The organism is Clostridiales bacterium, assembly GCA_025757645.1.
Lineage (GTDB): Bacteria > Bacillota > Clostridia > Oscillospirales > Oscillospiraceae > CAG-103.
On record CP107216.1, the window covers coordinates 460,365 to 516,847 of the forward strand.

Here is a 56,483-nt window from a genome sequence, read left to right on the forward strand (position 1 = left end):
AGTCGCGCAGCTTGTCGGGCATGTTGAAGCCCTCGAGCCCGTTTTTGCGGCGGATGTTTTCGCGCGCGCGGCGCGCGGCTTCGCGGGCGCGCGAGGCCGTGAGCGCTTTTTCGATGATCATGCGGCCGACGGCGGGGTTCTCCTCCAGAAACTGCGACAGGCGATCGAACACAACGGAATCGACGAGCGTGCGCATCTCAGAGTTGCCGAGCTTGGCCTTCGTCTGCCCCTCGAACTGGGGGTTCGTGAGCTTGACGGAGATGACAGCCGTGAGGCCCTCGCGGCTGTCCTCGCCGGAGATGCTGTCGCCCTCCTTGAGGATGCCGGACTTTTTGCCGTAGGCATTGAGCGCGCGGGTGAGCGCAGCCTTGAAGCCGGTCTCGTGCATGCCGCCCTCCGGCGTGTGGATGTTGTTGGCGAACGACACGATGACCTCGTTATAGCCGTCGTTATACTGCAGCGCGATCTCGCACATGGAGTCGCTGCGCTCGCCGGACATATAGATGGCCTCGGGGTGCAGGGCCGTCTTGTTTTTGTTGATGAAATCCACGAACTCGCGGATGCCGCCCTCGTAGCACATCGACTCGCTCACGGGCTCTTCGCCGCGCCGGTCGGTGATGGTGATGCGCAGTCCGGCGTTCAGAAACGCCTGCTCGCGCATGCGCACGTGCAGCGTCTCATAGTCGTAGACCGTGTCCTCGAACATGATGGGATCGGGCTTGAAGCGCACGGTCGTGCCGGTGTGATCCGTCTCGCCGACAACGGTCATGGGCTGCGTGATATCGCCGCGGGAGAACTTCATCTGATAGATCTTCCCATTTTTGTGCACGTTCACTTCCAGCCACTCGGACAGTGCATTGACGACCGAGGCGCCGACGCCGTGCAGGCCGCCGGAGACCTTATAGCCCCCGCCGCCGAACTTGCCGCCCGCGTGCAGCACGGTGAACACCACTTCGAGCGCGGATTTGCCGGTCTGCGGCTGGATGTCCACGGGGATGCCGCGGCCGTTATCGCTGACGCATATGATGTCGCCGGGCTCGATGGTGAGCTCGATGTGGCTGCAGTAGCCAGCGAGGGCCTCGTCGATGGAGTTGTCGACGATCTCATACACCAGGTGGTGCAGGCCGGACGACGACGTCGAGCCGATGTACATGCCCGGGCGTTTGCGCACGGCCTCCAGACCCTCGAGGACCTGGATTTGGCTGGCGTCGTACTCCTGTGTGATCTTATCTGTAATATCTGGCATGGTTTGCTTCCTTCCGTGCAGCGCCGCGATCAGAGATTTTCCAGTCCGCTGGCCTTGCTGCGTTTATATAATGTTGCGGTGTTGAGCTGGGAGAGATAACATGTCTGGCCGCTGCCGAGCGAGCAGAGCACGAACGACTTCGGCAGCTCGGTCCCGGCGGCGTTTTCCACCTGACCGGCCTGTTCGAGTTTTTCGAGTGTCTCGCGCGTGCGGTACGACCACGTGGCGGTGTCCATGTCAAAGACGCCGATGACGCTCTTTTGCAGCGCAATGACCTGATTGCCGAGGTGCAGATACATCAGCGAATCACCCCGTTTTCGACCGTGAGCACGCGACCGCCGGTACGTTCGGCGATGCGCGCGTCCTCGCAGCAGGTGATGAGCGTCTGCCCGCCGCCGATGCGGTTGAGCACGAAGGCCTGCCGCTGCGCGTCCAGCTCCGAGAGCACGTCGTCGAGCATGAGCACGGGGTATTCGTCAAACTCGTCGTGAAAGATCTCCCGCTCGGCGAGCTTGAGCGACAGCGCCGCCGTGCGCGTCTGCCCCTGCGAAGCGAACGCGCGCGCCGACTGGCCGTTGATGCTGATGATGAGGTCATCCTTGTGCGCGCCGGTCAGGCACTGGCCGCTGTCGAGCTCTGCGCGGCGGTGCTGCTCCTGATGGTCGCACAGGGCGTAGTAAATTTCTTTTTCTGTGCCGAGCGCATCGACAACAGTGCTGACCGTGCGGTAGGCGAGGGTCAATTTGTCGCGCCCGCCGGAAAAATCGGCGTGGATGGGCGCGGCGGCGATGTTCAGCCGCGAGGCGTAAGCCGCGCGGTAGCGGATGAGCTTGGCCGAGACGCGGCACATCTGGTCGGAAAAATCGTCGAGCGTGTCGAGCAGGGACGGTTTTTCATGCCAGTCGCGCAGGATGGCGGACTTCTGGTCATATAACCGGCTGTATTCAGCGAGCAGTGCGCCGTACTTCGGCCGCAGCTGGCTGATGGCCATGTCCATCATGCGGCGGCGGGCGGCCGGCCCGTCGCGGATGATGTTCAGATCATCCGGACAAAAGAGCACGGCGGCAAACGTCCCGGCGAGCTCGGCGGCGGTTTTCTTCACGCCGTTTTGCCAGATCTGCTTGCGCTGCCCCTGCCGGAGCACGATGCGCACGGTCTGCTCCCGCCCGAAGGCGAACACATCCGCGAGCACCTCCGCGCTCGTATAGCCGAAGCCGATGAGTTCCTTATCGAACCGCGTGCGAAAGCTCTTCCCGCCCGTGAGCAGGTAGACCGCCTCGAGCAGATTCGTCTTGCCCTGGGCATTTTCGCCGGTGATGACGTTCGTTCCGGGCGAAAACTCCGCCGCGGCAAATTCGTAGTTGCGCCAGCCGTTGAGCGCAATTTTTCTTACGATCATTGCGCGCTCTGCACGTGCAGCGTGTGCCCGGCGAAGGTGACTTCATCTCCCGGGCGGATCTTCTTGCCGCGCATGGTGCACGTCTCGCCGTTGACGGCGACCATACCGTCGGCAATGACCTGCTTGGCCTCGCCGCCGGTCGCCGTGAGGGCGGCAAACTTCAGCAGCGCGTCGAGCTTGATAAATTCCGTTTCAATCGTAATGTTTTCCATTTTTCCCGTTTTTCAGACCCGGATCACTGTCCGGCGCGCAGGCGCACCGGCAGGACCATATACACAAAGTTATCACTTCCGTCAGCCGGGACGAGAATGCACGGGCTCGAACCGGTGTTCAGGCAGACGTTGATCTCTTCCGCGGGCGCGGCCTTGAGCGCGTCGGACAGGTAGTGATCGTTGAAACCGATCTCCAGATCGCCGCCGTCGCCCTCGCACGGGCAGGAGTCGGCCGCCTTGCCGAGCGGCGTCGTGCAGACGAAGTCGATCGCGTCCTTGCGGAAGGTCAGGCGCAGAGGCGCGTTATTTTTGCTGTCAATGATGAGCGACACACGCTCGACGACCTCGAGCAGATCCGTGCGCGCGGTCTTGACCGTGACGCGGAACGACTCCGGGATTGCTTTCTTATAATTGAGGAAGTCGCCTTCCAGCCGGCGGGACAAAATGACCGTATTGCCGACGGTGAAGGAAATGTGCTTGCTGCCGACGGACAGGACGACGCGCTCGTCGCTGTCGCCGCACAGGCGCTCCAGATCGCTCAGCGCCGTGCCGGGCACGATGAAGCTGCAGTCATCGCCATAGCCCTCGACCGCTTCGCGCCGCAGCGCCAACCGGTAGCCATCGACGGAGACCATGGTCAGAACGTTATTTTCGATCTCGAAGAGCGTGCCCATGTAGACCGGGCGGCTCTCGTTCGTGCTCACGGCGAAGGAGCACTCGTTGATCATCTTTTTGAGCAGGTCCTGCGGCAGCGACACGCCGTTTTCCGCCTCGACAGTCGGCAGATCCGGATAATCGTCCGCGCTCAGGCCGACGAGGTTGAACGCCGCCTTGCCGCATTTGACGGACACGGTTCCGTTTTCCGCCTCGACGGTGACGATGCCGTCCGGCATGCGGCGCAGCATCTCGCAGAACAGGCGCGCACCGATGAGCACGCTGCCGGGCTCGGGAATGTCGGCGTCGATGGTGGTATAAATGGCTTTCTTCAGGTCATAGCCGGTGATACGCACGCTCGCGCCGGCCTCAATGAGCAGGCCTTCGAGCGTGGGGATCGGGCTTTTGGCGGCTGCGGCGCGGGCTGCGGATGCGGCAGCCTGCTGCAGAACGTATTTGTCACAGGAAAATTTCATGGTCGGCCTCCTTGATCAGAATTGCTGTGTCTATCCGAAAGATAGAAAGCATAAATTTAGTAGTAGTAGTAGTAGGGGTGTTCGTTTGGTGGAAAACCCGCCGAATGCCTTGTGTCAGCGGGAAAAACCGTGTTGAAAAGATTGTGGAAAGGTTGGTAACTTAAAAACTGACGAAAATTGACATTTTCAGAATCCACCGCTTTCCACACGCTTTCCACGTTAGAATAACAGCCGAATGTGGAAATCAGTTTTTCGAGTTGATGTTGCTCGTAATGTCGCGCACGGTGGCGGCGATCTCGGGGTCGGACTTGAGCAGCTCCTCGACCTTGCGGATGGAGCTGAGCACGGTGGCGTGGTTGCGGCCGCCGAATTCCTCGCCGATCTCCTTGAGCGGGAGGTTCGTGAGGTTGCGCATGAGGTACATGGCGATCTGGCGGGCCATGGCGGTCTTTTTGCTGCGGCTCTGCCCGCGCAGGTCGGCGCCGGTGAGCTGGAACGAGCGCGCGGACTCTTCAATAATGACATCCGGCGTGGGGATATAGGTGCCGGTGCGGATGACGTCCCGGATGGCGCGCTTGACGGAATCGACCGTGATCGTATCGTCGAGAATGTCGCGGTAAGCGGTCAGGCGCTTGACGACGCCCTCGAGCTGACGGACGTTCGAGGTGATGTTTTCCGCAATGTACTGGACGACGTCCTCGGAGAGAATCATACCGAACTGCGCGGCCTTCGTGCGGATGATGGCCGTGCGCGTCTCGAGATCCGGCGGCTGAACGTCCGCGAGCAGACCGCCCTCGAGCCGGGTGCACAACCGGTCGTCGAGGCGCTTCATCTCCTTCGGCGGCCGGTCGGAGGTCACGACGATCTGCTTGCCGGCCTCATACAGACAGTTGAAGGTGTGGAAAAATTCCTCCTGCGTGCTGTCCTTGCCCGCGATGAACTGGATATCGTCCATGAGCAGCAGATCCGCGTTGCGGTATTTCTGGCGGAAGTTTTCGGCCGTGCCGGTGCCGATGGATTTGACCATCTGATTGACGAACTCCTCGCCCTTGACGTAGGCGATCTTCGCCGACGGATTGTTGTGGCGGATGGTCTGGCCGATGGCGAGCAGAAGGTGCGTCTTGCCGAGGCCGGAGTTGCCGTAGATCAGCAGGGGGTTATACGCCTTGCCGGGATTCTGCGACACGGCGATGGCCGCTGCGTGGGCAAACTTGTTGCTCGGGCCGACGATGAAGCGGTCAAACGTGTAGCCGTCCATCTCCGGCATTTCCTCGGACGACGGGCGCTTCTCGCGGTATTCGAGCAGCTCATCATCCCCGGCGAGCACGACCAGCTCGAACGGGCAGGAAAACAGATCGTACAGCACGGCGCAGATCGTCTTTTCAAAGCGCGACTGAATGATGCTGCGCTTAAAATCCGACGTGGTGTGCACGATGAGCGTATTATTATTGATCTCAATGGGGGTGCAATCGGAAAACCAGGTATTGATTGCCGTCTGGGTCAGCTCCTGCGAGAGGCTGTCCATGACGACGGACCAGATATCGGTGAGCGAATTCATGGTGGCCATAGGTTCGGCTCCTTCGATGATTTTTCCCTGCGCGGGTGCGCTGGTATCAGCCCTACCAGTATAGCAAAAATTCATGATTATTTCAATAATAATGTTCGGATTTATTATATAAATAGGTGTAGAATCTGCCGTGCAGAGGATTTGCTTTTCCTGTGCAGGTTGTGGTATGATAAAAAAACACGATTTTTTACATAAAGCAGGTGTTGTTTTGTTCCTGGTCGCGCAGGCCGAACAACTGTTCGGCGATACGGAAGCAGCCGCCCTCCCGGCCTTGTTGGAGAGCGGGCGGCTTCCTGCGCGCATTTCGGGTCTGCCGGCGAGTGCGCGCGCGCTGCTGGCGGCGTCGATGCACGCGCAGCTCGACGCGCCGGTGCTGGCCGTGTGCCCGGACGAGGCGGCGGCCGAGCTGTTTCAAAAAGATCTCTCTGCCCTGCTGGGGCAGGACGTGCCGCTGCTGACGGCGCGCGACTATACGTTTTATACGGTCGAGAGCGTCTCGCGTCAGACGGAGCAAAAGCGCCTGAGCGCGCTTTATGCGCTCGCTGCCGGGACGGCGCCGGCCGTGGTGTGCACGGTTTCGGGTCTGCTGCAGCGTGCCATGCCGAAGGAAAAACTGCTGCAGGCGGCCTTTGAGATCCGCGACGGCAGTTCCCTGCCGCCCGAGGATGCCGAGGATGCGCTGCTGCGCTGCGGCTATCTGCGTACGGCGCAGGTGGAAGGGCCGGGCCAGTTTTCGCGCCGCGGCGGCATTCTGGACTTTTTCTCCCCCGCGTATCCGCAGCCGGTGCGCGTGGAGTTCTGGGGCGACGATGTGGACTCCATGGGCTTTTTCGACCCCGAGAGTCAGCGGCGCACTCAGCCGCTGGAAAGCTGCCGCATCCTGCCGGCGGCGGAGACCCTGCCGCCGCTGTATCCGGGCGGCAGCGCCGCACTGGGCGAAAAGCTGCAGAAGCTCGCCGGACGCGCCGCCGCGAAAAAGGACAGCGACACGGCGCAGAAGCTCGCCGAGGCCCTGCGCGCCGACGGGGAAAAGCTCTGCGCCGACTGCGTGCTCCCGGCGGCCGACCGGTATATGGGCTTCGTGTACGACACGTTTGCCACGGCGCTGGACTATCTCGCGCCGGAGGCGGCCGTGCTGATCGACCAGCCGGCGCGCTGCGCCGAGCGCGCGAAGGAATACACCACGCAGCTGCGCGAGGACATCGCCCTGCTCGTGCGCAGCGGCACGATGGCCGCGCGCGCGGAAAATTTCTACGAGCCGTTTGCCGACATGATGCGCAGAGTCCAGGCCTGGCCCATCGTGCTGGCCGACGGGCTGCAGCTCGGCCGCAGCCCCATCGAGGCGCGCACGCTCGTGAGCCTGACGGCAAAGCAGCTCCCGTCCTACGGCGGCAGCAGCCAGACCGCGGCGGACGACATTGCGCACTATCGGAATCTCGGCTACCGCGTGGTCGTGCTGGCGGGCGATATGCGCCGGGCGCGCATTTTGTGCGAGTTTCTCGACGGTCACGGCATCCATGCCGCGGCGGACGAGCACCCGGATGCGCTGCCGGAACCGGGGCAGTGCCTCGTCACGCCGGGCAGTCTCTCGGCGGGCATCGAGTTTCCGTATGCAAGGCTCGCCATCCTCACGGACACGCAGATCGCGGCGTCCGGCCTGTGGCGCGCCAGACACAAAAAGCAAACGAACCGCGAGAAGATCAACTCCTACACGGACCTCTCCGTTGGCGACCTCGTCGTGCACGAATACCACGGCATCGGCCGCTTTGCGGGCATCGTGCAGATGCCGGTCGACGGTGCGGTGAAGGACTATATCAAGATCAGCTATGCCGGGGCGGACACGCTCTATGTCCCGGCGACACAGCTCGACCTCGTGAGCAAATACATCGGCGCGGGCGAGGACCGGCCCGTGAAGCTGTCCAAAATGGGCGGCACGGAGTGGGCGCGCACGAAAACGCGCGCCAAAGCGGCCGCAAAAAGCATGGCCAAGGAGCTCACCGCGCTCTACGCCGCGCGCAGCCGCACGAAGGGTCACGCCTTCGCACCCGACAGCCCGTGGCAGACGGAATTTGAGGAGCACTTCGGCTATCCGGAGACGGACGACCAGCTCCGGTGCATCGACGAGATCAAGGCCGACATGGAAAAGCCCGTGCCCATGGACCGCCTCCTGTGCGGCGACGTGGGCTACGGCAAGACCGAGGTCGCCCTGCGCGCGGTGATGAAGTGCGTGCTCGACGGGCGGCAGGCGGCCATTCTCGTGCCGACGACCGTACTCGCCCAGCAGCACTATCAGACGGCCGTGCAGCGGTTTTACGGCTTCCCGGTCGAGATCCGGATGCTCTCGCGCTTTTGCTCGCAGGGGCAGATCCGCCAGACGCTCGCGGACATGCGCAGCGGCAAGTGTGATCTCGTGATCGGCACGCATAAGCTGCTGCAGAAAAACATCGAATTCAAGAACCTCGGCCTGCTCATCGTCGACGAGGAGCAGCGCTTCGGCGTGGCGCACAAGGAGCACATCAAGGAGATGAGCCGCGCGGTCGACGTGCTCACGCTCTCGGCCACACCCATCCCGCGCACGCTGAATATGGCCCTGTCCGGCATCCGCGACATGTCCACCATCGAAGAGCCGCCGCAGGACCGCATCCCCGTGCAGACCTTCGTCATGGAGCACGACTGGAACGTGCTGTGCGACGCCATGCGCCGCGAGCTGCAGCGCGGCGGGCAGGTGTACTACCTGCACAACCGCATTGAAAACATCGAGCGCACCGCCCTGCGCATCTCGAAGATGCTCGACGGCGCGGCCGTGGACGTGGCGCACGGCCAGATGAACGAAGAGCAGCTCTCGACGGTCATGGAGCGCATGGTCACGGGCGAGACGCAGATCCTGGTTTGCACGACCATCATCGAGACCGGCATCGATATTCCGAACGTGAACACCCTCATCATCGAGGACGCCGACCGCATGGGCCTTGCCCAGCTGCACCAGCTGCGCGGGCGCGTGGGCCGCTCGAACCGGCGCGCGAGCGCGTACCTGACGTTCCGGCGCGGGCGCGAGCTGAGCGAGATCGCCGAAAAGCGCCTGAGCGCCATCCGCGAGTTTGCGGAGTTCAACTCCGGCTTCCGCATCGCCATGCGCGATCTGGAGATCCGCGGCGCGGGCAGTCTGCTCGGGGCCGAGCAGTCGGGCCATATGATCGACGTCGGTTATGATATGTACCTCAAGCTGCTCGAGGAGGCCGTGCTCGAAGAGCGCGGCGAAAAGCCCGAGCAGCGCGCCGAGTGCGCGGCCGACCTCGCCGTGTCGGCCAACATCCCGGAGAGCTATGTGCCCAGCCAGGAGCAGCGCATGGATCTCTACCGCCGCATCGCGCTCGTGCGCACGGAGGCGGAGGCCGACGACCTCATGGACGAGGTCATCGACCGCTTTGGCGACCCGCCGCCGAGCGTGTACACGCTCGTACAGGTGGCGCTGCTGCGTGCCGACGCGGGCAAGGTCGGCGTGACGGACATTTCGCAGAAAAACGGCTGTTTGAAGTTTCTGCTGGCGCAGTTCGATATGCAGAAGGTATCGGCACTGTACGCCCGGCCGGAGTTCAAGGGCCGCTTGAAGGTGGATGCGGGGGCAAAGCCGGGCGTCATTCTGCGCCTCAAGACCCGCACCCACGTCATCGAACAGGCAAGAGCGTTTGTTTCCGCATGGGCAGACGCCCAGGGAGACCGCGCATGACACCCATGTGCAACGAAACGAAAGGAAGCGTTTGCTGATGAAAACCAGAATCACCGCCCTGCTGCTGGCGCTCGTGATGGCCGTCTGCTGCCTGACCGGCTGCACCTCGACCCGCGTGCGCAGCTACTCGGAAGAGAGCAGCGATGCATCGACCGACAAGTATGCTGCCGCACTCGATGCTTACAAGAGCAACAAAAAGGTCATGACCATCAACGGCAGCCCCGTGTACTGGAACGAGTACGCCTATTTCCTGTGCGCCATCATGGCGAACATGGAGCGCTACGGCATGCAGATCACGGACTGGAGCGATGTCTACGACGAGAGCACGGGCGAGACGTACAGCGACATCATGACCAAGAGCGTCGTCAACAACATCGCCTGGAACCACCTCATCGAGGTCAAGGCGGCGGAAAACGACGTGGCGTTTGACGCGGCGGGCGAGCAGTACGTGCAGGACACGATCGACCAGACCATTCAAAACGTCGTGGGCGACGACGGCACCGAGGCCGAGCTGAACGAAAAGCTCCAGTCGTACTACATGGATCTGGATCTGTTCAAGTATTTCACCAAGACGCAGTATCTCTATAACGGCCTGGCCAGCAAGTTCTTCGGCGAGAACGGCGCGAACATCTCCAACGAGGACGTGCAGGAATACGTTGATGCCAACGACTACATGACGGCAAAGCACATCCTCTTCAAGACGACGGACGACAGCGGCACTGCCCTCTCGGACGACGAAAAGGCCGCCAAGAAGCAGCAGGCCGAGCAGGTCGCGGCGCAGGTCAAGGCTGTGACCGATCCCGAAAAGCGCGTGGAGCTGTTTGACCAGCTCATGGAGCAGTACAACGAGGACACCGGCGAGAGCAACTACCCGCACGGCTACTGCTTCACCTCCGGCACGATGGTCACGGAGTTTGAGGACGCCTGCAAGGCGCTCGATACCTACGAAGTGTCCGGCGTGGTGGAGAGCAAGCACGGCTATCACGTCATCCTGCGCATGCCGACGCAGGGTGACGACCTGGTCATGAGCAGCGACGGCAGCCAGCAGACGCTGCGGATGCTCGTGGCGCAGGAGCAGCTCGGCAGCCTGCTGACGGGCTGGGTCGACGAGGCGGACATCAGCTGGGAGCCGAAGTTCAGCAGCATCGACTATGCGGCCGTGTTCACGCCGAAGGAGAGCTTCTGGAAGCGGCTGGACGTGTTCGACTGGTTCGAGAAGTAAAAGCAGCATAAAAAGATCCCGTCATCCGACCCGGATGACGGGATCTTTCTTCTTTTCGTTCAGGCGCGCTTGATCATGCCGGCGATCTTTTTCATGAGACCGGAGCCGAGCTTTTCATCAAAGTAGTTGAGCCAGGCGCGCACGGTGTCGATCGTCTCGGGATCGCCGAGCCAGTGGCGCAGGATGATATTGCGGTCGGTGCTGCGCAGGAGCTTGGCCACCGACACGAGGATGGCGTAGGCATCGTCGATCTTGCCGAGCAGCGGGAAGGAGTCCGGCACGAGGTCCAGCGGCGAGAGGACATACAGCAGCGCGAAGCCGAGGTCGAGCTTGCGGCTCGAGGGCACGTCGGGGTCGAGCATGAGCTTGCAGATCAGGTAGGCAAAGTCCGGCAGCGTCGTGAGATAATCGGCCGCCTTGCTGCCGAGTTTTCCGGCCACAAAGCTGTTGGCCTGATAGCGGGCGCGCTTATAGAAACGGTCGAATGCGTTGTCGTCCATGTAATAGATGTTTTCTTTGGTCATGATCCTGCCTCCTGATGGGAGATGATTTCTTTCTATTATAGCGAAAAACCGGCCGGGCTTCAACCGGTTTGTGAAATTTTTCGGAATTCATTGCCAAGCGGGCCGATCCGGCGTATAATGCAGGAGCATTTCAGGAAACGGAGGCTGAGCCTATGATCCGCTTTTTCAACGGCCGCACGCTCACAATGGCGGACGGCGTGTCCGTCACGACGGACGAGGTCTGGACCGACGGGGACAAGATCGCCTACATCGGCCCCACGCCGGAGACGCTGCCCGCGTTCGAGCGGCAGATCGACCTCGGCGGCGACCTTGTCATGCCGGGCTTTAAGAACGCGCACGCGCACGCCGGCATGAGCTTTGTGCGCTCGTATGCCGACGATGTGCCGCTGCAGCCGTGGCTGTTCGAGCAGATCTTCCCGCTCGAGGCCAAGCTCACGCCTGAGGCGGTGTATGCGTTTACCAAGCTGTCCATCCTCGAGTATCTCACGAGCGGCATCACGGCCGGCTTTGACATGTACTATTTCCGCGAGGCCATCGCCCAGGCGAGCATCGACTGCGGCTTCCGCACGGTGCTGTGCGGGGGCGGCGGCAGCGCGCAGCAGCTCGAGAGCGAGTACCGCAAATTCAACGCCCTGCACCCGCTGATCTCCTATCAGCTCGGCCTGCACTCGGAGTATACCTCGAACCTCACCGAGATGACCGAGGCCGGCGAGCTGGCCCGCGCGCTGCACGCGCCGGTGTTCGCGCACAATGCCGAGACCGCGCGCGAGGTGGCCGAGTGCCGCGGCCGCTGGGGCAAGACGCCGACGGAGCTGTTTGATTCCCTCGGCCACTTTGATTACGGCGGCGGCGGCTTCCACTGCGTGCACATGACGGAGCACGATCTGGAGATCTTCCGCAATCGCGGGCTCTGGGCCGTCACGAACCCCGGCTCGAACGCCAAGCTCGCCAGCGGCATCGCCCCGCTCAAGCAGATGCGGGAGCTGGGCATCCATATGGCCATCGGCACCGACGGCCCGTCGAGCAACAACGCGCTCGATTTCTTCCGCGAGATGTATCTGGCCGCCGTGCTGCAAAAGCTGCGCTGCGGCGACGCGGCCGCCCTCCCGGCGGACGACGTGCTGTATATGGCGACGGTCGGCGGCGCGCAGGCCATGGGCCTGACCGACTGCGACGTGCTCGCCCCCGGCAAGCAGGCGGACCTGATCGTCATCGACCTGCAGCGGCCGAACATGCAGCCAGTGCACAACGCGGCGCGCAACCTCGTCTACAGCGGCTCGAAGGAGAATGTGCGCCTGACGATGGTCGCCGGGCGCGTGCTGTATGAAAACGGCGCGTTTTTCGTCGGCGAGCCGGCGCAGGACATTTACCGCGCCGTGGACGCGGCCTTTGCCGCCATGCGCGCCAGGCTCTGATCGCTTTTTCTGCGGGCTGCGGGGCGGCACACGCCGCCTGAGGTGATATGCCCGAAACGATAAAAAATTCCGGAAACATCATGTTTCCGGAATTTTTTATGCCCTGCAGGCTTTATGCTTTCGTTTCGAGCACTTTCACGCCGTGCATGATGATCTCGCCGGCAAGCACGGCCATCTCTTCGGGCGTCTGCTTCATGCCGTTGTCGATCCACGTGAGCGCGAGCGACATATTGCCCGACACGATGAACGAGCAGAAGTAGTCGAGCATCTCGGGGTCGTTCGGATAGTAATACGCGAGGAAGTCATACAGGAATTCGTCGCGCAGGATGTGGCAGATGCGGTCGGTAAAGGCAATGTCGCCGTTTTTGCCGAGCAGCACGTGACACAGATCCGAATTTTGCTGGATGAACTGGTACAGCTCCATCAGGTACGGGTAGGTCTTGCCCTCGGAGTCTTTCGCATTGTGCCGGCGGCAGACGACCGTCAGCCCGTCCGCCAGCTCGTCCTCGAGGCTGGACAGCAGGTCGTACACATCCTTATAGTGAATATAGAAGGTGCCGCGGTTGATGTCTGCAATCGCGGCCAGTTCGCGCACGGAAATGTCCTTGACGCTTTTTTCCGCCATGAGCTTCATCAGAGCAAGCCGAAGCTGCCGTTTCGTCTTTCGCACTCTGCGGTCTACAACTTTTTCTTCCATTCGCCGATTCCTCCTACCTGTTTTTTGTTATCTTGACATACATGATACCACCAAAACGAACAATAATCAACATTTCGTTGCATAAAAATTGTGATTTTTTTCGAAATTTTCGTGAAAATCTTCGGGAAAAGCAGACGGTGTGGTGCATCATCACCTTTTTGCTGCCCATCTGGTCTGCGGATCGGCGACCAGATGGGCGCCGGAAAACGCAGTGGCAAAATGGCGCGCGATATGCTATGATGGGGGCAAATCCCGAAAAGGAGTACAAGACCATGTTTGAAAACGGAACGTTCGCGGTCCTCGGCCCGGACGGAAAACAGGTGCAGTGCGACGTGCTGTTCACCTATGACTGTGAGGACAACGGCCGCTCGTACGTTGTGTTCACGACCGGCGAAGGCGCGCAGCAGCGGCTGTTCGCCAACCGTTACGACACGCGCGACGATGGCCAGCTTGCCCTGCTCGCGCTCGAAAACGAGCAGGAATACGCCATCATCAAGCACTGCTTCGAGGAGCTCAAGGCAAAGCTCGCCGAGCAGGCCGCGGAGACCGCCGCACAGGAGGGTGAACCCAAAGCATGACAGATCCCTTTCATCCGCTGAGCGTGCGGGACATCCCGCTGCTCACACGTTATTTTGCCCAACAGGATACGCGCCTGTGCAATGCCTCGGCCGGCGCGGCCGTGCTCTGGCAGCCGTACTTTCAGGACGCAGCGCTCGAGGTGGACGGCACGCTGCTGCTGCGCGAGCAGTTTCCCGGCCTCGGCACGGTGTTTTCCACACCGATCGGCGAGAATGTGGGAAACGCTTACGATTTTCTCGTGAAATATTGCCGCGCGGTGGGGCAGCCGGTGCAGTTTTTCCCCGCCACGGCGGCCGATGTGGAAAATCTGCGTGCGCGCTTCGGCGACGTGGAGGTCACGCCGGTGCGCGACTGGTTCGACTATCTCTACGACGCGCAGGACATGGTGACGTTCCGCGGCCGGCGCTTCAACGGCCAGCGCAACCACATCCACCACTTTCAGCGCCTGTACCCGGACTGGGCGTTCGAGCGCGTCACGGAGGAGAACCTGCCGGAGGTGTGCGCGTTTTTTGACGACTTCACCCGCCGCTACCATAAGGACAGCGACAGTGCGCAGGCGGAAGAGGGCTGCGTGCGGGAGTTCCTGCGCGATTTTGCCGCCTACGCCCCGCTCGCGGGACTGCTGCGCGTGAATGGGCGCGTGGCCGGTTTTTCCGCCGGGGAGATCGTGGGCGACACGCTCATCATCCACATTGAAAAGGCGGACATTGCCTACGAGGGCATCTATCAGGTGCTGGTCAACGAATATGCCAAGTGCTTCGTCACGCCCGACGTGCGCTACATCAACCGCGAGGAAGACGTGGGCGACGAGGGGATACGGCGCTCGAAGGAATCGTATCACCCCGTGCGCCTGCTCGAAAAATATCTGGTACGCATTCCGGCACAGCCGGAGAAAGGAGAAACGATCATGCAGGAAGTCTATGAATTTCTGAAAAAGTGCGGCACGTATTATCTCGCCACCGTCGATGGCGACCAGCCGCGCGTGCGCCCGTTCGGCACGGTGAATCTGTTCGAGGGCAAGCTCTATATCCAGACCGGTAAGGTCAAGGCCGTCTCGAAGGAGATGGCGGCCAATCCCAAGGTGGAGCTGTGCGCGTTTGACGGCGAGACCTGGCTGCGCGTGAGCGCGACGGCCGTGGAGGACGACCGCGTGGCGGCGCGGCAGAATATGCTCGACCATTATCCCGAGCTGCAGAGCATGTACGCCGCCGACGACGGCAACACGCAGGTGCTCGCGCTGACGGACGCGACCGCGACGTTCAGCTCCTTCGCCGCCGCACCGCGCACGGTGCGCTGGTAAGCGCCGAAAAGAGCAAAAAACGGCCCGCCGGCCCCGGCACGGTGGCGGTGTTCTTCTTCGGCGACGAGCGCGCGCCGGAGTGAGCGCGGCAGAAAACAGAAAACAGGAGACCGCCAACGATCCGAAACGGATCGGGGCGGTCTCCTGTTTGCATGCAAAGCAGAAAGGCTGATATTAGCCGATCAGGCCCTGAATGTAGTTCACCGGCCACTGGCAGAAGTCCTTGACCAGGTCAAGCTTATCGCGGATGGCGAAAGCGGTGTTCTCGTCACAGAGCGACTCGAGCTTTTTCTTGATGGCCTTGGTGTTCACCTCAAGCAGCCCGCTGACGCTCGACAGGATCTTGCCACCGTCGATCTCCTTGATCGAGGTCCAGAGCTCGGAAGCGTACTCCTTGACGCCAACGCTCTTAATTGCCTGAATGCACATACCTATTCCTCCCTTAAAATACTGGTGCTCCCGGCCGCTCGACTGCGGCCGGAAAACAAGATTGCTCTTATCAACAGTGCTCTCATTCTAGCACAAAGCCGTGGGATTGTCAAAGAGGAATACAGAGAAATGTGTAATTTCCCACATTTTGTGGTCAATGTGCACAAACCGGACAACAGGTAGCGGAAAATCTACCCAGAACCGGTGAATGGACTATGCGGGCGCTTACGCCTCGGCGATGACCTCGCACTCGACGAGCACGTCCTTGGGCAGGCGCGCGACCTCAACGCAGCTTCTGGCCGGGAACGGCTCGGAGAAATACTCGGCATAAATGGCGTTGACGGTGGCGAAATCGTCCATGTTCTTGATGAACACCGTCGTCTTGACGGCCTTGGACATGTCGCTGCCAGCCGCCTGCAGCACGGCGGTCAGGTTGCGAAAGACCTGATGGGCCTGCGCTTCGATGCCGTCGGCGATGACGCCGGTAGCGGGGTCGATGCCGATCTGGCCGGACGTGAACACAAAGCCGCCGGAGATCTGCGCCTGAGCGTAGGGGCCGAGCGCGGCGGGGGCGTGATTGGTAGCAACTGTTTTCATGATGATGACCTCCTGTTAGTCGATTTTTACGTGATAACCGTTTTGAATGAGCTGGTCGAGCACGCGGTCGCCGTGCTCTTTGCCGCCGACTTCGCACGAGACGTGCACGTCGATCTCGTTGGGGTTGAGCCCGGCGGTGAGCCGGTCATGCTCCACGGAGAGGATGTTCGCGCCGAGCGCGGCAATGTCGTTGAGCAGCTTGCCGAGACTGCCCGGCCGGTCGAGCAGCGTGACCGTGAAGCGCAGCCGGCGGTGGCGGGACACGAGGCCCTGCTCGATGATGCACTGGATGAAGCTCACGTCGATGTTGCCGCCGGAGAGCAGGCACACGACGTTTTTGCCCTTCACATCGACCTTGCCCTTGAGCACGGCGGCCACGGGCGCGGCGCCGGAGGGCTCGACGATCTGCTTGCAGCGCTCCATGAGCAGGAGCACCGCCTCGGAGATCTCGAGATCGTTGACGGTGACGACGTCGTCGGCGTATTTCTGGATGAGCGGGACGGTGATGTCGCCCGGCGCCTTGACGGCGATGCCGTCGGCGATGGTGGCCACGGAGTCGGTCTGGACATAGCTGTGCGAATGGAACGACTGCGCGATCGCGTTCGCGCCCTCGGCCTGCACGCCGATGACCTGCACGCGGGGGTTGATCTGCTTGATGCACGCGGCCACGCCGGCAAGCAGGCCGCCGCCGCCGGCCGGCACGATGATGATGTCCGCCGTGGGCAGATCGCCGAGGATCTCGAGGCCGAGCGTGCCCTGACCGGCAATGACCTCGGGGTCATTGTAGGGGTGCAGGAACGTGGCGTGCTCCTGCTCGCAGATCTCGCAGGCTTTGGCATAGGCGTCGTCATAGCAGTCGCCCGCGAGCACAACGGTGGCACCGTAGCCCTCCGTGGCCTTCGCCTTGGCGATGGGCGCGGTCTTGGGCATGACAATCGTGGCCGGGATGCCGAAGCGGTGCGCGGCGTAGGCCACGCCCTGCGCATGGTTGCCGGCCGATGAGGCCACGACGGCACCGGTCTCGCCGCGCTCGACGAGCGCCGCGATCTTGTTGCTCGCGCCGCGGATCTTGAACGAGCCGGTCTTCTGGCTGTTTTCGTACTTAAGATAAATGTTGCCGCCCGTCATGGCTGAGAACGTGGCCGACAGGTCCAGCTCCGTGTGGTGCAGCACGCCCTTGAGCCGCTGTGCCGCGCGTTCAAATTCCTGCAGTGGGATCTCCACAGCAAACACCCCCGTAAAAATATCTGTTTGGGTCTTTCTGTCCCTACTATACCGCGGGAAGGCCGGAAATACAAGCGCCGCAATGCAAAATGTCCGCGCCAAAAAAACTTTTTTGAGAGATCGTCCGCGGGGTAAAAACATTCGCGCGCGGGCAGCGCACGGGGCGCAAAGCAAATCTTACACGTTTCTTAAAAAGTGAGAAATCGGTTGCCGCCGCACGCCGCCGGGGGGTATAATGCACCCAAAAATGGGAAAGCAGCTCCGGTGCGCACCGGCGCGATCATCAGGAGGAGACATCATGCTCAACATTCAGCATTTTACCAAGACCTACGGCGAGAAAAGGGCCGTCGACGACTTGAGCCTGCACATCGCGCCGGGCGAGATCTACGGCTTCATCGGCCACAACGGCGCCGGCAAGACGACGACACTCAAGGCGGCCGTCGGCATCCTGCAGTTTGACGCGGGCGAGATCACGATCGGCGGGCACTCCATCCAAACCGAGCCGCTGGCCTGCAAGCGGCTGCTCGCCTACATCCCGGACAATCCGGATCTGTACGATTTCATGAGCGGCATCCAGTACCTGAACTTTATTGCCGACGTTTTCGGCATCCCGGCCGCGGAGCGCTGGGCGCGCATCGAGCCGTATGCCGACGCATTCGAGCTCACGGGTGATCTAGCGCAGCCGATCAGCGCGTACTCGCACGGCATGAAGCAGAAACTCGCCATCATCGCGGCGTGGATCCACGACCCGAAGCTCATCATCATGGACGAACCGTTCGTCGGCCTCGACCCGAAGGCGGCGCACCTGCTCAAGGGCATGATGCGCGAGCTGTGCGACGTCGGCGGCGCGATCTTCTTCTCGACGCACGTGCTCGAGGTCGCCGAAAAGCTCTGCGACAAGGTGGCCATCATCAAGGGCGGGCGGCTCATCCGCTCCGGCACGATGGAGGAGGTCAAGGGCGACGACAGTCTCGAGGACGTGTTCCTGGAGCTGGAGGATGCATCATGCTGAAGACGCTTCTGAAAAAACAGATGGCGGAGATCTTCCGCAACTATTTCTACGACCCGAAAAAGAACAAAATGCGCTCCAGGGGCGCGACGATCGCCTACATCGCGCTCTACGCGCTGCTGATGGTGGGCCTCCTCGGCGGGATGTTTGCGCTGATGGCCGTGGGCCTGTGCGGCCCCCTGGTCGAGGGCGGCATGGGCTGGCTGTATTACCTGCTCATGGGGCTGATCGCGGTGTTTCTCGGCACGTTCGGCAGCGTGTTCAGCACGTATTCGAGTCTGTACCTGTCCAAGGACAACGACCTGCTGCTGTCGCTGCCGATCCCGGTGCGCTGCGTGATGGCCTCGCGCCTGCTGGGCGTGTACCTGCTGGGGCTGATGTACGCCGCGGTCGTCATCGTGCCGGGCGTGATCGTGTACTGGCTCACGGCGCCGGTCACGGCGGGGACGATCGTCGGCGGTGTGCTGATGGTGCTGATCGTGTCCGTGATCGTGATGGTGCTCTCGTGCCTGCTCGGCTGGGTGGTCGCGCGCATCAGCCTGAAGCTGAAAAACAAGAGCTTCATCACCGTCCTTTTGTCGCTGCTGTTTCTGGCGGCGTATTACTTCGTGTACTACAAGGCGCAGGCGCTCATCACGCTGCTGGTGGAAAACGCCGCCGTGTACGGCATGAAAATCCGGGGCTCGGCGTATCTGCTGTACCTGTTCGGCAGCGTCGGCGCGGGCGACTGGCTGGCGATGGGGATCGTGACGGTCACGCAGGCGGCGCTCCTCGCGCTGACGCTGTGGGGCATCGCGCGCAGCTTCCTGAAGATCGCCACGGCGACCGGCAGCGTGAAGAAGGTGCGCTTCGAGCACAGGGCCGTGCGCGCGCAGAGCGTGCAGCGGGCGCTGTTCGGCAAGGAGCTGCGCCGCTTCACCGCCAGCCCGAACTATATGCTCAACTGCGGGCTCGGCATTCTGATGCTGCCGGTGGCGGGCATCGTGCTGCTCATCAAGGGCGGCGCGCTCGGCCGGATGCTGGCCGACGTGTTCAGCGGCAATGTGGGCGTTGTGCCGGTGCTGATGTGCGCGGCGGTGTGCCTGCTCGCGTCGATGAATGACATGGCCGCGCCCGCCGTGTCGCTCGAGGGCAGGAATCTGTGGCTCGTGCAGTCGCTGCCGGTCGTACCGTGGCAGGCGCTGCGCGCGAAGCTGGACGTGCAGCTCGTGCTGACCGGCGTGCCGGTGCTGTTTTGCGCCCTGTGCATGGTCATTGCGCTGCCGGGCAGCGCGCTGGAGAAGGCGCTGCTGGTGATCGTGACGCTGCTGTATACCCTGCTGAGCGCGCTGGCCGCGCTCGCGCTCGGGCTCAAGATGCCGAACCTGACGTGGACCAACGAGACCACGCCCATCAAGCAGAGCGGCTGCGTGATGCTCTCGCTCTTTGCCAACTGGTTTTATGCCCTCGCGCTTGGCGGGCTGTACTTCCTGTGCGGCAATGCGCTGAGTGCAGCGGTGTATCTGGCCATCTTCGCCGTCGTGACGGCGGCGGGCAGCGCACTGCTGCTCCGCTGGGTGAAAAAGCAGGGCGCGCGCATCTTTGCCGCGCTCTGAAAGAGAAACGAAAGCCGCCTCGGTCCAATTTGGACCGAGGCGGCTTTTTGCTGCGCAATGCGCTTACAGCACGAGCGACGGGGCCGCGTAGACGCGAGCCTTGAGCTCGCTGTTGAGCATGTACAGGCCCTTGGCGTCCGTGCCGAAAAGCTCCATTTTCGTGATGAGATCGGCGGCGTTCTTCTCCTCCTCGCCCTGCTCTTTGACAAACCAGTCGAGCAGCTGCATGGTGCGGAAGTCGCGGTCGTCATACGCGGCGGCGTAGATGCCGTTGATGAGCGAGGTGACGTACTGCTCGTGCTCGAGCGCTTTTTTCAGCGGGGTCATGTGGTCGCCGCGCGTCCAGTCCGGCGCGTCGACGGCACCGAAGCTGACGGCAACGCCGTTGTTGAGCAGGTACTGGAAAAACAGCAGCGCGTGGTCGCGCTCCTCCTGCGCCTGCACGCGGTACCAGTTTTCAAAGCCGTCGAGACCGGCGGCCGCATAGTAGTTGGCAAAGTCCAGATAGAGATAGGCCGAGTAAAACTCCTTATTGATCTGCTCGTTGATGAGCTGGGCAACCGTTGCGTTCATGGGATGACCTCCTGATAGAAAATAAGAATGATTCTTGATTTCTATCATACAGGATTTTTCCGCCTTGTCAAGCCCCGAGGGAAACTTTTTCTGGCGCGCAGGCGCGTTTCCTGTTAAGATGGGCGGGAGAGAAGCAAAAACGGGAACGGAGGAACCCACATGGACTACAACGAAGTTTTACAGCGGGCGCGGGCGCGCATGGCCCCGCGCTGCAAGGTCTGCCCGGAGTGCAACGGCCTCGGCTGCGGCAACACGATGCCCGGCCCCGGCTCAAAAGCGCCCGGCAACGGCGCGAACGACAACTGGCACGCGTGGCGGCGCTGGTGCCTGAACATGGACACCATCGCTCCGAACACGCCGGTGGACACGTCGCTGGAGCTGCTCGGCCGGACATTTTCCCTGCCCGTGATCGCGGCGCCCATCGGCTCGCTGCGCGCGCAGTTCAATCCTGAGGACGACATCCGCGACTACAACGCCTGCTGCATCGCTGCGGCGGCGCAGACCGGCATCGCCGCGAGCTTTGGCGACGGGCTGGACGCGCGCGTGTTCCCGCACGGGTGCACGCTCTCGCAGCAGTACGGCGGCATCGGCCTGCCGGTCATCAATCCGCTGTCGATGGACACCATCCGGGCAAACCTCGACCTTGCCAACGCGGCGCGGCCCTTTGCCGTGAGCGTGGTCATCGACTCGGCCGGTCTGCCGCACCTGAAGGCGGCCAGCCCCGACGCCGGCAGCAAGACGGTCGCGGAGCTGCGCGAACTGTGCGGCTATGCGCAGATGCCCATGATCCTCAAGGGTATCATGACGGTGCGCGGCGCGGAGAAGGCTGTGGAGGCCGGCGCGGCGGCCATCGTCGTCTCGAACCACGGTGGGCGCGTGCTGCCCGGCAGTGCCGCGACGGCGGACGTCCTGCCCGAGATCGCGGACGCGGTGGGGGATCGCGTGAAGATCCTCGTCGACGGCGGCATCCGCTCGGGCACGGACATTTTCCGCGCGCTCGCGCTCGGCGCGGACGCGGTGATGATCTGCCGGCCGTTTCTCATCAGCTACTACGGCGGCGGCATGGAGGGCATCGTCACCTACGTGGAGAAGCTGCGCGCAGAGCTGACGGACGCGATGTATATGTGCGGCGCGCGCAGTCTCGGCGACATCACGCGCGACATGGTGCGCGAGGTGCGGTAACGAACACGGCAAAAAGCAAACAGCTGCGAAGCCTTGGCTTCGCAGCTGTTTTTGCGCTCACAGGTGCTGGTTGCGCGGGATGCGGTCATAGTGCCGCAGCAAAATCGGCTCGAAGGCCGACAGCAGCTTCATGTCGAGATTGAAAAAGTAGATCGTGAACGTCACGGCGAATGCACCCGCGCTCACGCCGAGCAGCCGCCACGCGAATTTCGGTATTTGCATCGTTCCCCTTCCTTTCTCACCATGCATTTTCGTCCGGCAGAACCTCGATCGACGGGTCGAGCGGCTCTTCACGCATGACGGTGCGCATATAGGCGTTGAGCTGGTCGCGGATGGCCTGGCGCGTGTAGACGCGCGGGTCGCACAGGTCGTGGCAGACCCAGACGAGGTGGATGCCGCGCGCGCGGGCCTGCTCCTCGAACTGGCCGTGCATGCCGGTGAGTGCCTTGCAGGACATATGTTCCCACATGATGACCATGTCGGCGTGCATCGTCTCGCAAAATTCCCACAGCTCGTCGACGAGCACCCTGTAGCCGCCGTGCGTGCGGTTGCGCATGATCATGTTTTCATTCAGCCACGCCATGTCGTAGAACGCCTGCTCGCGGTTTTCGGGCGTGTCGGTGTCGGCGATCATGCGCGTGTTGACCAGCGAGAGCATATCCGTCAGCGGCACGATGCCCCAGCAGTGCACCATCCAGTTGAGCATGTCGATGCAGTACTGCGGCTGCACACCCCAGACGATGGCGCGGTGGCGGTATTCCGGCGCCATCATGCGGTGCGCCTTGTTGCCGCGCTCGGCGTAGCGCATGATCTTGCGGTCGATGGGCGGGAACTTGGCCGAGCGGCCGCAGTTGCCCATGTAGTTCGTGTCGTTATACAGCGAGAACGGCGCGCCGACAAACTGCGGGTAGGGCGTGCTGTTCATCTCGAGCCACGCCAGACGGTTGCGCGTGGCATCGTTGACGCGCTTGGCGCACTCGAAGTAGTGCGACCAGTCCCAGTGCTGGCCCGTGTGCTCCTCGACGAAGGCGATGACGTTGCGGATATCCTGCGCGGCGTAATCCTGCACATCGTCCTCCTGATGGCGCATGGGCGCGACAAGCTGGAACGTCGGGATGCCGTATTCGCGCTCGAGGCGCTTGGCGATGATGCCGTTGCCCATGAGCGAGCCGTCGCAGGTGGTGTTGCACTGCACGGCGCAGACGCCGAGCACGGCGAAGTCATCGTCGATGGAGCAGCCGGCCTCGGCCTCCGGCATGGGGCAGACGTCGCCTGCGATGCCGAACTGCTGCGCCACGTCGAGGTAGTGCGTGGAGGAGTTTTGCGTCAGGAGGTTTGCCACGAACATCGTCGGCACTTCGCGCAGGATGGCCTTCACGTTCGGGAAGCCCATCATGAACGCGGTCATCTCGTTTTCGTCCGTGAGCACGCATTTTTTGGAAAATTCCACGTCGTTGCCGGTGCGGCGGTCGCCGCGGAAGATGTCGTCCATGGTGCTGGCCACGTCGTAGACCACGAAGTCCATGGACGTATGGACGATGCGCAGCGCCTCGTCGCGCAGGCCCATCGTGAACTTGTCGACCATGTGCGGCACGGCGAGGTAGTTGGCCATCCAGCGGTAGCGGAACATGGCCTTGATGTTGCGCGGCTTGACGATGAACTTTGCGAGGAGGGACAGAATGTACAGCCAGCGGCCGTAGTCATAGAGGGTATCCTTGACGCCGCGCCACTCGCGCCGGCAGCGGACCTTTCCGCCGTCGAAGAGTACGCCGAGCTGCTGGTCGCCGATGCGCCGCTTGCCTTCATTGGTCACCATCATCGGACACCTCCCTGTATTTTCTTGATCTCTATGCTCTCGACGAATGCCTGGACGCGCGTGCGCATCTGGCCGATCGAGGAGCGGATGTTGTACGGCCGGTCAACGGACAGCACAGGGAAACCGAAGTCTTCGCGCAGCATCACCGAACCGAGCGTACGCTCATATGCCCACGGGTCGCAGAACTTGATCTGCTGATAGAGGATGCCGTCGGCGTTGTACGCTCTGGCGATGTCGGCCACGTACTGCTTGCGGCCGTAGACCTTTTCCATGTTCATCGTGCGCGGGCACTGGCCGCGGTAAACATACTGGCGGCAGATCTGCGTGAGCGCGTCCTCCTCGTCCGTGAGCACGATCGGGTCGCGTCCCGGAAGCGAGCCGAAGCAGAACCGGTCGGCGCAGACATAGGCGCCGGTGTCCTCGATGAGCCGGATGAATTCGCTGTCGTCCACTTCGGAGCCGACGAGCGCGATGCGCGCGCGGTATGCCCGCTCCTCCGGCTCGCGGCTGCGTACTTCCTCGAGCGTCTCTTCCAGTTTGTCGATCAGCAGGTACTTCGGCGCGACATAGGTCGCGAGCGTCAGCACGTGGAATTCGTAACCCGTGATGCGCGGCCGGACCTCCTTGCGGAAGTCGCCGAGCGCGCGGATGAGCGCGCACACGCGGTTGTGCTCGGCCACCGCCCTGCGGATGGCGGCGTCGGACACGTCCGTGCCGAAGGCGTCGTGCATGGGCTTGAGGATGTGGTTTTTGCACTGGAGCACGAGCAGGTCCACGCCGTTGTCGTCGGCCTTGAGCGGGATCTCCATGTACTCGTAGAAGAAATGGTCCTTGCCGGCGCCCATGGTCTTGAGCAGCTCCATGTTTTCCACGCAGCGGTTGATCATCGTACAGCCGTCGGGCGCGATGACGCAGTCGGCAAAGTTGAAGCCGCCCTCGACCGCGCGCTCGAGCAGGGAGCGGCTGGTCTCGCACAGGAGGCTCGTCATGTAATAGGTCGCAATGTCCATCGACCCGGTGTTCGGGGCGTGCAGGCGCACGCCGAAGGTGTTGTCCAGATTCATCAAGGGCTCGGGTGTGTTCTCGCAGACAAAGGCGACGCATTTTTTGCCTTCCGCCTGGGCTTGGACAACAAGTGCGTTGTTGGCCTCCTGCAGGAGGTCCTCGAAGTAGGTCAGGTGCTTCAGGTCTCTCATTGCTGCATTCCCCCATTCTGGTTACACGTTATTCTGTTTTCGTCCGTTCCATGCCGATTGCTATGTTATAATTTTAACCCCAATATGTGCCATACGTCAATCCGGTGATGATTTTTCATCACTTTGCTGTGGAAATGTCAAGGATCGTTGTGCAGAATATACAATATTTTGGAGTGGCTTCCAATATACGTGTTGAGAATTTGCCCTCCGGTCCGGCTGGCGGCCGGGAGCATATGCGGCTTCCGGGCAGCAAAAAGCCCCGGGAGGGAACGCATCGCGTTCCCTTCCCGGGGGCTTTGATCGAAATGGTATGCTCAGAACGTCACGTTCATGAACAGCGCCACGCAGCACAGGATCACGGCCAGCGGCACGTAGACATAGCGGCCGACGCCGTACCAGAACGCGCCGTGGTGGCGGCGGCTGCCGGTGTTGACGGCGGCGAGCAGGTCGTCCTTCTTCATGATGTAGAACCACGACACGGCGCCGAGCGTCGCGCCGATGGGGATGATGTAGATCGACACGAGGTCCATCCACGGGCCCCATTTGGAGATGGGCTCCATGAGCAGGCCGAATCCGAGGCACAGCACGCACAGGATGCCGAGCACGGCCGCGCGGCTGAGCTTCGGGAACTTGTGCAGGAGCGATTCGGCGACGGCCTCGAACATGTTCTGCAGCGAGCTGACGCCGGCAAAGATCATGGCGACGTACAAAATGACGGCGAAGAGCCGGCCGAGCGGGATGTCCTGCAGGATGGTCGGCAGCGTCACGAACAGCAGGCTCGGGCCCGCGCCGACGTCCAGCCCGTAGGAAAAGCAGGCGGGGATGATGACGAGCGCGGCGACGACGGCGGCGATGGTGTCAAAAATGGCCGTGTGCTGCGCCACGCCCACGACGTCCTCGTCCTTGGACAGATACGCGCCGTAGACGATCATGCCGCTGCCGGTGACGGACAGGGAGAAAAACGCCTGCCCCATGGCCCAGATCCAGATCATCGGGTCTTTGAGGGCCTCCCAGCGCGGGGTGAACATGAACTTGTAGCCCTCGGCCGAGCCGGGCAGCAGCGCCACGCGCACGGCCAGCACCAGAAAGATGAGGAAAAACAGCGGCATCATGACCTTGTTGGTCTTTTCGATGCTGTGTGCGCCGAGAAAGAGCGTCAGCAGTGTGCCGGCCACGACGATGACGTGGTAGGGGATGACGGAGTACGGCTGCGTGGAAAACGACGCGAACCACACGGCGGCGTCGCCCGTCATGAGCGTGCCGAGCAGGGAGTCGACCAGCGCCTTGAGAATGTACGTCACGATGACGGCGTAGCCGATGGCGATGCACAGCGACCCGGCCAGCGGCAGCCAGCCGAGCAGGCCGCCGACCTTTCCGGCGGTCTTGCCGCGCGTGGCCCATGCGTTTTCATAGGCGCCGAGCGTGCCGGTGCCGGCGCGGCGGCCCATGGCGAACTCTGTCGGCAGGCCGACGGTGCTGAAGATGACCACAAACAGCAGGTAGATCAGCAGGAAGGCCCCGCCGCCGTTGCTGCCCATCTTGTTCGGAAAGCCCCAGACGTTGGCCATGCCGACGGCCGAGCCGACGGACGCGAGGATAAAGCCCCAGCGGCTGGCAAAGCTTTTCGTGTTTTTCGTTTTCATACGCGCTCCCATCCAGACGTGAAAAACATCTGTGCGGCGCGCGCCGCGCAGATGTCGGGTCTGATTCTCGTTTTCGCTGCGCTTTGCCCGTGCACAGCGGCTTCATTTTAAAGTATTGCAGCGGGGAAGTCAAGAAAAATGCCGGATTCCTTCAAAAATCCGGCAGGGTTTCTTGTGGATTTGACGAAGGGCGACAGGAAAAGCAGAGCCTCGCGGGTTTTGCCCGTGAGGCTCTGCAGTGATTTTAGCGATCTGCTTTAGAACTTGATCTCCTTGCCGGCCTTGCGCCACTGCTTGAACTCCGCGACGGCGGTGAACAGCGCATCGGACGAGGAGTTGATGGCGGTCTCGACGGAGTCCTGAATGACACCGATGATGAAGCCGACGCCGACGACCTGCATGGCGATGTCATTGGAGATGCCGAACAGGGAGCAGGCCATGGGGATGAGCAGCAGCGAGCCGCCCGCAACGCCGGACGCGCCGCACGCGCCGAGCGCTGCCATGACGGACAGGATGATCGCAACGGGGAGCTGGACGGTGATGCCGAGCGTGTGCACCGCGGCGAGCGTCATGACGGTGATGGTGACGGCCGCGCCCGCCATGTTGATGGTCGCGCCGAGGGGGATGGACACGGAGTAGAACTCCTTGTCCAGGCCGAGGCTCTCGCACAGGGACATATTCACGGGGATGTTCGCGGCGGACGAGCGGGTGAAGAACGCGGTCACGCCGCTTTCCTTCAGGCACTTGAACACCAGCGGATAGGGGTTCTTGCGGATGACGATGAACGTCATGATGGGGTTGACGACGAGGGCGGCAAAGAGCATGCAGCCGACGAGGATGAGCAGGAGCTTGCCGTACTCGGTAAAGATGGCAAGGCCGCTGGTGGAAACGGCGGAGAACACGAGACCCAGAATGCCGAACGGGGCGAGATTGATGACGAAGCGCACCGCCTTGGTGACGGCCTCGGAGGCGTCGGCGAGGAACTTCTTGGTCGTGTCGGACGCGCCCTTGAACGCGAAGCCGAGCACGATAGCCCAGAACAGAACGCCGAGATAGTTGGCCGAGACGATCGAGCCGATGGGGTTGGAGACAATGTTGTTGAGCAGGCCGGTGAAGATGGCGGCGAAGCTCTCGGGCGCGCTGTCGGAGACGGCCTCAGTCAGCGTGATGGTCACGGGGAACAGGTAGCTTGCGATCACGGCGATGACAGCCGCCAGGAACGTGGAGACAAGGTAGAGCACGATGACGGTGCCGAACTGCTTGCCCAGCTTCTCCTTGGACTGGGCAAGGGCGCTGATGATGAGGACAAAGACCAGCAGCGGGGCGATGGCCTTCAGGGCACCGACAAACAGGGTGCCAAGGATGCCGATGCCGGGCGCGGTCACGGCGGCGTTGGGGATCAGCAGGGCGAGCGCCGCGCCGATGACCATGCCGATCACGATGCGCAGCACAAGGCTGACGCTGTTGTACGCTTTGACAAGTTTCATTCTTTTTTCTTCCTTTTTTCTGTTTGTTTTGCGTGAAGAGGCGCAAGAGACAGTGTAACAAGATGTGAACACAATGTCAACAGGGAAGCCGACCGGAATGCTGCTCTGTATCCGGATTTTGCGGGAGAATGCGCAGACGCAAAAGTCGGGGCGGTCATTGACCGCCCCCGACTTGTTGTCGCTTCGGGGGTGTCCCCCGATGCGCGCGTCAGATCTGCTCCTCGACGTCCTTGTCGTCGTGGTATGCGATGAGCGCGTTGTAGATCTTTTCGATGAGCTTCATGTCCGCGTTGGTCATGTATGCCAGAAACAGCAGACCAAAGAGTGCGGCGAGCACGATGAGCACGATCCAATACCAGGCCATATTCGTTCCTCCTTACCAGCTGAGTGTGTCTTCGTAATCCAACAGAGTGGGGTCAAGCGGCTTCTCGTTGAGCACCGTGACCATATACTGGCTGAATGCCTCGCGCATCTCGCGGCGCGAGACCGTGCGCGGATCCATGACGTCGTGCGGGATCCAGATGAGGTGGATGCCGCGCTCGCGCGCCTGATCCTCAAACAGGCCGTGCAGACCGCCGACGTTCTTGCACGATACGTGGTCGTACATGATGACGATGTTCGTGTGGAACTTCTCGCACATCTTCCAGCACTCGTCGAGCAGGTTGACATAGCCGCCGTTGGTGTGCGAGCGCATCATCATCTTCTCATAGCAGCGCACGAGATCGGCCAGCGCCTGCTCCTTGTCGCCGATGGTGATGGGCTGGTAGCTGAGCATGGCCTCCATGTCGTTGACGCAGGTGACACCCCAGCAGTGCTGCGTCCAGTAGGTAAAGTTGGTGTAATAGTGCGCGGGGCATGCCCAGACGAGGCAGCGGTATTTCGGCTGGGGCGCGTTGGCCGCCTTGTCCTGCTCGTAGCCCTTGAGCATCATCTTCGTGACGCGGCGGTCCGTCTTGAGCATGAACTTGTCCATGCAGGCTGCCGCCATGAACTCATATTCGCGCTGCAGTGCCAGCGCCGCACCGCAGACCTGTGGGTGCTCGGTGCAGTTGACGTCCCACTTCTCGATCATACAGCGCGAGCTCTCGTTGTACATTTCGGCGTTTTTCCAGAAGGCGTCCCAGTCCCATTTGACGCCGAACTGCTGCTCGAGAAATTCGATGCCCTTTTTCAGGTTCTTGACCGCATAGGTCTGTACTTCCGGTTCGTTGACACGCTGCGGCGGCGTGATCTGGAACGAGGGAAGCTCCTTGAAGTGCCGCGTGAGGATGTTTGTCTGCGAGATCGCGCCGTCGCACGGCATCGTGCCGGTGAAGTAGCACTTGCCGACGCGCGGATAGTCGTCCACCACGGCGCAGCCGCTCTCGGCGGCGGGTTCGGGGCAAACGTCCGCCGGCAGACCGAGGTGCTCCATGGCGTCAATGTAGAACATGCTGGCGTTCTGGTCGACCTCCGACGGCAGACCGATGGCGAACATGGCGATGTCGATCCACTTCACGGTGGGGAACCCCATCATGATCAGGTGCGGGGTCATCTCATCGAACATGACGGTGTTCTCGCGCAGCTTCGCCGCGTGCTTGCTGTTGGGGCGCAGGTTCTTGTCGCGTAGGATGATGTCACGCACGCCGAGGACGGAGTTATGCAGCACGGAGAAAAACTGGTTGTGTGCATAGCGCAGCTCCTTGCCGCGCAGCCCCATGGTGTGGCGGTCGACCATGTGCGCTGCGGTGAGATAGGACACCATCCAGCGGTAGCGCAGCATGGCCTTGACCATCAGGATCGGGTGGCAGCCAAGCTTTGCGGCCATGAAGCCGTAGAGATACAGCCAGCGGAAGAAATCATAAAAGGTGTCTCGGAAGCCGCGCCATTCGCGGGCGCGGAAGGCGCGGTGCTCGGCGGAATAGAAGCGGCCGAGGCCCTTGCCGGTTTTGGGGTTGTAGGCCATGTCAGTTGTCCTCCTTTTGCGCTGAGCGAAGCTGCTTCATTTCCAGACTCTCCACAAAGGCCTGCACGCGCGTGCGCAGCTGGCCGCTCTGCCCTGCGATGTAGGGGCGGTCGATGGAGAGGATGTGGATGCCGTAATCACGCGGCATGACCTGGTTTGCGATCACGCGCTCATACGACCAGTAGGTGCAGAACTTCATCTGCTCGTAGATCGCGCCGTCGGCCTTGAAGTCGTGCACGAGCTGGGCAACGTGGTCGTTGCGGTACTGGACGCGGTGCAGCGCGCTCTGGCGCGGGCACTCGGTGTGCTGCAGATACCAGCGGCACACCTGCGTGAGCGCATCCTCGCCGTCGGTGAGCACGATCTCCTGACGGCCGGGGAAGCTGCCGTAGCAGTAGCGGTCGGCGACCACCAGCGCGCCGCAGCTCTCGATGAGCCGGATCAGGTCCGGGTCGTCGATCTCGGAGCCGACGACGGCGACGCGCACACGGTAGTTTTTCTGCGCATCAACCTCGCGCGTCTTTACCTCGGCGAGCGTCTCGCGCAACAGCGGCAGGATCAGCCGCTTCGGGCAGACGTAGCTCACGAGCACCAGCACGGCGTATTCATAGCCCGTGATGGGCGGGTTGTCCAGCTTGCGCGTCTCGCCGATCTCGGTGAGGATGCGGCAGACCTCGTTGTGCTCGCTGACCGCGGCGCGGATGGCGGCGTCCGAGGTGTCGACGCCGTAGTTTTCGCGCATGGGCTTGAGGATCTTGCGCGAGACCTGCTCGCAGATGTGCTCGACGCAGTCCTCATCGTCGGAATACGGGATGTCGAGGTTGCAGTAGAAGAATTTGTCCTTGTCCGCACCCTGCGCGTGCATGATCTCCATGTTCTCGATGGCGCGGTTGTTGGCCTCGCACACGTCGACGCCCGCCATGGCGTGCAGGAAGCCGTAGTTGCCCTCAAGCGCGCGCTCGAGGATCGCGCGGGAAAACTCGCAGCTGTTGTTGGCCATGTAGTAGGTGGCTAGCTCCATGGACGTGGTGTGCGGCGCGCGCAGACGCACCGAGAAGCAGCTGCCCAGATTCAGCAGCACCTCCGGCGCGTGAAAGCAGGTATAGCCGATCGCCAGATCTCCTTCTGCCTCGGCCTGGCGGACAAGTTCGTTGTGCGCGTCGTCCAGCAGGCGCTCAAAGTACATCAAATGCTTCAGTTCCTTCATTGCGGCCCTTCTTTCTTTGGATTTCTATCTTCCTTCTCCGCTTATGTCAGCATCGCTGACATAAGCGGGTATACACAAATCCCGATCGCTCGGGATCTGCTGTGTATGTGGTTATTTGCCGCTGAGTGCGCGCACGAACATCTGGCTCAGGTGGCGCATCCGGCTGTCGTAATCAAGCGCGCTCGCGCTCGGCGAGCCGCCGATAGACAGGCGCTGCATGATGCCGAGGATCGCATCGTAGGAGTTGTAGTAGATCTCCCGCACGTCGACCTCCGGGCTGATCGAGCCGTCGGCAAGTCCCTTGCGGATCGCCTTGGCCATCGGGCCGCTGGAGGTCTCAAACGGCTCGGGCGGCTGGTTTTTGATCTCGTGGAGTCTGCCCGCGGCATGCAGCGTCAACTCCGCGTCGAGCGTGAAGCGCATGCCGTTCGGGTCGAGGCGGTAGAGCTGGGAATAGCAGACGAGGACGTTTTCCGCGTCCTGCAGGCCGGTCGTGCTGCCGTCGGATGCCGTGTGGGACATCCGGTCGATGCGCTCGAGGATGCGCTTCCAGTAGAGCAGGGACGCGGCCAGGACCAGATCGGCCTTGGTCTCAAAGTAGCGAAAGGCCGACCGCTCGGTGAGCCCGGAGCGCAGCGCGATATCTGCGACCTTGGTCTTTTCGATCCCGTTGGCCAGAAAACAGTCCAGCGCGACCTCCGTGACCAGCCGGATATTCTTTTCTCTCTGCTCCTCGTGCGGCAAGTGCGTTCGCCTCCTCTGCTCCTGTCAGTTACACTGACAGGAGCAGTGTACCGCGAAAAGCGGGGAATGTCAAGCCCTTAACAGAACGCACAGAAAATAAAAAATTACCGTTGTTGATATGGTATCAACAACGGTAATGAATTTGGTGCGAGTGCTGATAACGGATTTCACAAAACAATGAATTAACCGGCAGAAACACACATATTTCATCTCGCACACGAATAGCTTCTTTAGAATTTTATTCGCACATTCGATTTTTACTAGCCTATCCGATACAATGATAACACAAGGAGGGCAGAATATGAAACAAAAATATCATCTTGCAATGGATGATGCAGAGCGGCGGCTTCTCATTGGAAGTCTGAATGATCTGCGCAGCAGGCTCATCGCAGAGGGCAGATATGCCGACGCTATTGACGAAGTGCTGCTGAAAATCATCTGTGCAAAGCACAAGAAGTTCAAGGTCGTATACACGGGATGAATGGAGGGAAGCACAATGACGGAGTTTGAAAAGTTGGGCGGCACATACCGACAGGTGGGTGATTATTTTCTGCCGAATCTCGAAATTGATAATCAAGTCGACGTGCAAATCGGCGTTTGGGGACAGCGACATCGGCAGTATGTGAAGGAGCACCATCGGGTGAGATACTACAATCTGTTGACCACCGGGATGCTGAACGATTATCTTGCCGAGATAGAGTCTCGGGCACAGGCGATGTTTGATATGCTTGTGAGGGAACTATCCGAAAAAGAAAACTTGACCGAAAAGCTCAAAGCAAGTGACCCGATGGAATGGGTCAGGCGGAGCAATAACCTCCGCAATCGAGCTACAGAAATCGTAAATGCAGAGGTCATTTTCGTGTGAGCAGCAACAAAATTTGATGAAAATCGGAGGCGCAGTCGGGTGCAAGTAAGCACCGACTGCGCCCCTTTTTCGTTGCTCTGAAATAGGTCTGCATTATCTTAACGAGCAGACTGTTTGTACTCCTCCGGAGCTAAACAGTGCGTCGCCCGATGTCTGCGCCATCTGAGCGAGCAGTGCCTTTTTACTCCGTTCTGCCGAACTGCGCAAAAGGCCTCGTTAGGGACACCCTAAGACCCATTTATCCGATGCCGAAGAATCGATCGAAGAAACCCTTCAGTTTATCAATGATGGTCTGCTTCTTTGCTGCACGGTTTCCACCGCCGAAGCGGGAGATTGGCGGCATCAGCCGGTCAATATCCGTGCCTGTCGTTTTGACAGAGCCGTCACGGAAGGCGCTCTCCATAAAGCGGCGAGTCTCGTCGTCTTTCAGGTTTTCCTCCTGAATGATTGCGACAAGCTGCCGTTCTTTTTCTTCGGCGACAAAGGTACGCCATTCCAGCATCACATCTGATACATCGTTGATTCCAGCAATGAAGGTTTCGATCAACGCCTTCTTACTGCGCAGTTCAGGACTGGCGTCCACTGCTTTGCGGATCGTGATAAGCACTTCCTTGTCATCGCAGTGTGAATCGTGGTATTTCTGTACCAGAAGCAGGATGTAGTCAATATTGATCTCGATCTGCTTGATTAGCTCGATTTCAAAAACGATGTCATCGGTGATGTCCTCTTTTTCGCCGCCGGGCTTGCGGTTTTTCCATTCGTCCCGCAGATCCTGATAGCGTCCAAGATAATCCTGAAAATCCCGCTCGCTCAAAATTTCGCTTCCGGCAAACTCGTCGAACGAAGTCAGCAGGTTGCGCATACGCAAAATCGCACCGAACAAAACGATAAACTCCTTCTGCCGCTGTTCGCCGGTAATGCGTTCCTCTGTCAGCGGGAATTTCGTTGTCAATTCCTCAATCATATCTTGGTAGCCTGGGTGATATTTTCCGTCGGCATCCTCGTAGCCAAAGTAGTAATCCTTATAGCCACGCATCAGGACGATACCGCCCGCTTCCTTATCGCCAAACAGAGAAATTGCATCGTCGGTACGCTTTTGCAGATTGCGGAAGCAAACGATGTTGCCGAACACCTTGATGGAATTGAGAATCCGGTTGGTGCGGGAATATGCTTGAATCAGCCCGTGCATTTTCAGGTTTTTATCCACCCACAGCGTATTCAGCGTCGTGGCGTCGAAGCCGGTCAGGAACATATTGACCACGATCAGCAGGTCAAGTTCCTTGTTCTTCATCCGCAGGGAAACATCCTTATAGTAATTCTGGAATTTGTCCCCGTCTGTGGAATAGTTGGTGTGGAACATCCCGTTATAGTCACGGATGGCCGCATCCAGAAAATCACGGGAACTTTGGTCAAGTGCGGAGGTATCCTCCGGATTCTCCTCGTCAAGAATACCATCTGTTTCTTCCTCATTCGCTCCATAGCTGTAAATGACGGCAACCTTCAGCCGCTTCTGCGGATTTTCCGCCATTTGCCTCTGAAACTCGGCGTAGTAGAGCTTTGCAGCATCCACGCTGGACACGGCAAAGATGGAGTTGAACCCGCTGACCCGCTGCTTCTGCTTGATTTCCTCGATCTGCTGCTTGCTGCCGGCAGAGGCAACCTCGGCGATATTCTGCAATACGCTGTATGTATAGGTTTTATCACCCCGGTAGGTCTTCTGGTCAAAATGCGTCAGAATGTAATCTGTGACCAGTCGGATGCGTTCCGGGGCAAGAAACGCCTTTTCCCGGTTGATGTCCCAAACTTCCTTGTCGTCAATATCCGGCTCGGCGTCCATTGTCTTGATGTAGTCCACCCGGAAGGGCAGCACGTTTTTGTCGTTAATGGCGTCCACAATGGTATAGGCGTGAAGCTGGTCGCCGAACGCTTGCGCTGTTGTGCGAAGCGTAGGGTTCTTGCTTACGCCTGCATTGACTGCAAAGATGGGCGTTCCGGTAAAGCCAAAGAGGTTGTACTTCTTGAAATACTTCGTAATGGCTTGATGCATATCCCCGAACTGACTCCGGTGGCACTCATCAAAAATGATAACAACTCGCTTATCAAAAACGCTGTGTCCGGCGTTCTTTTTGATGAAAGTTGCCAGCTTCTGGATGGTGGTAATGATGATCTTGGCGTTGTCATCTTCCAACTGACGCTTCAGCACCGCTGTAGAGGTGTTGCTGTTGGCAGCGCCCTTTTCAAAGCGGTCATATTCCTTCATCGTTTGATAGTCCAGATCCTTGCGGTCCACGACAAAAAGCACCTTGTCGATGTAATCCAGTTTCGTGGCAAGCTGCGCCGTCTTGAAAGAGGTCAGTGTTTTGCCGCTACCGGTGGTGTGCCAGATGTACCCGCCGCCTGCTACGGTGCCGTATTTTTTATAATTGTTGGCGATCTCAATGCGGTTCAAAATGCGCTCGGTGGCGACGATTTGATATGGCCGCATCACCAGCAGCATATTTTCCGCCGTGAACACGCAGTAGCGGGTAAGGATATTCAGAATGGTGTGCTTGCAGAAAAAGGTCTTGGTAAAGTCCACGAGATCGGGGATAATGCGGTTGTTCGCATCCGCCCAGAACGAAGTGAACTCAAAGCTATTGCTGGTTTTGGACTTCTTGGCTTTCTGCGCTTTGGTATCCTTGATATGGTTGAAACGGGTGGTATTGGAATAATACTTCGTATTTGTGCCGTTGGAGATCACGAAAATCTGCACAAACTCGTAAAGCCCGCTGGATGCCCAGAAGCTATCCCGCTGATAGCGGTCGATCTGATTGAAGGCTTCCCGAATGGGAACGCCCCGGCGCTTCAGCTCGATATGGATCAGCGGCAGACCGTTGACCAGCACTGTCACATCATAGCGGTTATTGTGGGCAGCGCCTTCCTCGGCAGAGATGGCATACTGATTGATGACCTGCAGGCTGTTGTTGTGTATGCACTTCTTGTCAATGAGCTGGATATTTTTGCTTTCCCCGTTATCCCGGCGGAGCACCTGCACATAGTCCTCCTGAATCAGCCGGGTCTTTTCGAGAATGCCGGAGTTTGTGTTTGCCAGCACCTCGTCCCAGAAACGCTTCCATTCGCCGTCCGTAAAGCGATAGTTATTCAGCTTTTCCAGCTGCGTCCGCAGATTGGCAATCAGGTCAGCCTCTTTATGGATGGTCAGGCGCTCATAGCCCAGCTCGCAAAGCAGACGGATAAACTCCTTTTCCAAGTCTGCTTCGCTCTGATAAGCCTCCGAGCGCTTCGACTGCGGCTTGTATTCGGTGACAACAGTGCTTTCGCTGCTTTGAGCAACTATATTGAAATAGCTCACTTATCGTCACCTCCGCTTGTAATGTTGATTATACTATCCAAGAATACCAATTGATCAATCCAAAGCAATATTTTCAAAAAATCATATCGACTATATGTTTTATGTGTTCTTCCATGGAGAAGCCAATGCCTGTTCAGTTCGTTGGGTTCGTCCCTGGTAAAATCAGAAAAGCCGAATACAGAATTCGAGAGGTTGTCACCCAAAGAGTCAAACTGCAAGTGTATGAAAAATGTCCGACGATCGATGGTGTCCAGTTCAATTTTATCCGCCATTTTTTGTTCAATGGATTTTATCCGTTTCTCAAAACTGGTGGTCTTCTTCATAGTCGAAATATCTGCCATTAGTCCGTCTGCAATCGCAAACAGTCCGATACAAGCAAGATGATACTGTTGCCGGCTGTATGTATCGGTGATTTGTAAAAACAAATTCTGATAATCTCGTAAACATTCAGCCTTGTCGCACCGATTCATCACAATATCAATATGATGAGTATCTGTGCCAAAGTAATAATCCTCTACCAGCGTATCAATATTATCAGAATTGCAAATTGCTTCTGCAAAATCGATGGAAATATCATCAGAAAACATAATTTGGCGCTGAGCCATCTTTTCTATTGCAGAACAACAAGTGCTAAAATTCGAAAAACTGATTATAAAGTTTCTGATGGTTTCTTCGTTGTCACGATACCATTCACCAGCTTTTTTGAAAACAGCTACTGCGCCTTGCATGAAGGTGGCAATGCCATTCAATATGGGAAGAACATATCCATTATTCTCTTCGCTTGGCATCAATAGCGCTCCCTTCCTAATTGAATCTCTCTCCAAATGTCAACAGCTTGTCCCTGTAATATTCATATTGCTTTTGACGGGCTTCGATTTCGGCGGGAAGGCCGGAGGAAAGGTCGGTGCAGAGGGTGTCGAAGCGGTCGAGAATGGTAACAATTTCTTTCTGCTTTTGATACGACGGTAATGGAATAGGGATCTTGTAAAGGTTTTGCTGATTTAACTTTGGTTGTGCGCCACCTGAAATATACGGCGATAGATCAATAGAGTTCAAATAAATTTCTACATATCTCTGTGTTATGCGATTGTTGAATCGGAGAATATGAGCGTGGTTATTAACCCAGTTCTTCCCGCTGATAGAAAATGCAATCGGTGTGTTCCGTGCCAATAGATTTGCACCATCCTCGGAAATCAGCAGATAATCACCATCAAAAATATAGTCCTTTACATAGTCAACAATGCCAGATGCACCATAGTACGGAATATTACCAGCTTCACGATTTCCGCTGGTAACGGGTTTCCTCAGGCTATCGCAGTTCACGGAAATATCGCTTAATTTAACGAAAATAAATTCAGAAACATATTGACACAGACGATTTAGGGCGTTAGGCTTGTCTGTCTGTCTGTCTGTCTGTCTGTCTGTCTGTCTGTCTGTCTGTCTGTCTGTCTGTCTGTCTGTCAAAATCGTCGCACCCTGTGCATCAAAAGTCAAGAGCTGATTTCGATAGAATTCATATTGCTTTTTTCGGGCGGTAAGTTCTAAGTTAAGTTGTTCAGTAAGTTCAGTAATATGCTCTGTGAAATTGTCCAGTATGCGGACAATTTCACGCTGCACCGGCAGGGGCGGGACGGGAAGAATCACATCAGCCAACTTCACTGGTGCAACCTCGATTACTTTTGTGCCATGAGCGATTTTTGCCTTTTGCTGGTAAAACGCAGAGGAATGAAGCCAATAGACAAGGTATTTCGGATTGATTGAATGACGGATAATAGCGGTATGCCCGCTTACTGCAACCTTTTCGTTTCCAAGCCACGCCATGCATTTACAAACATCATCTATATTTTCGCTGGTGACTGCCATAATAATATCGCCGGGTTCAGCAAATTTCTGCTTTTGAGCAACTTCATCGCTAATATAGGACAGCGTTTTCTCGGCGAAAAGTCCATAATGCATATAGATCTGCCCATAATGAATACAAGGAACTCCATTTTCTGTATAGTCTTTCTTTTGAAAACTTCCACCTCTGGATATAGTGGCAATATCGCCAAGAGGTTTATATTCAACCCCATTGGGGCAGAGTTCCTGAATCAGTTTTTCGAGTTTTGTCATTGTATGCCCACCTTCTTTTTCGTCAGATTTTTCAACCTTGAATCAAGCGCATACAACCGTTTAATTTGCGACTCTGCTACATAATATAAATCCGAAAAATTTGCTCTTATGTACTTGAAGTATCTCATCTTATCCAGCCTTTGAGAATAAACATACAGAATAAAATCTGACTGAATGCCTTGAGCATTTTCTTTCAACCCGTCAAGATTTAATAAAAGCCAGTCATTTAAATTCGAGCAGGTTTCTGTAAGCTTTGATGTGCGGTTTCTAACATCGACACAAATTAAATCGCCGTCCATGCCATACGCCTTATGATGAGTGGTGTTCAATGGATGTGCAACGACAAATGAGCGGATAGCCTTAAAATACTTTTTTGCTTGTTTGCAATCCGCATCGACTTCCAGATTAAGATAATCTATAACTTCCTTCTTCAAGATTGTATGGATTGAATCGACAGCTTCGCAAACCCAATCAACCAAAGCGATAATATATACAACCTCTTTCATTGATGGAGTTTGTAGATTGTAAATTTCTGCATTCAAATCCTGAATACAAAAATTCACCTTTTGGAGATAATCACAGCTCAGATAGAAATTATCTTTGTCACCCCAAATCCAATGCTTGTGTATGCCGTGATTCAACCCATTGAGGCTCCTTAATTCTGCTATATTGCTCATCCCTCAATCTCCCCAATAATTCGATCAATTTCCTCTCTCAATTTCTGTTCTCGTGCGACAATTTCAGCGATCTCGGCGTTCAGCTTCACGATGTCGATCTTCTCACGGGTATCCTCCTGCTCCACATAGGTAGAAACAGAGAGATTATAATTGTTCTGTTTGCTGCCGACCTCGTCGTTCGGCACAAGGCGGGCAAAATGCTGTTCGTCCTTACGCTCTGCCACGGTGGATACGATGCGCCGGATATTGTCCTCGGAGAGCCGGTTGTTCTTCGTAACCTTCACAAACTCCTTGGAGGCATCCACAAACAGAACGGCGTTGTCCGTCTTGTTCTTTTTCAGCAGCATAATATCCACGGAGATCGTGACATTTAAGAACAGGTTGGAGGGCAGCTGAATGATAGCGTCCACAAAGTTGTTATCCACCAGATACTTGCGGATCTTCTGTTCGGCCCCGCCACGGTACATAATGCCGGGGAAGCAAACGATGGCCGCTGCACCGTTGGAAGCCAGCCACGAAAGGCTGTGCATAATAAACGCCATATCGCCCTTGGAAGCGGGAGCCAGCACTCCGGCAGGCGAAAAGCGCGGGTCATTGATAAGCAGCGGGTTCTTATCGCCCTCCCACGGCACGGAAAACGGCGGATTGGATACGATCAGCTCAAAGGGCTGGTCGTCCCAATGCTGCGGGCTAAGCAAAGTGTCCTCCCTGACAATGCTGAACTTATCGAACTCGATGTTATGCAGGAACATATTGATGCGGCAGAGGTTGTAAGTGGTCAGGTCGATCTCCTGACCGTAGAAGCCTCGCTCGATATTATCCTTGCCCAGCACTTTTTCCACCTTCAGCAGCAGAGAACCGGAGCCGCAGGCTGGATCATAGACCTTGTTGATTTTCGTTTTGCCAATGGTGCCGAGGCGGGCCAGCAGCTCCGAAACATCGGCGGGAGTGAAATACTGACCGCCCTTTTTACCGGCATTGGCGGCGTACATTCCCATCAGATATTCGTAGGCATCACCAAACAGGTCTGGATTGATGCCATCGGTGGAGAACAGCGGCATCTGCGCCACACCGTTCAGCAGCTCCACCAGCACTTTGTTGCGCTTGGCGACGGTCTCACCGATGGCCTTGCTGTTCACATCGAAATCGTCAAACAGACCTGCAAAATCATTCTCAGCGTCTCCGCTGGCGGCACTGCTCTCAATGTGGTTGAATACACGCTCCAGCGTCTCGTTCAGGTTGTCGTCCTTGTCCGCCCGGGCGAGGACATTGCAGAACAATTCGGAGGGCAGAATGAAGAAGCCCTTTTCCTGCACCAGTCCCTCACGGGCAGTCTCCGCCTCGGCGTCCGGCATTTTGGCGTAGTCAAAGTCCTTGTTCCCGGCGGCGTACTCGCCCTCGTTGATATAGGCGGTGAAGTTCTCCGAAATATAGCGGTAAAACATCGTGCCCAGCACATAAGATTTGAAGTCCCACTCCGCCACATGACCTGCGTGAACAAGGTCGGTGGCGATTTTATAGATGCGGCGGAACAGCTCGTCCCGCTCTTGATCTTTCTTTACATCAGCCATTGTAATTACTCCTTTTGGGCGATCCACGCCGCTTCGATCTCATCAAAGGGGATGTTGTTTTCTTCACAAAATGCCTTGATTTTTTTCATTGCTGTGATATTCGGCTTGGTTTTGGCGTTTTCCCAACGGTTTATCGTTCCAACGGATACATTCAGCGTTTTTGCGAAATCCTCCTGTGACATCAAGGCTTTCTTGCGCACGACCCGTATTAACTCACTTAAAGGCGTCATCAAACAGTTCTCCTTCCAGAAGATTAACAGCATTATACCATAAACCTATCATTTTCTCAACACCATTTGGAGAAAAGAGAATACCAAAATACAGAGGCGCAGCCTTCGGAGAAATCCGTTGGCTGCGCCTCTGTTTGCGTTTCGGAAGAAAATTTTCAAGAACACCCTCAAAATCTGCGGCTCAATTCAAAGTAAGTAGAGAGAAAAATTTTGAGAACCGTCCAAAAACACCCCCACAAAAGGACACCCAAATTCAAAGTAAGTGAGGAGGTCTTTGCAGAACTCACAGCCATTGAGTTGTTCATAAAAAGTTTACAAAATTTTCTTCGTTTTTTCTGCGAAAAAGTTCCCAGTTGATTAGTGAGGGGATCTATAAATTAACCTTCTCGCTGGCTACCTAATAGGGAGAATTTTTTCACAGGGGGTTAATAAACGACCCTTCTCGCTGCCTACCTATTGAGGGGTTCTCCCCGTGTGCCTTGAAAGAGGTGAATTTTTGAAAAAGTGCGGGAATTTTGCAGGAAAATTCGGCAAAGGAAAAGTGAGAGGCGATAGAGGAGCCCGGCGTAGTCCGCCGCTCTGAGGTCTTCCGTGTGCACCTTGAAAATTAAATAGCAGAAATTTTGGAGAAGAGGGTCACCAAACACCTACCCATTTTAGTAACAAGTGAGAGGAGGTTTTTCCAATGGTCATCAAAATCACACCGCAGCAGGCGAAAAGAGTCAACGCCCTGCTGCGGAAGCTGTGCGCCAACTACGACGGCGGCAACTGCCTGCTGCTGGACGACGGCGAGCCCTGTGTCTGCGTCCAGAGCATCAGCAAGTACGGCATCTACTGCAACTACTTCAAGAGTGCCGTGCTCCCAGTGGACGAAGGGCTGCACGCCGAGATAATGAAGCCGACCGGCGGCAAGCGCTGTGTGCTGTGCCGTCAGGCGTTTGCGTCGAGGGCGAAGAATCAGCGTTATTGTCCGGCCTGCGCCGCCAAGCAGAAACGGCTGAAGGCAGCCGAACGGCAGCGCCGAAAGCGGGCATCGGCGCTACGCTTTTAAGGTGCGGACAGCCCTGAAATACAAGGCTTTTTTGAACCCAAATCAACCCAAGCAATACAGCAACACCTTAACCTCAAAAATCCGCTTTGAAAAGCGTGACAAATTCAAGCGAGAGGAGGAATTCAATGAACCCATATTTTACAGTCAACGACTCCGAACATTTCACCTTTTACCGTATCCCAAAGCTGCTGTTCACAGATGAGATTTACCAAACTGTTTCCACCGATGCCAAGATGCTCTACGGTCTGCTGCTGGATCGGCTGTCCCTATCCGAGAAAAACGACTGGAAAGACGAGCACGGTCGGGTCTACCAATATTTCACCATCCATCAGGCGCAGGAGCTGCTGCATTTCGGACACGAAAAGGTCTGCCGCCTGTTTGCAGAGCTGGATGCAGCCGACCTTATCGAGCGCCGCCGTCAGGGGCAGGGCAAGGCCAACCGCATCTACTTAAAGGAGTTTACCCAAAAGTCCGATTATCGGAATTCCAGAAGTCCGGGAATCGGAAGGAAATAAGACTTAGAGAGTGATATTTACTACCCGAAAAAGAGAAAGAAGGTCAACAATGAATAACAAAAACACAGTGCCAATGAAACCGGCGCTCTTAAGAATTGAACAGCTGCGCCCGTTTGAAGGCCATCCCTACAAGGTACAGGACAACGAGGAGATGGCTGCTCTTTCGGAAAGTATCCGGGAGAATGGTGTTCTTTCCCCGTTGATCGTCCGTTCCGTTGAAAACAGCGATGAATATGAAGTCATCAGCGGCCACCGCCGCCTGTATGCTGCCCGGAAGGCAGGTCTGACAGAAGTTCCCGTGCTGATTTGCACTCTTGACCGGGATGCCGCCGCCATTGCCTTGGTGGACAGCAATCTGCACCGGGAGCATATCCTGCCCAGTGAAAAGGCGTATGCTTACAAGTTGAAAATGGAAGCACTGTCCCATCAGGGAATCGCTTGTGGACAAGTTGGCCACAAGTCCCGGGATGATATTTCCGATACAGACAGCGGCAGGCAGGTTCAGCGCTATATTCGCTTGACCTACCTCATCCCGGAATTGCTGGAAAAGATGGACAAGGAGGAAATTGCGTTCTCTGTCGGCGTGGAGTTGTCCTATCTCGATGAATACAGCCAGCGGGATGTGCTGGAGCAATGTGAGATCAACGACTGCACGCCATCTTATTCGCAGGCATGGCGAATGCACAAGGCCGACCGTGAAGGGCTGCTGACGAAGGATGTGATCCAGTTCCTTATGAGCGAAGAAAAAGCAAATCAGCGGGAGACGGTGAAGGTCCCCGCATCCCGCCTGCGGGAGGTTCTTCCCAAAGGTTTGGATGCCGGAAAGACGGAGGATTTTATCATCAAGGCTTGCGAATATTATCGCAAATACCTCATCCGCCAGCGTGGGCGGAAGGAACGATAAGGAGTGATAGAAAATGAAGCGGCAAACGAATTGGATCGTCGGCGTATCCGACGGAAAAGTCCACGAATACAAAATTGGGGATGTGATCTATTTTGTTTCTGCAGAATTTGAGCGCAGCTCTCAAACTAATCTGCGTGACCGTGTACAAAGAACAGTGGTCAGCAATCTCATACCTTTGACGCCCGGTCAAGCATCCGATACAATAGCAGCGGAATATGTGTGTTCGGCTGCCGGGAAGGAGGACTTATGCAGTCGAAAAAGAAAAAAGAACAATCGGGATTGACAGCGCTGTACTGCCGCCTGTCCCGTGATGATGGAGCGGAAGGCGACAGTAACTCCGTAGCCAATCAAAAGCGTTTATTGCAGAAATACGCCAAAGAAAATAGCCTCGGGAATACCCGTTTCTATGTGGACGACGGTTATACCGGCACGAATTTCAACCGTCCGTCTTTTCAGAAAATGATTGAGGATGTCGAAATGGGCTATGTGACAGCGGTCATCGTCAAGGATATGTCCCGGCTTGGCAGAGATTATCTCGGTGTTGGGTACTACACAGACACCTTCTTCCCGGAACACAATATCCGTTTCATTGCGGTGAATGACTGCGTAGACAGCGATGACGGCGAAAATGAGCTTGCCCCATTTCGAAATGTGATGAACGAGATGTACGCCCGGGACATCAGCCGCAAGGTGCGGTCTGCCCATCGTATCCGGGGAAATTCCGGCGAACCGCTGGGCCAGCCGCCCTACGGCTACAGGAAAGACCCGCTGAACAAAAAGCACTGGATCATTGACCCGGAGGCCGCTCAGGTGGTGCGGGACATTTTCCGTATGTGTCTGGAGGGTAAGGGCAACGACACCATTGCCCGCATTTTACAGGAAAATGGGATTCTCAACTGCACGGCGTACTGGCACGAAAAAGGCATCGGCAGGGGCGGCAAAAAGACGCAGCCAAACCCTTACCGATGGAAAAACAGCACCATTCGTAAAATCCTGACCCAGCAGGAATACTGCGGCGATGTGATCAATTTCAAGACCTACTCTAAATCCTTCAAGGATAAGACCCGCATCGATAACCCGGAAGAAAACTGGGTCATCTTCAAGGATGTTCACGAGCCGATTGTCGACCGGGACACCTTTGAGCAGGTACAAAAGAAGATCATCAAACGGACAAAGCGCCGTGCGCCGAAATCGGAGAATGGCGAAAAGAGCATCTTTTCTGATCTGCTGTACTGCGCCGACTGCGGTCACAAGCTGTGGTATCACGTCAACACCATCAATAAGAATATATGCTTTTTCTCCTGTTCCAACTATGTAAAAGACTACCGTGGCAGTTGCCCGACCCGGCACTATGTGCGGGCGGACGCTATCGAGCAGGTGGTAAAACTGGAGCTACAACGAATGGCGCAATTTCTGCGGGACGACGAGCCAATGTTCGCCGACCTTCTGGAACGCAAGTCCAACCGGGAAATCGCAGAGGAAAAGAAGCGCCTTGAGGGAGAGCTGCAAAAGGCACGGATGCGAACAGAAGCCGTGTCCCGACTCTACAAAAAGGCCTTTGAAAAGAATGCGGAAGGGCTTCTTTCCGACGAGGGCTTCCTGCAAATTACCCACGAATACGATGTAGAGCAGCTTGCCTTGAAAGTGAAGATTCCACAGCTCCGGGAGCAAATTGCGGAGGCGGAGCGGCAAGCGGCCAATAAGGACAAGTTTATCGCTGCCATCCGAAAGTTTATGCAGATGGACGAGCTGACCGCACCGCTGCTGCGGGAGCTTATTGACCATATCGAGGTGTACGAAACGCAGGGCGTCGGAAAAAGTAGAACACAGCGAATCGCAATTCACTACCGCTTTGTGGGGTACATCGACATCCCGGCAGCGCCTCTGACAAGCCATTATATCTCCGAAACAAGGCAGGGCGTGGCCGTGGAATATATTCCCGCATAACGAAGGAGAGCAGGCGAAATGCCTGCTCTCCAAAAGAAGCATAAAAAATCGAGTGTTCATAACATCAAATCCGTTATGAACACTCGATATGGTTGCGGAGACAGGATTTGAACCTGCGACCTCCGGGTTATGAGCCCGACGAGCTACCGAACTGCTCCACTCCGCGATATGAACTTGACCCTCAAGGCTCATATACTATAACATATGAGCCTTGGGTTGTCAAGTGTTATTTTTATCGCTCCGAAGCGGAAGATTCTTCCTCTTCTGCGGCGTCCAGTGTCTTGGCGGCCTCGGCGCGGCCATTTTGCAGCTTGAGCTCGGCGAGAATGTCCGCCAGCAGCTCGTCCGTGGTCGGCTTGGCCGGGGCTTCCGGTTCGGGCTCCTTTTCTTTCTTGCGGTTGAAGCGGTTGATGATCTTCACCATCCAGAACACGACGAGCGAAATACACAGGAAGTTGATGATAGACATGATCAGGTCGCCGATCGGGAACACGCCGATGTTCAGGCCGGAGAAGTCCAGCCCGCCGATGATGAGCGAGATGAGCGGATTGATGATATCGTTGACGAGCGCGGTGACGATGGCCGTGAACGCGCCGCCGACCACAACGCCGACGGCCAGGTCAATGACGTTGCCGCGTGAGATGAATACCTTGAATTCATCGAGCCAACCGGGCTTTTTCATGATGCTGCCTCCCCTGTTTTCTTTGTCGTTTCAGTGCTTGGGTACGAGGACTTCCGTGCCGCCCATGTACGAGCGCAGCACCTCGGGAATGACGACGCTGCCGTCGGGCTGCAGGTTGTTCTCGAGGAACGCGATGAGCATACGCGGCGGGGCGACGCAGGTGTTGTTGAGCGTGTGGGCGAGATAATTCTTGCCGTCCTTGCCCTTGATGCGGATGTGCAGGCGGCGGGCCTGCGCATCGCCGAGGTTCGAGCAGGAGCAGACCTCAAAGTACTTCTGCTGGCGCGGGCTCCAGGCCTCGATGTCACAGGACTTGACCTTCAGGTCGGCAAGGTCGCCGGAGCAGCACTCGAGCTGGCGCACCGGGATATCCAGGCTGCGGAAGAGCTCGACGGAGTAGCGCCAGAGCTTCTCGTACCAGTCCATGCTCTCCTCCGGGCGGCAGACGACGATCATCTCCTGCTTTTCAAACTGGTGGATGCGGTACACGCCGCGCTCCTCGATGCCGTGCGCGCCCTTTTCCTTGCGGAAGCAGGGCGAATAGGACGTCATCGTCTGCGGCAGCTGATCCTCGGTGAGGATCTGATCGATGTAGCGGCCGATCATGGAGTGCTCGCTCGTGCCGATCAGATAGAGGTCCTCGCCCTCGATCTTGTACATCATGGCGTCCATGTCCGTCTGGCTCATGACGCCCTCGACCACGTTGCCGTGGATCATGAACGGCGGGATGCAGTAGGTAAAGCCCTTGCCGATCATGAAATCGCGCGCGTAGGCCAGCACGGCCTCGTGCAGACGGGCGATGTCGCCCATGAGATAGTAAAATCCGTTGCCGGAGACGCGGCGTGCGGCGTCGAGATCAATGCCGTCGAAGCGCTCCATGATCTCCGTGTGGTACGGGATCGGGAAATCTGGCACGACGGCCTCGCCGAAGCGCTGCACCTCCACGTTGCAGCTGTCGTCCGGGCCGAGCGGCACGCTGGGGTCGATGATCTGCGGGATGGTGAGCATGATCTTGTGGATCTTGGCCTCGAGTTCCTCCTCCTGCTTTTCAAGCTCGGCCAGACGCGCCGCCTGCGCGGTGACCTGCGCCTTGACGGCCTCGGCCTCTTCAAGCTTGGAGGGATCTTTTTTCGCCTGCCCCATGAGCATGCCGATTTTTTTCGACAGGGCGTTGCGCTCAGCGCGCAGATTCGACGCCTCGTTGATGGCGGCGCGGTTGGCCTTGTCGAGCTCAATCACTTCGTCGACGAGCGGGAGCTTGGCGTCCTGAAATTTTTTGCGGATGTTTTCCCGAACGAGATCGGGGTTTTCGCGGATCAGTCGAATGTCAATCATGGTGTCTCTGTCTCCTCATTCTATGTGTATCAGTTTCTGCGGCCGATGGCCTCGAGCGCCTGCAGCAGCGCCTCGCGGTCGTCCGCGTCGTAGTATTCCAGTTCGATGCGCCCGGTCTTTCGGCCCTGCGTCATGCGCACCTTGCGGCCGAGCACCTGCTCGAGATGCCGCGCGCATTCGCCGAGATAATCCACACCGGCGGCCTTTTTTGCCGGTTTTTCCAGCGTATCCTTCAGTAATTGCGCGGCCAGCGCTTCCGCCCGGCGCACGGACAGGCCCTTTTCAATGACGGTTTTCGCCGCGGCAAGCTGCATTTCCTGGTCGCTGAGCGGCAGGAGCGCGCGCGCGTGCCCGGCGGAGAGCGTGCCGTCCTCGACGAGCTTCAGCACCGGCTCGGACAGCGCCAGCAGCCGCGTCGCGTTTGCGACGGCGGGGCGCGATTTGCCCACGCTCTGCGCCACATCGTCCTGCGTCATGCCGTAGACATCCTGCAGGGCGCGGTAGCCCTTCGCCTCTTCAATGGGATTCAGATCCTCACGCTGGAGGTTTTCGACCAGCGCCATCTCCATGGCGCGCTGCTCGTCCGCTGTCAGGATGCGCACCGGCACTTCCTTGAGCCCGGCCATGCGGCTGGCGCGCCAGCGGCGCTCGCCCGCGATGATCTGATAAAATCCGCCATCGAGCGGCCGGACCGTGATCGGCTGGATGAGCCCATACGTCCGGATGGATTCTGCGAGCATTTCCAGCGCCTCCGGGTCAAAGTGCTTGCGCGGCTGGTCGGCGCGCGGCTCGATCTTCTCGATCGGCAGCAGGTCGGGCGCTGTCTCCTCGCGTTCCGGCTGCGGGGCCGGATATTCCTCCCCGAAGAGCGCGCCGAGGCCCATGCCGAGACCCTTCTTTCCGTCTTTACCCATGTTCCACCTCCGCTGCGGCCGCCGCGGCCGCGGCCTCCGCCGCTTTTGCCGCCTTTTCCTCGCGCTTGATGAGCTCACCCGCCAGATGCAGGTACGCCCGCGCGCCCTTCGACTCTTTGTCGTAGGCGATGGCGGGTTTGCGGTGGCTCGGCGCCTCGGACAGGCGCACGTTGCGCGGGATCATGGTCTTGTAGACCTTTTTGCCGAAGAATTTGCGCACCTCGTTCACGACCTGATCGGACAGCTTCGTGCGGCCGTCGTACATGGTCATGACGATGCCCTGCACCGTCAGTTCCGGATTCAGGCGCTTGTTGCACATTTTGATGCTGCGCATGAGGTCGGCAATGCCCTCGAGCGCGTAATATTCGCACTGCACCGGGATAAGTACGCTGTCGGCCGCGACGAGCGCGTTGATCGTCAGCAGCTCGAGCGACGGCGGACAGTCGATGAGGATGAAGTCGTAATCGTCCTGCACCGCGGCGAGCGCAGTTTTCATGATGTATTCCCGCTGCTCGGAGCTCACGAGCTCCACAGAGCAGCCGGAGAGATTCATATTTGCTGGCAGCACGTCGCCGTATTTCGTGCTGCGGATGCAGTCGGCTGCGGCTGCGCCGTTCATCAGCATGTCGTAGCAGTTGGGCGTCGCGGTTTTGTCCACGCCCATGCCGGAGGTGCTGTTGCCCTGTGGGTCGCAGTCGACGAGGAGCACGCGCCGCCCGCGCTTTTTGAGCGCGCAGGTCAGATTCACGCACGTGGTCGTCTTGCCGACTCCGCCTTTCTGGTTGGCGACGGCAATGATTTTGCCCATGGTTTGCCTCCTGAATCGTGTTTGCAGCTATTATAACAGCGTGCGGCCGCGTTTTCAACCGCTTGGAGGCGCTGCGGCAAATTTTTGTGATGTTTCACGTGAAACAATGCGAAATCCGGCGGGCGTGTTTCACGTGAAACATTGCCTCAGGACAGGAACATATCCACGTCGCCGATGGTCAGCCCGTCGTGCAGCGCGAGATTGATGCCGTAGCCGATGAGTTTGGCCGCATCACGCACTACGGTGTCGATATCGCGCGGTGTGACGAACATCTGCTCTGCGCGGGGGTCGTCCGAAAAGCCGCCGGCGTCAATGACGGTCGGCAGGCCGATGGCCGCGACCGGAATGCCGAGCGTGTCGCGGCTGAGACCGGCGCGGTCATTGCCGACGCCGCTGCCGGGCGTGATGCCGGTGTCCGTGAGCTGGACGGTGCGGCCGAGGCGGTCGAGCTCCGCGCAGGCGAGTGCGTCTACGGCGATGATGGCGTCCGGGCGTAGGTGGGCCGCGAGCGCGCGGATCATATCGGCGGATTCCACGCCCGTCGTGCCGAGCACGCCGGCCGCGAGCGCGGCCACGGGGCGGAACTGTCCGAAATGCTCCGGCAGCTGCTCGCGCAGGTGGCGCGTGACCATGACGCTGTCGATCGCGTCCGGGCCGACGGCGTCGGGCGTGATCGCCCGGTTGCCGAGACCGACAACGAGCACGGAGGCGTCCGGCATCAGCGGCAGCACGCCGCGCAGCAGCTCAGCGAGCGTCTGCGCCGCGTTTTCAAACGCATCGTCCTCGCGCCGCAGCAGCGGGTCGAGCGCGAGGGTGTAGTAGTCGCCAATCGGTTTACATAATGCATTTTCGCCGGCGGCGTCGAGCACGTGCACCTCGGTCACGGAAAAGCCGCGGCGGTTCGTCTCCTCGGCGCGCACGCCGGGCAGTTCCGTGACGGCGGCTGCGCTGCGGTGGATGGCTTCGGCCTCGACGGCGAGGTCGGTGCGGGGAAAATTCGGCATAACAGACTCCTTTCTGACGCCACATCTTGTGGCTCACTGGAAGCGTTGCCACAAATGGATACATTTATAATGAAAATCGAAAAAAGTGCTTGCAATTTGAAGGGTTTGATGATATCATCAACACTTGCAGAACATTGCACGGTCATACCCATGACTGAATTTTATAGGAGGAGGTGGCGATTGAGAAATGCCGAACATCAAGTCCGCAATGAAGAGAGACGAAAAGTCCAAGCTGCAGAATCTGAAAAACAAGGCTGAGAAATCCGCCCTGAAGACCAACCTGAAGAAGTTTGATGCGGCTGTTGCCGAAGGCAACCGTGACGCAGCCGTCAGTACCTATAAAGTTGCTGTCCAGGCTGTTGACCGCGCGGCCGGCAAGGGTCTGATTCACAAGAACAACGCAGCGCACAAGAAGTCTGCGATGGCTCAGAAAATGAACGAGCTTGGCTGATCCACAGAATCTCGGGGGCATGGCAGTTTGCCATGCCCTTTTTGCTACCCCGACAGGAGGCTGATTATGAAAAAACGTATGATGCTGATCATCAACCCCATGGCCGGACGCAGCGGCTACAAGACCGGCTTCGGCGAGGTGATGAACATTCTCGACAGCGGCGGATACCTGACGACGGTGTACTTCACGCAGGGCCGCGGCGACGCGACCGTGTTTGCCGCGCAGCACGCGGCGGAGTATGACACCGTGGCCTGCATCGGCGGCGACGGCACGCTCAGCGAGGTCGTCTCGGGCCTGATGCAGGTGCCGAACCCGCCCCCGCTGGGCTATATCCCGATGGGCACGACGAACGATGTGGCCTCGACGCTTGGCCTGCCGAAAAACGCGACGGACGCGGCCCTGCGCATCGTGACCGGCACGCCGACGGCGTTTGATGTCGGCAGCTTCGGCGAGCAGAGCTTTTTCACCTACGTCGCGGCGTTCGGCGCGTTCACGGCCGTGAGTTATGAGACGCCGCAGAACGAAAAGCAGGCGCTCGGCCACCTGGCCTACGTGCTCGAGGCGATGGGCCGGCTCAACGCCATCGACCATTACTGCGCGCACGTGGAGTACGACGGCGGCACGGTCGACGGCGACTTCATCTTCGGCGGCGTGTCGAACTCGACCTCCGTGGCCGGCATGGTGCGCCTGCGCAAGGACCTCGTGAGCCTGGGCGACGGCCTGTTCGAGACGCTGCTCATCCGCCGTCCGAAGCAGTTCGGCGACCTGAGCCGCATCATCACGGGCGTGCTCAACCAGTATTACGACAACGAGAACGTCATCCTCGTGCAGTCGAAGAATTTGCGCTTCACATTTGAAGAGCCCGTGGCCTGGACGCGCGACGGCGAGGCCGGCGGCGTGACGACGGACGTGACGCTGCGCAACAACCACGCTGCGATCCACATCATCGCATAACAGCGAATCTCTGAGCAAAACCGGCGGGAAATCCGCCGGTTTTGTGTTTGTGCGCGCAAGAAGCGGTTGAAAAACACGCGCATTGTGCGTATAATAAGGAAGTTATCTCTCAAAATCCATCGGAAACGAGGCTGATGATATGAAAAGACAGCACATCGCCGGCATCTATGCATCCCCGGAGACCTTCGGCGGCCAGACCATGACCGTCTGCGGCTGGGCGCGCACGATCCGCGACATGAAGAATTTCGGCTTTATCGAGCTCAACGACGGCAGCTGCTTCAAGAGCCTGCAGGTCGTGCTCGAGCGCGGCAAGCTCGAAAATTACGACGAGATCGCCCGCCAGAACGTCGGCGCGGCGTTCATCGTGCACGGCGAGCTCGTGCTCACGCCGGACGCCAAGCAGCCGTTTGAACTCAAGGCCGACAGCGTCACGGTCGAGGGCGTGTCCGCGCCGGACTATCCGCTGCAGAAAAAGCGCCACAGCGTGGAGTTCCTGCGCACGATCCAGCATCTGCGTCCGCGCACGAACCTCTTCAGCGCGACGTTCCGCGTCCGCAGCGTGGCCGCGCAGGCGGTGCACACGTTCTTCCAGGACCGCGGCTTCGTCTACGTCCAGACCCCGATCATCACGGGCTCTGACTGTGAGGGCGCGGGCGAGATGTTCCGCGTCACGACGCTCGACCTCGACAATCTTCCGCGCACGGCGGACGGTAAGGTCGATTTCTCCAAGGATTTCTTCGGCAAGAGCACGAACCTGACCGTGTCCGGCCAGCTCAACGCCGAGAACTTCGCGCTCGCCTTTGGCGACGTGTACACCTTCGGCCCGACGTTCCGCGCCGAGAACTCCAACACCCAGCGCCACGCCGCCGAGTTCTGGATGATCGAGCCGGAGATGGCGTTTGCCGACCTCGACGACGATCTCGAGTGCATGGAGGCGATGGTGAAGTTCATCATCAACACCGTGCTCGAAAAGTGCCCGCAGGAGATGGAATTTTTCAATTCCTTCGTGGACAAGGGCCTGCTCGAGCGCTTGCGCAACGTGGTGGACAACGATTTCGGCCGCATCACGTATACCGACGCTGTGAAGCTGCTCAAAGACTCCGGCCACAAGTTCGACTACCCCGTTGAGTGGGGCATCGACCTGCAGACGGAGCACGAGCGCTACCTGACCGAGCAGGTGTTCAACAAGCCCGTGTTCGTCACGGATTATCCGAAGGAGATCAAGGCGTTTTACATGCGCATGAACGACGACGGCAAGACTGTCGCCGCGGCGGACTGCCTTGTGCCGGGCATCGGCGAGATCATCGGCGGCAGCCAACGCGAGGAGCGGCTCGACCTGCTCACCAAGCGCATGCAGGAGCTTGGCCTGCGCGAGGAAGACTACTGGTGGTATCTTGATCTGCGCCGCTACGGCAGCTGCCGCCACGCCGGCTTCGGTCTCGGCTTTGAGCGCATGGTCATGTACCTGACCGGCGTGAGCAACATCCGCGATGTGGAGCTGCACCCGCGCACGGTCGGCAACGCGGACTTCTGATTTCGATTTGTGCATGAAGGATGCCCCCGGAAGCGATCTGCTTCCGGGGGCATTTTGCGGCCCAAACAGGCCCCCGCGGGTGCGGGGGCCTGCTTGCATATGGGGTCAGTACGCCTCGATCTCCTGAATGGTCATGTCGCGGCCGGAGAGGGGCATGAGCTTTTTTCCGCCGCAGTCCGGGCAGGAGAGGTCCTCAACGTCGGCGACGAACTCCGCCCCGCAGTCGAGACAGCGGGCGCGGCCAGCCTCCGTCTCGACGCGCAGGGGCACGCCGTCATACTCCGTGCCGTCGGTCACGGCGACCCAGCAGTCGGTGAGAAAGCGCGGGACAACGCCCGAGAGCGTCCCGACGCGGACCGTGATGCTGCGCACGCCCTCGAGCGCCTGCTCGCGGGAGATATCGCGCACCATTTTGAGCATCGCGTCGCACAGTGCCAGCTCGTGCATTACTTGCTGACCGCCTTTTTCACGATGCTGCCCGCGCGCTTGACGACGCCCTCGGCGACCTTGATCGGCATGGTCTCATACGAGCCCGCGTGCCAGTCGCGCACCTTCTTGAGGTGGATGGCATCGAACTTGCACTTCGTGGTGCACAGGCCGCAGCCGATGCACAGGTAGCTGTCCACCTTCGTTGCGCCGCAGCCGAGGCAGCGGGCGCACTCCCTGCGCACCTGCTCTTCCGTGAACGTGACGCGCGCGTCGGAGAAGGTCTTGGCCTTGGCGGCGTTGTAGCCCGGCATCTGGCGGTGATCTTTATCGAAATCGGCCGTCTCGATGAGCACGTGCTCCTTGTCGAGCGCCTTGTAGACTCTGCGGTCGCGGCCGGCGGTGAGCGTCTGGCCGGGGTGCACATAGCGGTGCAGGCTGATGGCGGCCTCCTTGCCGGCGGCAATGGCGTCGATGGCAAACTTCGGGCCGGTGTAGCAGTCGCCGCCGACGAAAATGTCCGGCTGCGCGGTCTGATAGGTCAGCGCGTCGGCCTCGGCCGTGCCCTTCTTCGTCGTCGTGAGCGCGCCGGTATCGAGCGTGCCCCAGTCGACCGTCTGGCCGATGGCGCCGATGACGGAATCGACCGCGAGCGTCTCGAATTCGCCCGTGCCGACGGGCTTGCGGCGGCCCTTCTCGTCCGGCTCGCCGAGCACCATGCGCTCCACACGGATGCCCGTGACCTTGCCGTCCGTGCCGAGGATCTCGACCGGGGCGGTCAGGAAGCGGAACTGCACGCCCTCTTCCATCGCCTCTTTGACCTCCTCGGGGTCGGCGGGCAGCTCGGCTTCGCTGCGGCGGTAGAGCACGTACGTCTCGTCTGCGCCGAGGCGCACCGCGCTGCGGCAGACGTCCATGGCCACGTTGCCGCCGCCGATGACGGCACAGCGCTTGCCGATATGCGTCTCGTGGCCGAGGTTCACGGCGCGCAGGAAGTCCACGCCGCCGTAGACGCCATCAAGCTCCTCGCCCGGGATGCGGAGCTTGGCCGACTTCTGCGCGCCGATGGCAACGTAGAAGCCCTTGTAGCCCTGCGCGCGCAGCTGCTCGATGGTGATGTCCCTGCCGACCTCAACGCCGCATTGGAACTCGACGCCCATCTCGCGCAGGATGTCGATCTCGGCGTTGAGCACGTCTTTTTCCAGCCGGAAGCTCGGGATGCCGAGCGTGAGCATACCGCCGGGCACCGGGTTGCGGTCGAACACGGTCACGGGGTAGCCCTTGTTGGCGAGGTAGTAGGCACAGCTCATGCCGGCAGGGCCGGCGCCGATGACGGCGATCTTCTCCGTGTACGGGCGGCCGATCTGGTTGAGCAGCTTCGGCACGTAGCGCGTGGCCTCGTGCAGGTCGTGGTCGGCGATGAAGCGCTTGACCTCGTCGATGGCGACGGCCTCGTCCACGTCGCCGCGGGTGCACTCGGCCTCGCAGCGCTTGTTGCAGATGCGGCCGCAGACGGCCGGGAACGGGTTTTCTTTCTTGATGAGTTCGAGCGCGTCCGTGTAGCGGCCCTGCGCGGCGAGCTTCAGGTAGCCCTGCACGGGGATGTGCGCCGGGCAGGCGGTCTTGCACGGGGCGGTGCCGGTGGGCACGACGTCCTCGTGGTCCTCGCGGTAGTTCGGGTCCCACGTGCGCTTCGGATGCAGGGTCTCGGAGAGCTTGACGTAGTCCGGCTTCTGTGTCAGGTCCTCGGTCGAGCAGAGCTTCTGGCCGAGCTTGAGCGCGTTGCCGGGGCAGGTCTCCACGCACTGGCCGCAGGCGACGCACTTGGCCTCGTCCACCTCGGCAACGTAGTTGGAGCGGATCGCGTCGCGCGCGCCGTACATCAGGCCCACGCGCAGGCCGAAGCAGGCGCAGGCGCAGCAGTTGCAGATGGCCGCGCTCTCGCCCGGCTCTTCGATGTTGACCATGTCGTGCATGAGGCCGTTTTCCTCGGCGCGCTTGATAATTTCGAGCGCCTGCTCGCGTGTGATCTCCTTGGCGCGGCCGGAGCGGATGTAGTGCTCGGCGCCCTTGCCCATTTGGATGCACATGTCCTCATCGAGGTGGCCGCAGCCGTCGCCGATGCTCGTGCGCGATGCGCGGCAGGAGCACGGGGACACGGAGAAGCGGTCGTACTTGTCCAGATAGTGCGAGATGCGCTCAAATTCGTTCACGCCGGGAATGCCCTCGAGCGCGCTCTCGACCGGGATGACGCGCATGAGGCCGTAGCCGTCGGGGATCATGGCGCCCATGTTCGCCGCGAGGTTGCGGGTGTATTCCTCGAACGCGCGGCCGACCTCCGGATGCGTGTCGAGCAGCTCCTTCTGGTTGACCATCATCTCGAGGATGCCGGGCGCGAAGATCTGCATGTAATACGTGTCCTCGCCGAGCGTCTCGTTGTGCGAGCGGCGGAAGATGCCGTAGTACACGAGGTTGTCGAGCAGAGGCTGCACCTCCTGCACGGTCTTGCCGACCTTCCTGGCCAGGTAGGCCGCGGTGCGCTCCTTGCGCAGGCCAGCCGCGATGGCGACATCCGCTTCCTCGTCGGTCAGGATGCCTGCCATGCAGTAGTATTCGGGCGCGTTTTCGTCGATCCTGGTCGTGATGCCGGTGACGCCCCCAATGATCTTCGCCAGCTTCACGATCTTCGGTCTGAGTTGTGCCATGGTCTCTCCTCCTTCATGTTGTTGCGCTGAGATTGTCACTACTATAACATATGCATGCGCGCAGGGAAACGAAATTTCCCATTTTCGGCGATATGCAACAAGCGTCGCGCAAATGTGCCGAAATCTGCGCAAAAAAGCAGGCCCTCGCGGGTGCGGGGGCCTGCTGCGGTGCGCGTGTCAGAACTTGACGAAGCCGGTGGTCGTGCCCATCGGGTAGCCGAGCGTCCACTCCTGCCTGCCGCACTGGGGGCAGACCTCGCCGCGGGCTTTGAGCTCGTCGATAAAAGCCTCGGCGCGCATGATGTACATATTCGTCTTGCGCACGTAGCGGCAGTGCCCGCAGAAGACCACATAGGTCGCAAAGCTGTCATACACGCCGCGGGCGCGGTTTTCCTTTTCCTCGGCGGTCAGCGGCCGGGGGTTGACATTATGATTGACTGCCATGGTTTGCTCCTCCCCTGTCAGATCTGGTGCTCGCGCTTGACGCTGTCATAGTGTTTGTTCAAAAACGGCACGACGACGGAGCGCATGAGCTTCATGTCGAGGTTATAGTAATAGATCACGAACAGCACGGCCAGCGCGCCGCCGGTGATGCCAAAAGCTCGGAACAGGAACTGCGCAAATTTGCATTTCATATCGGTGGACCTCCTTTACCAGCCCATGCTGTCGTCAAAGTCGAGCAGCGACGGATCGACCGGCTCCTCGTGCATGACGTTGATCATGTATTCGTTGACGGTGCGGCGCGCCTCGGCCGGAGAGACGATGCGGTGATCCATCAGCG

55 protein-coding genes, 1 tRNA gene and 1 pseudogene (2 of these 57 cut by a window edge) are annotated in these 56,483 nt (G+C 58.9%); 19 read left to right on the plus strand and 38 right to left on the minus strand.

From position 1 onward, the window contains the following. The 6 genes from gyrB to dnaA all read right to left on the minus strand — a co-directional run. Positions 1-1,246: the 5' portion of a DNA topoisomerase (ATP-hydrolyzing) subunit B gene (gene gyrB / locus OGM61_02200; protein UYI84901.1), read on the minus strand. The gene continues 686 nt to the left of window position 1, outside the view; the window shows 1,246 of its 1,932 coding nt (coding positions 1-1,246); it begins with the start codon at positions 1,244-1,246; its stop codon lies beyond the left edge, outside the window. A gap of 29 nt (positions 1,247-1,275) precedes the next feature. Next, the gene (locus OGM61_02205; GenBank protein UYI84902.1) at positions 1,276-1,545 is read right to left on the minus strand and encodes a DUF370 domain-containing protein; all 270 of its coding nucleotides are present in this window, start codon (positions 1,543-1,545) and stop codon (positions 1,276-1,278) included. Beyond that, positions 1,545-2,645, minus strand: coding sequence for a DNA replication/repair protein RecF (gene recF, locus OGM61_02210; GenBank protein UYI84903.1), 1,101 nt, complete (start codon positions 2,643-2,645; stop codon positions 1,545-1,547). Before recF ends, OGM61_02205 begins: the two co-directional genes overlap by 1 nt. Continuing rightward, complete coding sequence (locus tag OGM61_02215; protein ID UYI84904.1) at positions 2,642-2,857, minus strand: RNA-binding S4 domain-containing protein; 216 nt, start codon at positions 2,855-2,857, stop codon at positions 2,642-2,644. Before OGM61_02215 ends, recF begins: the two co-directional genes overlap by 4 nt. A 23-nt stretch (positions 2,858-2,880) precedes the next feature. Beyond that, entirely contained in the window at positions 2,881-3,987 is a 1,107-nt protein-coding gene (gene dnaN / locus OGM61_02220) for a DNA polymerase III subunit beta (GenBank protein ID UYI84905.1), read from the minus strand. A 244-nt stretch (positions 3,988-4,231) separates the two neighbouring features. After that, complete coding sequence (gene dnaA / locus OGM61_02225; GenBank protein UYI84906.1) at positions 4,232-5,554, minus strand: chromosomal replication initiator protein DnaA; 1,323 nt, start codon at positions 5,552-5,554, stop codon at positions 4,232-4,234. A 208-nt stretch (positions 5,555-5,762) separates the two neighbouring features. Between dnaA and mfd the strand changes: the two genes are divergently transcribed. Both mfd and OGM61_02235 read left to right on the plus strand, forming a co-directional pair. Beyond that, positions 5,763-9,281 carry a transcription-repair coupling factor gene (mfd, locus tag OGM61_02230; protein ID UYI84907.1) on the plus strand — a complete coding sequence of 1,173 codons (3,519 nt, stop codon included), beginning with the start codon at positions 5,763-5,765 and terminating at the stop codon, positions 9,279-9,281. Positions 9,282-9,318: 37 nt separating this feature from the next. Continuing rightward, positions 9,319-10,503: a peptidylprolyl isomerase gene (locus OGM61_02235; protein UYI84908.1), complete on the plus strand. Its 1,185-nt coding sequence runs from the start codon at positions 9,319-9,321 to the stop codon at positions 10,501-10,503. A 59-nt stretch (positions 10,504-10,562) separates the two neighbouring features. On the opposite strand, the gene OGM61_02240 is transcribed toward OGM61_02235, so the two are convergent. Continuing rightward, on the minus strand, positions 10,563-11,027 hold the full coding sequence (locus OGM61_02240) for a DUF1232 domain-containing protein (protein ID UYI84909.1): 465 nt from the start codon (positions 11,025-11,027) through the stop codon (positions 10,563-10,565). 152 nt (positions 11,028-11,179) lie between these two features. Here OGM61_02240 and OGM61_02245 point away from each other — a divergent pair, with 152 nt between their 5' ends. Then, entirely contained in the window at positions 11,180-12,442 is a 1,263-nt protein-coding gene (locus tag OGM61_02245) for an amidohydrolase (GenBank protein UYI84910.1), read from the plus strand. A 112-nt stretch (positions 12,443-12,554) separates the two neighbouring features. Here the strand turns inward: OGM61_02245 and OGM61_02250 are convergent, their stop codons facing one another. Next, a complete protein-coding gene (locus OGM61_02250) occupies positions 12,555-13,139 on the minus strand; it encodes a TetR/AcrR family transcriptional regulator (GenBank protein UYI84911.1) in 585 nt (194 codons plus the stop codon). 272 nt (positions 13,140-13,411) lie between these two features. On the opposite strand from OGM61_02250, the gene OGM61_02255 reads away from it, so the two are divergent. From OGM61_02255 to OGM61_02265, 3 genes and pseudogenes are all read left to right on the plus strand, one after another. Further along, complete coding sequence (locus OGM61_02255) at positions 13,412-13,717, plus strand: DUF1292 domain-containing protein (GenBank protein UYI84912.1); 306 nt, start codon at positions 13,412-13,414, stop codon at positions 13,715-13,717. Beyond that, a pseudogene (locus tag OGM61_02260) lies at positions 13,714-14,529 on the plus strand (phosphatidylglycerol lysyltransferase domain-containing protein). Before OGM61_02255 ends, OGM61_02260 begins: the two are co-directional and overlap by 4 nt. Before the next feature lie 96 nt (positions 14,530-14,625). Next, positions 14,626-15,018, plus strand: coding sequence for a pyridoxamine 5'-phosphate oxidase family protein (locus tag OGM61_02265; GenBank protein UYI85557.1), 393 nt, complete (start codon positions 14,626-14,628; stop codon positions 15,016-15,018). Positions 15,019-15,192: 174 nt separating this feature from the next. Here the strand turns inward: OGM61_02265 and OGM61_02270 are convergent, their stop codons facing one another. From OGM61_02270 to ilvA, 3 genes are all read right to left on the minus strand, one after another. Next, positions 15,193-15,447, minus strand: a complete 255-nt coding sequence (locus OGM61_02270) for a hypothetical protein (GenBank protein UYI84913.1) — start codon at positions 15,445-15,447, stop codon at positions 15,193-15,195. Between the two features lie 225 nt (positions 15,448-15,672). Then, on the minus strand, positions 15,673-16,047 hold the full coding sequence (locus OGM61_02275; GenBank protein ID UYI85558.1) for a RidA family protein: 375 nt from the start codon (positions 16,045-16,047) through the stop codon (positions 15,673-15,675). Between the two features lie 12 nt (positions 16,048-16,059). Continuing rightward, positions 16,060-17,268 (minus strand): threonine ammonia-lyase, encoded by a 1,209-nt coding sequence (gene ilvA, locus OGM61_02280; protein ID UYI84914.1) that lies wholly within the window; start codon positions 17,266-17,268, stop codon positions 16,060-16,062. A 298-nt stretch (positions 17,269-17,566) separates the two neighbouring features. Here ilvA and OGM61_02285 point away from each other — a divergent pair, with 298 nt between their 5' ends. Further along, entirely contained in the window at positions 17,567-18,280 is a 714-nt protein-coding gene (locus tag OGM61_02285) for an ABC transporter ATP-binding protein (GenBank protein ID UYI84915.1), read from the plus strand. Further along, positions 18,274-19,872 carry a hypothetical protein gene (locus tag OGM61_02290; protein ID UYI84916.1) on the plus strand — a complete coding sequence of 533 codons (1,599 nt, stop codon included), beginning with the start codon at positions 18,274-18,276 and terminating at the stop codon, positions 19,870-19,872. Before OGM61_02285 ends, OGM61_02290 begins: the two co-directional genes overlap by 7 nt. A 63-nt stretch (positions 19,873-19,935) precedes the next feature. On the opposite strand, the gene OGM61_02295 is transcribed toward OGM61_02290, so the two are convergent. Further along, positions 19,936-20,445 carry a ferritin gene (locus OGM61_02295; protein ID UYI84917.1) on the minus strand — a complete coding sequence of 170 codons (510 nt, stop codon included), beginning with the start codon at positions 20,443-20,445 and terminating at the stop codon, positions 19,936-19,938. A 159-nt stretch (positions 20,446-20,604) separates the two neighbouring features. Between OGM61_02295 and OGM61_02300 the strand changes: the two genes are divergently transcribed. Continuing rightward, positions 20,605-21,627 (plus strand): alpha-hydroxy-acid oxidizing protein, encoded by a 1,023-nt coding sequence (locus OGM61_02300; GenBank protein ID UYI84918.1) that lies wholly within the window; start codon positions 20,605-20,607, stop codon positions 21,625-21,627. A gap of 57 nt (positions 21,628-21,684) precedes the next feature. Here OGM61_02300 and OGM61_02305 read toward each other — a convergent pair whose 3' ends face one another. From OGM61_02305 to OGM61_02345, 9 genes are all read right to left on the minus strand, one after another. Continuing rightward, positions 21,685-21,849 (minus strand): hypothetical protein, encoded by a 165-nt coding sequence (locus OGM61_02305; protein UYI84919.1) that lies wholly within the window; start codon positions 21,847-21,849, stop codon positions 21,685-21,687. A gap of 16 nt (positions 21,850-21,865) precedes the next feature. Then, complete coding sequence (locus tag OGM61_02310; protein UYI84920.1) at positions 21,866-23,443, minus strand: 2-hydroxyacyl-CoA dehydratase family protein; 1,578 nt, start codon at positions 23,441-23,443, stop codon at positions 21,866-21,868. Beyond that, a complete protein-coding gene (locus OGM61_02315; protein UYI84921.1) occupies positions 23,443-24,639 on the minus strand; it encodes a 2-hydroxyacyl-CoA dehydratase family protein in 1,197 nt (398 codons plus the stop codon). Before OGM61_02315 ends, OGM61_02310 begins: the two co-directional genes overlap by 1 nt. Positions 24,640-24,953: 314 nt before the next feature. Continuing rightward, on the minus strand, positions 24,954-26,282 hold the full coding sequence (locus tag OGM61_02320; protein ID UYI84922.1) for a sodium-dependent transporter: 1,329 nt from the start codon (positions 26,280-26,282) through the stop codon (positions 24,954-24,956). A 257-nt stretch (positions 26,283-26,539) separates the two neighbouring features. Then, a complete protein-coding gene (gene sstT / locus OGM61_02325; GenBank protein ID UYI84923.1) occupies positions 26,540-27,769 on the minus strand; it encodes a serine/threonine transporter SstT in 1,230 nt (409 codons plus the stop codon). Positions 27,770-27,977: 208 nt separating this feature from the next. After that, the gene (locus OGM61_02330) at positions 27,978-28,133 is read right to left on the minus strand and encodes a hypothetical protein (GenBank protein ID UYI84924.1); all 156 of its coding nucleotides are present in this window, start codon (positions 28,131-28,133) and stop codon (positions 27,978-27,980) included. Positions 28,134-28,145: 12 nt separating this feature from the next. After that, positions 28,146-29,714, minus strand: a complete 1,569-nt coding sequence (locus OGM61_02335; GenBank protein ID UYI84925.1) for a 2-hydroxyacyl-CoA dehydratase family protein — start codon at positions 29,712-29,714, stop codon at positions 28,146-28,148. Position 29,715: 1 nt separating this feature from the next. Beyond that, a complete protein-coding gene (locus OGM61_02340) occupies positions 29,716-30,921 on the minus strand; it encodes a 2-hydroxyacyl-CoA dehydratase family protein (GenBank protein ID UYI84926.1) in 1,206 nt (401 codons plus the stop codon). A gap of 111 nt (positions 30,922-31,032) precedes the next feature. Beyond that, complete coding sequence (locus OGM61_02345; protein ID UYI84927.1) at positions 31,033-31,665, minus strand: TetR/AcrR family transcriptional regulator; 633 nt, start codon at positions 31,663-31,665, stop codon at positions 31,033-31,035. A 301-nt stretch (positions 31,666-31,966) separates the two neighbouring features. Between OGM61_02345 and OGM61_02350 the strand changes: the two genes are divergently transcribed. Both OGM61_02350 and OGM61_02355 read left to right on the plus strand, forming a co-directional pair. Next, positions 31,967-32,146 (plus strand): hypothetical protein, encoded by a 180-nt coding sequence (locus OGM61_02350; GenBank protein ID UYI84928.1) that lies wholly within the window; start codon positions 31,967-31,969, stop codon positions 32,144-32,146. Between the two features lie 15 nt (positions 32,147-32,161). Further along, entirely contained in the window at positions 32,162-32,530 is a 369-nt protein-coding gene (locus OGM61_02355; protein ID UYI84929.1) for a TnpV protein, read from the plus strand. 238 nt (positions 32,531-32,768) lie between these two features. Here the strand turns inward: OGM61_02355 and OGM61_02360 are convergent, their stop codons facing one another. Genes OGM61_02360 through OGM61_02385 form a run of 6 tightly spaced genes read right to left on the minus strand, consistent with a single transcriptional unit; the run spans position 32,769 to position 40,472 of the window. Then, positions 32,769-35,882: a type I restriction endonuclease subunit R gene (locus OGM61_02360; GenBank protein UYI84930.1), complete on the minus strand. Its 3,114-nt coding sequence runs from the start codon at positions 35,880-35,882 to the stop codon at positions 32,769-32,771. Next, positions 35,879-36,670 carry a hypothetical protein gene (locus OGM61_02365; GenBank protein ID UYI84931.1) on the minus strand — a complete coding sequence of 264 codons (792 nt, stop codon included), beginning with the start codon at positions 36,668-36,670 and terminating at the stop codon, positions 35,879-35,881. The genes OGM61_02360 and OGM61_02365 overlap by 4 nt, the downstream gene beginning before the upstream one ends. 16 nt (positions 36,671-36,686) lie before the next feature. Beyond that, positions 36,687-37,994 carry a restriction endonuclease subunit S gene (locus tag OGM61_02370; protein ID UYI84932.1) on the minus strand — a complete coding sequence of 436 codons (1,308 nt, stop codon included), beginning with the start codon at positions 37,992-37,994 and terminating at the stop codon, positions 36,687-36,689. Next, positions 37,991-38,671, minus strand: a complete 681-nt coding sequence (locus tag OGM61_02375) for a hypothetical protein (protein UYI84933.1) — start codon at positions 38,669-38,671, stop codon at positions 37,991-37,993. Before OGM61_02375 ends, OGM61_02370 begins: the two co-directional genes overlap by 4 nt. Beyond that, the gene (locus OGM61_02380) at positions 38,668-40,242 is read right to left on the minus strand and encodes a type I restriction-modification system subunit M (protein ID UYI84934.1); all 1,575 of its coding nucleotides are present in this window, start codon (positions 40,240-40,242) and stop codon (positions 38,668-38,670) included. Before OGM61_02380 ends, OGM61_02375 begins: the two co-directional genes overlap by 4 nt. Before the next feature lie 5 nt (positions 40,243-40,247). Next, positions 40,248-40,472: a helix-turn-helix domain-containing protein gene (locus OGM61_02385; protein UYI84935.1), complete on the minus strand. Its 225-nt coding sequence runs from the start codon at positions 40,470-40,472 to the stop codon at positions 40,248-40,250. Between the two features lie 685 nt (positions 40,473-41,157). On the opposite strand from OGM61_02385, the gene OGM61_02390 reads away from it, so the two are divergent. The 5 genes from OGM61_02390 to OGM61_02410 all read left to right on the plus strand — a co-directional run bounded on the left by OGM61_02390 (position 41,158) and on the right by OGM61_02410 (position 44,889). Beyond that, the gene (locus OGM61_02390) at positions 41,158-41,523 is read left to right on the plus strand and encodes a cysteine-rich VLP domain-containing protein (protein ID UYI84936.1); all 366 of its coding nucleotides are present in this window, start codon (positions 41,158-41,160) and stop codon (positions 41,521-41,523) included. Positions 41,524-41,648: 125 nt separating this feature from the next. Then, entirely contained in the window at positions 41,649-42,038 is a 390-nt protein-coding gene (locus OGM61_02395) for a replication initiator protein A (protein ID UYI84937.1), read from the plus strand. A 49-nt stretch (positions 42,039-42,087) separates the two neighbouring features. Then, on the plus strand, positions 42,088-42,942 hold the full coding sequence (locus tag OGM61_02400) for a ParB/RepB/Spo0J family partition protein (GenBank protein ID UYI84938.1): 855 nt from the start codon (positions 42,088-42,090) through the stop codon (positions 42,940-42,942). 13 nt (positions 42,943-42,955) lie between these two features. Further along, complete coding sequence (locus tag OGM61_02405; GenBank protein ID UYI84939.1) at positions 42,956-43,225, plus strand: hypothetical protein; 270 nt, start codon at positions 42,956-42,958, stop codon at positions 43,223-43,225. Beyond that, positions 43,189-44,889 carry a recombinase family protein gene (locus OGM61_02410; GenBank protein UYI84940.1) on the plus strand — a complete coding sequence of 567 codons (1,701 nt, stop codon included), beginning with the start codon at positions 43,189-43,191 and terminating at the stop codon, positions 44,887-44,889. The genes OGM61_02405 and OGM61_02410 overlap by 37 nt, the downstream gene beginning before the upstream one ends. An 89-nt stretch (positions 44,890-44,978) precedes the next feature. Here the strand turns inward: OGM61_02410 and OGM61_02415 are convergent. The 6 genes from OGM61_02415 to gpr form a co-directional block, all read right to left on the minus strand. Continuing rightward, positions 44,979-45,055 (minus strand) — tRNA-Met (locus tag OGM61_02415). A gap of 66 nt (positions 45,056-45,121) precedes the next feature. Beyond that, the gene (gene mscL, locus OGM61_02420; protein UYI84941.1) at positions 45,122-45,571 is read right to left on the minus strand and encodes a large conductance mechanosensitive channel protein MscL; all 450 of its coding nucleotides are present in this window, start codon (positions 45,569-45,571) and stop codon (positions 45,122-45,124) included. A gap of 30 nt (positions 45,572-45,601) precedes the next feature. Then, positions 45,602-46,906, minus strand: coding sequence for a serine--tRNA ligase (gene serS, locus OGM61_02425; protein UYI84942.1), 1,305 nt, complete (start codon positions 46,904-46,906; stop codon positions 45,602-45,604). Between the two features lie 29 nt (positions 46,907-46,935). Further along, a complete protein-coding gene (locus tag OGM61_02430) occupies positions 46,936-47,820 on the minus strand; it encodes a ParB/RepB/Spo0J family partition protein (protein ID UYI84943.1) in 885 nt (294 codons plus the stop codon). Next, on the minus strand, positions 47,813-48,628 hold the full coding sequence (locus tag OGM61_02435; GenBank protein ID UYI84944.1) for a ParA family protein: 816 nt from the start codon (positions 48,626-48,628) through the stop codon (positions 47,813-47,815). The genes OGM61_02430 and OGM61_02435 overlap by 8 nt, the downstream gene beginning before the upstream one ends. A gap of 146 nt (positions 48,629-48,774) precedes the next feature. After that, the gene (gene gpr / locus OGM61_02440; protein UYI84945.1) at positions 48,775-49,632 is read right to left on the minus strand and encodes a GPR endopeptidase; all 858 of its coding nucleotides are present in this window, start codon (positions 49,630-49,632) and stop codon (positions 48,775-48,777) included. Between the two features lie 187 nt (positions 49,633-49,819). On the opposite strand from gpr, the gene rpsT reads away from it, so the two are divergent. The 3 genes from rpsT (at position 49,820) to asnS (ending at position 52,571) form a co-directional block, all read left to right on the plus strand. Continuing rightward, positions 49,820-50,083 (plus strand): 30S ribosomal protein S20, encoded by a 264-nt coding sequence (gene rpsT / locus OGM61_02445; GenBank protein ID UYI84946.1) that lies wholly within the window; start codon positions 49,820-49,822, stop codon positions 50,081-50,083. Positions 50,084-50,149: 66 nt separating this feature from the next. Then, on the plus strand, positions 50,150-51,037 hold the full coding sequence (locus tag OGM61_02450) for a YegS/Rv2252/BmrU family lipid kinase (GenBank protein UYI84947.1): 888 nt from the start codon (positions 50,150-50,152) through the stop codon (positions 51,035-51,037). 139 nt (positions 51,038-51,176) lie between these two features. Beyond that, positions 51,177-52,571, plus strand: a complete 1,395-nt coding sequence (asnS, locus tag OGM61_02455) for an asparagine--tRNA ligase (protein UYI84948.1) — start codon at positions 51,177-51,179, stop codon at positions 52,569-52,571. Positions 52,572-52,676: 105 nt separating this feature from the next. On the opposite strand, the gene OGM61_02460 is transcribed toward asnS, so the two are convergent. The 5 genes from OGM61_02460 to OGM61_02480 form a co-directional block, all read right to left on the minus strand. Beyond that, positions 52,677-53,018 carry a hydrogenase maturation nickel metallochaperone HypA gene (locus OGM61_02460; GenBank protein UYI84949.1) on the minus strand — a complete coding sequence of 114 codons (342 nt, stop codon included), beginning with the start codon at positions 53,016-53,018 and terminating at the stop codon, positions 52,677-52,679. After that, entirely contained in the window at positions 53,018-55,702 is a 2,685-nt protein-coding gene (locus OGM61_02465) for an FAD-dependent oxidoreductase (GenBank protein UYI84950.1), read from the minus strand. Before OGM61_02465 ends, OGM61_02460 begins: the two co-directional genes overlap by 1 nt. A 177-nt stretch (positions 55,703-55,879) precedes the next feature. After that, a complete protein-coding gene (locus OGM61_02470; GenBank protein ID UYI84951.1) occupies positions 55,880-56,146 on the minus strand; it encodes a hypothetical protein in 267 nt (88 codons plus the stop codon). Positions 56,147-56,163: 17 nt separating this feature from the next. Beyond that, on the minus strand, positions 56,164-56,337 hold the full coding sequence (locus OGM61_02475; GenBank protein ID UYI84952.1) for a hypothetical protein: 174 nt from the start codon (positions 56,335-56,337) through the stop codon (positions 56,164-56,166). A gap of 15 nt (positions 56,338-56,352) precedes the next feature. After that, positions 56,353-56,483 carry the 3' portion of a 2-hydroxyacyl-CoA dehydratase family protein gene (locus OGM61_02480; GenBank protein UYI84953.1) on the minus strand. The gene runs 1,480 nt beyond the window's last position, so only the last 131 of its 1,611 coding nucleotides appear in the window; its start codon lies beyond the right edge, outside the window — the gene reads right to left on this strand; it ends in the stop codon at positions 56,353-56,355.

Coding starts and splice junctions, on each gene's coding strand:
- OGM61_02465 (UYI84950.1), bottom strand. CDS start 55,702: ATGGCACAACTCAGACCGAAGATCGTGAAGCTGGCGAAGATCATTGGG.
- OGM61_02395 (UYI84937.1), top strand. CDS start 41,649: ATGAACCCATATTTTACAGTCAACGACTCCGAACATTTCACCTTTTAC.
- OGM61_02330 (UYI84924.1), bottom strand. CDS start 28,133: ATGGCCTGGTATTGGATCGTGCTCATCGTGCTCGCCGCACTCTTTGGT.
- OGM61_02390 (UYI84936.1), top strand. CDS start 41,158: ATGGTCATCAAAATCACACCGCAGCAGGCGAAAAGAGTCAACGCCCTG.
- OGM61_02400 (UYI84938.1), top strand. CDS start 42,088: ATGAATAACAAAAACACAGTGCCAATGAAACCGGCGCTCTTAAGAATT.
- mscL (UYI84941.1), bottom strand. CDS start 45,571: ATGAAAAAGCCCGGTTGGCTCGATGAATTCAAGGTATTCATCTCACGC.
- OGM61_02380 (UYI84934.1), bottom strand. CDS start 40,242: ATGGCTGATGTAAAGAAAGATCAAGAGCGGGACGAGCTGTTCCGCCGC.
- dnaN (UYI84905.1), bottom strand. CDS start 3,987: ATGAAATTTTCCTGTGACAAATACGTTCTGCAGCAGGCTGCCGCATCC.
- OGM61_02285 (UYI84915.1), top strand. CDS start 17,567: ATGCTCAACATTCAGCATTTTACCAAGACCTACGGCGAGAAAAGGGCC.
- OGM61_02270 (UYI84913.1), bottom strand. CDS start 15,447: ATGTGCATTCAGGCAATTAAGAGCGTTGGCGTCAAGGAGTACGCTTCC.
- OGM61_02235 (UYI84908.1), top strand. CDS start 9,319: ATGAAAACCAGAATCACCGCCCTGCTGCTGGCGCTCGTGATGGCCGTC.
- OGM61_02385 (UYI84935.1), bottom strand. CDS start 40,472: ATGACGCCTTTAAGTGAGTTAATACGGGTCGTGCGCAAGAAAGCCTTG.
- OGM61_02315 (UYI84921.1), bottom strand. CDS start 24,639: ATGAGAGACCTGAAGCACCTGACCTACTTCGAGGACCTCCTGCAGGAG.
- OGM61_02335 (UYI84925.1), bottom strand. CDS start 29,714: ATGGCCTACAACCCCAAAACCGGCAAGGGCCTCGGCCGCTTCTATTCC.
- OGM61_02305 (UYI84919.1), bottom strand. CDS start 21,849: ATGCAAATACCGAAATTCGCGTGGCGGCTGCTCGGCGTGAGCGCGGGT.
- OGM61_02250 (UYI84911.1), bottom strand. CDS start 13,139: ATGGAAGAAAAAGTTGTAGACCGCAGAGTGCGAAAGACGAAACGGCAG.
- OGM61_02240 (UYI84909.1), bottom strand. CDS start 11,027: ATGACCAAAGAAAACATCTATTACATGGACGACAACGCATTCGACCGT.
- gpr (UYI84945.1), bottom strand. CDS start 49,632: ATGCCGAATTTTCCCCGCACCGACCTCGCCGTCGAGGCCGAAGCCATC.
- OGM61_02205 (UYI84902.1), bottom strand. CDS start 1,545: ATGTATCTGCACCTCGGCAATCAGGTCATTGCGCTGCAAAAGAGCGTC.
- serS (UYI84942.1), bottom strand. CDS start 46,906: ATGATTGACATTCGACTGATCCGCGAAAACCCCGATCTCGTTCGGGAA.
- OGM61_02470 (UYI84951.1), bottom strand. CDS start 56,146: ATGGCAGTCAATCATAATGTCAACCCCCGGCCGCTGACCGCCGAGGAA.
- OGM61_02290 (UYI84916.1), top strand. CDS start 18,274: ATGCTGAAGACGCTTCTGAAAAAACAGATGGCGGAGATCTTCCGCAAC.
- OGM61_02475 (UYI84952.1), bottom strand. CDS start 56,337: ATGAAATGCAAATTTGCGCAGTTCCTGTTCCGAGCTTTTGGCATCACC.
- OGM61_02370 (UYI84932.1), bottom strand. CDS start 37,994: ATGACAAAACTCGAAAAACTGATTCAGGAACTCTGCCCCAATGGGGTT.
- OGM61_02340 (UYI84926.1), bottom strand. CDS start 30,921: ATGAAGGAACTGAAGCATTTGATGTACTTTGAGCGCCTGCTGGACGAC.
- OGM61_02435 (UYI84944.1), bottom strand. CDS start 48,628: ATGGGCAAAATCATTGCCGTCGCCAACCAGAAAGGCGGAGTCGGCAAG.
- recF (UYI84903.1), bottom strand. CDS start 2,645: ATGATCGTAAGAAAAATTGCGCTCAACGGCTGGCGCAACTACGAATTT.
- OGM61_02410 (UYI84940.1), top strand. CDS start 43,189: ATGCAGTCGAAAAAGAAAAAAGAACAATCGGGATTGACAGCGCTGTAC.
- OGM61_02215 (UYI84904.1), bottom strand. CDS start 2,857: ATGGAAAACATTACGATTGAAACGGAATTTATCAAGCTCGACGCGCTG.
- OGM61_02300 (UYI84918.1), top strand. CDS start 20,605: ATGGACTACAACGAAGTTTTACAGCGGGCGCGGGCGCGCATGGCCCCG.
- OGM61_02255 (UYI84912.1), top strand. CDS start 13,412: ATGTTTGAAAACGGAACGTTCGCGGTCCTCGGCCCGGACGGAAAACAG.
- OGM61_02350 (UYI84928.1), top strand. CDS start 31,967: ATGAAACAAAAATATCATCTTGCAATGGATGATGCAGAGCGGCGGCTT.
- OGM61_02265 (UYI85557.1), top strand. CDS start 14,626: ATGCAGGAAGTCTATGAATTTCTGAAAAAGTGCGGCACGTATTATCTC.
- OGM61_02245 (UYI84910.1), top strand. CDS start 11,180: ATGATCCGCTTTTTCAACGGCCGCACGCTCACAATGGCGGACGGCGTG.
- OGM61_02320 (UYI84922.1), bottom strand. CDS start 26,282: ATGAAAACGAAAAACACGAAAAGCTTTGCCAGCCGCTGGGGCTTTATC.
- OGM61_02450 (UYI84947.1), top strand. CDS start 50,150: ATGAAAAAACGTATGATGCTGATCATCAACCCCATGGCCGGACGCAGC.
- rpsT (UYI84946.1), top strand. CDS start 49,820: ATGCCGAACATCAAGTCCGCAATGAAGAGAGACGAAAAGTCCAAGCTG.
- OGM61_02355 (UYI84929.1), top strand. CDS start 32,162: ATGACGGAGTTTGAAAAGTTGGGCGGCACATACCGACAGGTGGGTGAT.
- OGM61_02310 (UYI84920.1), bottom strand. CDS start 23,443: ATGGTGACCAATGAAGGCAAGCGGCGCATCGGCGACCAGCAGCTCGGC.
- OGM61_02430 (UYI84943.1), bottom strand. CDS start 47,820: ATGGGTAAAGACGGAAAGAAGGGTCTCGGCATGGGCCTCGGCGCGCTC.
- sstT (UYI84923.1), bottom strand. CDS start 27,769: ATGAAACTTGTCAAAGCGTACAACAGCGTCAGCCTTGTGCTGCGCATC.
- OGM61_02405 (UYI84939.1), top strand. CDS start 42,956: ATGAAGCGGCAAACGAATTGGATCGTCGGCGTATCCGACGGAAAAGTC.
- dnaA (UYI84906.1), bottom strand. CDS start 5,554: ATGGCCACCATGAATTCGCTCACCGATATCTGGTCCGTCGTCATGGAC.
- OGM61_02375 (UYI84933.1), bottom strand. CDS start 38,671: ATGAGCAATATAGCAGAATTAAGGAGCCTCAATGGGTTGAATCACGGC.
- OGM61_02365 (UYI84931.1), bottom strand. CDS start 36,670: ATGCCAAGCGAAGAGAATAATGGATATGTTCTTCCCATATTGAATGGC.
- OGM61_02295 (UYI84917.1), bottom strand. CDS start 20,445: ATGAACGCAACGGTTGCCCAGCTCATCAACGAGCAGATCAATAAGGAG.
- OGM61_02460 (UYI84949.1), bottom strand. CDS start 53,018: ATGCACGAGCTGGCACTGTGCGACGCGATGCTCAAAATGGTGCGCGAT.
- asnS (UYI84948.1), top strand. CDS start 51,177: ATGAAAAGACAGCACATCGCCGGCATCTATGCATCCCCGGAGACCTTC.